Below are 54649 nucleotides of genomic sequence, written 5' to 3'. Positions count from 1 at the left end.
ACGCGGCTTCGATGCCATCGAGCTTCGGCATCTTGACGTCGAGGATGACGAGGTCGGGCTTGAGGTCGGTGGCCAGCGCGATGGCCTGCTCGCCATCCCCGGCCTCGCCGACAACCTCATAGCCCTCTTCACGCAGCATTTCGACGAGGTCCAGCCGGATGAGCGCCTCGTCCTCCGCGACGAGCACCCGACGCTGCGGCACGGTGGCGGCACCGTTGGCCTCGGTAGCCTGATCGGTCACCGGGGTCCTCCTGAAGACTCGGCGGGACGTTCGGTTTTCGCGGCTTCCCGCGAACCTGAAGCCTACCGGGAACGATCCAGTTGCCGAGATGGCGTTCACCACGTAGTGGCGGTCACGACACCCCGCCCCCGCTCACAGCTGGGGGCGGGTGATCCCGTAGAGTCACTGCGTCGCGCCCCCGTAGCCCAACTGGCAGAGGCAACGGATTCAAAACCCGTCCAGTGTGAGTTCGAATCTCACCGGGGGCACCCGCAGCAATCACACCAGCCTCGACCTGCGGCTTGGCCACCCGGACGACTTCAGCGTCCGCTGCGGCTGTGGTCACCTCCAAGATCCTGTCGCCGGGCGGTGTGATGTCGATCTTGGCGTGATCCGTTTCGTGGTCGATGCTGATTCGGAGTTTGGTGAGCTCGTAGAGCCGGACCTGAAGCTCGGCCGGCGCCATGGCCGCAGGCTGCCTCACCGACCCGGTGCTGGTCTGCACGACGTTCCTCCTCGGCGTCGAAACGATCTTGAACCACCGGGACGCCTCGGTCGCCGCCCAGGCGTGGAATCCTTGGGGAACTTCACGTCCTTCATGACCGAAGGGGGACGATTGCCGCCGCGGTGCGGGATGGTTCGTCAGCTGCCCATTCCCAGCCGGGCGCCGCCGGCGACGTCGAGGCTCACGCCGGTCAGGTAGCGGTTTGCCGGGTCGGTGAGGAAGGCGATGGTCGCGGCGACTTCCTCCGGTTCGGCGAACCGGCCCATGGGGATCTGCGCGGCCCGGGCTTCGCGGGCGCGCCGGTCGCCCTCCCCGGCGCGCGTGGCCAGCTCGTCCCACATGGCGGTGTTGACCGGACCGGGACACACACAATTGACCGACACGTTGTCCGGGCCCAACACCAAAGCCAGTGACCAGCACAGGTTCAGCACGGCCGCCTTGCTGGCGTTGTAGGGCACGTACGCGCGCCGGGCCTCTTTCGCGGCGACCGAGGCCACCGCGACGATGGAGCCGGAGCGCTGGGCCTGCATGACCAACCCGACCTCGCGCAGCACGGAGAAGGCTCCCGTGGTGTTGATCGCCAGCACCCGGGCGAACTCGTCGGTCGGCGTCGTGAGCAGGTCGGGCACGGCGCCGAGAATTCCGGCGGCGTGCACGAGGACGTCGATCGCCCCGAACTCCGTCCGGATTCCGGTGACGGTGGCCCGCACGGCCTGTTCGTCGGTGACGTCGAGTTCGCGGAAGTCCGCGAGCCACGGCGGTCGGCTGTCGGGTGCGGTGCGGTCGCAGCCGATGACCACCGCGCCCGATGCGTGCAGTCGTTGGGCGGTGGCGGCGCCGATGCCTCCGCTGGACCCGGTGACCAGTGCGACGCGGGACGGGCCGGTCATCGGGCGTCCTCCGTCGCCGTCGAGCGGGAAGCGGCGGTGGCCGGTGTCCTGGGCCTGCCGGTCTCGGGCAGGGTCAGGTACACGACGAGGCAGACCGCGACGACGATCGTCATGTACACCGCGACACCCATCGGCTGCCCGGCGTCGAGGAAAGCGCTGGCGACGAGCGGGGCCGTCCCGCCGAAGACGGCGATCACGAGCTGGTGCGCCACGCCGATGCCGGACACGCGAACAGCGGCCGGGAACAGGTCGGCCTGGATGGTCGGGTAGACCGCCTGCCAGATCGCCAGGACCACCCAGCCGGACGCGGTCACCACCACGTACACGCCGAATCCGGGCTGCCGCAACAACATCAGCAGCGGGTAGAAGAGCACGACCATGCCGATGGCGCCGATGATCGGGAAGGGCTTGCGCCGGCCGATCCGGTCGGACAGGGCGCCGCACAGCGGCACGATGATCACCAGCAGGCACAGCCCGATGACGTTCCCGGTCAGCGTGGAGCTCAGGTCACGCCCGGTGGTCACGTGCGCATAGGTGGGCAGGAACGTGGCCCAGGTGTAGTAGGCGACGGCCGGGGCCGAGAGGGCCGCGGTCTGCAGCAATGCCTTCGGGTGGTTGCGCAGCAGGTCCCGCAGCCGCGACCGGGCCGGCTGCCGGACCGCGGAAGAATCGATCGCCTCGAACTCGGGGGATTCGTCGGCGCGCGACCGCAGCAGCAAGCCGATCACGCCGAGGACGCCGCCGATCGCGAACGGGATGCGCCAGCCCCACGCCGCCAGGTCGTGGCTGTCCAGGGTCGAGGTGATGATCGCCGCGACCCCGGTGGCGGCCAGCGTCGCCAGCCCGCTGGCGGTGTTCGTCAGGGAGCCGAACAGCCCACGCCGGTTGGTCGAGCCGTTCTCGACCAGGTAGGCGATGGCGCTCTGCATTTCGCTGCCGGCCGAGATGCCCTGCAGCACGCGAGCGAGCACGAACAGCAGTGGTGCCGCGTAGCCGATGACGGAGAACGGCGGCGTGATGGCGATGAGCAGGCTGCCCGCGGCCATGCCGCCGATGGTGGTGGCCAGGACGACGCGCCGGCCGTAGCGGTCGGCCAGCGGGGAGATGACCAGGCCGCTCAACGGCCGCACCACGAACCCGATCGCGTAGGTGACCAGGGCACTCACCAGCGGCGTGAACGCGGTGCCCGCCGGAAAGATCTGGCTCGCGAAGACGCCGGCCAGGATGCCGTAGATGTACCAGTCGTACCACTCGACGAAGTGGCCGATGGTGCCGGCCAGGACGTTGGTCCTCCTGCGACGCGGGGGGACGTCGATCCCGAGGGGTCCCGGCGGGGTCTTCCTTCGTGCGGTCGCCATTGAGCGCTCCTTGCTGGGAGAAGGGATGGATCTACGTCGGATCGGCGGTCAGCGCGTCGCGTGGCTGGACCACGTGCGGCCCTCTTGCTCCCGCACGGGGAGCCCGGCCGCCTGCAGGATCCGGTCGAGCAGCGCCTGGGTGCGCGCGGCTTCACGCCCCGATGTCAGCGGTGCGCCACGATCGCGCACCCGGTCGAGGAAGTGGTGCACGGCCGCGGCGAACCCGAAGGTGTTCGTCGCGGTGGCCCAGCCGAACGCCTCGGGGCTCATCGAGCGCACGGTGCTCACGCCGTCCCGGGTCAGGGTCACCGTGTCCGGTGCCACCACCTCGGCCGAGCGCTCCGCGCCGTGGGCGTCGAGCTTCTCGGCCCACGAACCCGCGTTCCGCGCGGCCGTCAGGACGCCGGTGCCGCCGCCGGCGAATCGCACCAGGGCGGACACGCCGTCCTCCTGCCAGGGGTCGTCGCCGGCGGCGTGGGCGGAGACGTCGACCGGTTCGCCCGGGCAGAACCAGCGCAGCAGGTCGACCATGTGGATGGCGTTCTCGAAGGTCGCGCGGTACTCGCTGCCGCGGCGGTTCTTCTGCGCCACGCAGAACGCGGCACCCGCGTCGCCGAACTGCTCGCGGGCGGCGACGTAGGTCGGCGCGAACCGGCGGTTGAACCCCACCATCAGCACCCGGCCGCGTTCGTCGGCGAGGTCGGCGAGGTGTTCGGCGTCGCGGGTGTCGGTCGCGAGCGGTTTCTCGCAGAAGACATCCACATCCGCCGCCAACGCCCGGCTCACCCCGGCGACGTGCTCCGACCTGGGGGTCAGCACGAACATCGCGTCCAGCTCGCGCTCGAGCGCCTGCTCGACGGTCGGCACGGCCGCACCGAACCCCCACCGCCGGACCAGGTCGGACGGGTCCTCGCGCCGCGACACCAGGACGTCGAGCACGACGTCGTCCCGCGCGGCCAGGGTGGGCAGCTGCGCGATGTGCGCGATGTTCCCGGCCCCGATGACGCCGACGCGCAGGGGCCGGTTCATCGATGCTCCCCGGCGGGCGCGAGGCCTTCCGCCTCGGCGAGGAAGGACCGCAGCGCGCGGGCGGACCGGGCGAACCCCTCCGCCGGCGGCGGGAGGTCCTGCGGGTGCCAGCGGTACTCGTACTCGAGACTGAGGACGTCGTCGTAGCCGTGCTGCCGGACCGCTCGCAGGATGTCCGTCCACGGCAGGATTCCCTCGCCCACGACGCGGGAGCGGACGGCGCGCTCCTCCGCCTTCACCCGAGCCGTCTCGGAGGCGACGAAGGGCGCGTCCGGATCGGTGAAGACGAGGTCCTTCACGTGGACGTGCCCGAGCAGGTCGCCCTGCTCCCGCAGCGCCTCCGGCCACGCCTCGTCGTGGGTGAAGGTGAGGTTCGCCTGGTCGTAGAGGACGCGCACGGCGGGCGAGCCCACCTCGCGCACCAGCCGGGCGGTCTCCTCGGCCGACTGGGTCATGGTTCCGAAGTGGTTCTCCACGCACAGCCGCACTCCGGCGGCGGCGGCCCGGGGAGCCAGCTCGGCCAGCCCCGAGCGCAGCCGCTCCCAGTGCCCGGCGTGGTCGCTCCGCTCCGGTCCCCAGGAACCGGCGTACACCCGGATCCGGGTCGCGCCGAGGCGGTGAGCGCAGTCCACCGCCGCGCGCAGCTCGTCGAGCGCGGCCCGCCGCTGCGCCGGGTCCGGGTGGTTGAGGCCCGTGGTGTAGGGAGCCAGCCCTACCACCGGCACGCCGAGACCGTCCGCGGCGCGGGCCGCTCGCGCCGCGGCGGCGGCGTCCCCGATCGCCAGCCCGCTGCGGTAATCGTTCTGGTAGATGACTTCTGCTCCGTCGAGACCCGCGGCGGCGAAAAGCTCGAGCGCCTCAGGAACCGTCTGCTCCGGGGTGCCGAGGGTGTGACCGGCGATGCGCATTACAGATCCTTTCCGGTTCGAGCGGGTGCGGCCCAGTCGGCGGGTCCGGCCAACGGAGGCGGGTTCCGGACGCGGGACCGGTCGACCAGCTCCAGCAGCAAGCCCCAAGGCGCCCGCACGTAGGTCCACCGGTTCCCGGCGACGCGGGGGCTGTCCGGCCCGACTTCCTTGGTCCCGCCCAGGACGCGGGCGCCGTGCGACCGAAGGTGCTCGACGGCCGCGTCGACGTCCTCCACGGCGAAGGACAGGTGGTGGCCGCCGAAATCGCAGTGCCGGGGATAGTCCCGCCGCTGGTCCGCGCTCCACCACTGGAACAGCTCGACGTTGAGGTTGGGCGGCATGCGCAGCATGGCCAGTTCCAGCCGGGCGTCGGCCGGAACCTCGAAGTGCTCGGGCATGAAACCGGCGTCAGGGCCTCGCGTCGAGCGGTACAGCTCCTCGGCGCCCAAGGCTTCGACGAAGAAGGTGACCGCTTCGCCGAGTTCGGGCACCGTGAAGGCGACGTGGTCGACGTACCGGAATCCGGCGGCCGCGCTCATCGCGGCGGCTCCGCGGTCGACGCGCGGACCAGCAGATCCGGCGCGAGAACGACATGCCGCGCCTCCCCGTCCTTGAGGAGCTTTTCGGCCAGGTCGATGGCGATCGCACCCATGTCGGCGATGGGCTGGCGCACGGTGGTCAGCCGCGGGTTGAACCGCGAACCCAGCTCCAGACCGTCGAAACCCATCACGGAAACCTCGGCCGGAACCGACACTCCGCGGGCGCCGAGGGCGGAGATGAACGCGAACGCGACCATGTCGTTGGCCGCGATCACCGCGGTCGGACGCTGCCCGCGCGACATGTCCGCGAAGCGCTCGGCGGCACGCTCACCCGCTCCGGGCCCGGTACCCGGGTCCAGGAACATCGCCGGCATCTCCAGCTCGGCGGCCAGGGCTTCGTAGGCAGCCAGCCGGTCCCTGGACGTGTACGTCCCGGAGATCCCGGAGACGTAGGCGATGCGCCGGTGCCCCAGACCGCGCAGGTGGTCGACCGCGAGGGCGATGCCCGCCGCGCTGTCCACCGTCACCGTCGGCACACTCGCCTGCTCGACGCGGTCGACGACGACGACTCGGCTGCCGAGCCCGACGCTCTGCAGCTCCTCGAGATCCACGCTGGTCGACGGCGCGACGATCCCGAACGGCGCGTACATCCCTTCCAGGGCGGTCAGATACGCGTTCGTCTGGGCGACTTCGCCGCCGGACACGCACAAGACCAGCTGGTAACCCCGCTCGGCCGCGGCCGACGCCATGGTCTTCGCCAGCTCGCCGTAGAAGGGATTGGTGATGTCCGGGACGATCAGCGGGACGAGGGTGCTCGTCTTGCGGCGCAGGGCCTGCGCCAGCGGGCTCATCCGGTAACCGAGGCTCTCGGCCACCTCCAGGACGTGCTGGCGCGTCTTCGCGTTCACCGCTTCCGGGCGGGAGAACGCGCGGGAAACCGTCGAGCGATGGACCCCCGCCCGGGCCGCGACGTCGTCGATGCTCACCTCAGCCAAGGCTGACCTCCTGAAACCGCAATGGAGGACTGCTCGTAGGCAGCCCAGATCACGTTCATTGTTTCGCCGAGCTCGCTCAACGTCGGCAGCCCCGCGAAACCGTCCATCCAGGTCTGCGAGACGCGCCGGACGAACACGTCGTACAGCGGGTCGCTGTCGACGTCGATGACGCGCGAGCCGGTGGAGCCGTCCGAGGCCCGTGTGAAGGAGACCTGCCCGGAAGTGCCGACCTCGACGTATCCCTCACTGCCGACGCTGGTGTAGGAGCAATAGCGCTTGGCCGGACTCGCCGGGAAGGCGTAGCCCACCTCGATGATCGCCTCGCTGCCGTCGTCGCCCGCCAGCACCAGGGTGGCGTGGTCTTCGACGTCCCCGCCGTGCAGGCTCGCCGACAGGTGAGCCGCCACGAGGCCGGCTTGCCGGGCTTCGCTGCGCTGCAGGAAGAGGTCCACGAAGTGCGGTCCCAGGTTGACCAGGCATCCCCCGCCGGAGCGGGCGGGCTCGAGCATCCAGGGACAGCCCGCGTCGAGATAGCGCTCCGGCGGACCGGCGACGAAACTCGCGCGGTGGTACTTCGGCGCGCCGGCCAGGGAAAGCGCCCGGTCCACGGGGCCGCCGCGCTGGACGAGGGGGACGGTCGCGGCGACCCCCGCCGACGCGGCCGCGTCGCGGACCCGCTCCAGCTCTTCCGGCCCCAGACCGCCCGGCTTCTCGACCACGAACGGGACACCGCGCTCGACCAGGTCCAGGCAGACCTCGGCCATCCGATCGTGCGGCCCGAAAACGTAGGCGAGATCCCACGGCCCGGCCGCCGGCGCCGCCGCCACGTCACCGCAGACCGGCGCGCCGAGGCGACGGGCGATGTCGGTGACCTGGTCGGGCTCGTCGTCCTGGACCAGCACGACGTCGTGCGTGTCCGCCCAGGCGTCCAGGTACAGCGGCACATGCCAGTGCCGCGCGCCAAGGACTGCTGTTCGCGGACGTCTCACCGCGCACCTCCGGGCTTATGAGATCGGTTGCTGAGATCGGTTGCAGTATCGCAGCAGAGAGACCTAAGCTCTGTCAACACTCGCCCCCTCCGACCCGTGAGGTGACTCGATGCGCAAGCTGCGCACCCTGACGACCGTGCACGACACCGGCACCGTGCTGATCGTGCGCCTGCCCACCGCCGAGGCGTCGTACGACGTGGCGTGCGAGGCCATCGCGGGAGGGATCGGCGCGGTCGAGGTGACGCTCACGACGCCGGGCGCCCTCGACGTCATCCGCCGATTGAGCTCGGAGTTCCCCGACGCCGAGATCGGCGCCGGCAGCGTGCTCGACGCCGCGTCCGCCTACGCGAGCATCCAGGCCGGCGCGCGCTTCCTGGTCAGCCCCCACTTCGACCTCGGCATGCTCGAAACCGCCGGCCGCTACCAGGTCGTCAGCATCTGCGGAGCGGCAACACCCACCGAGATCGTCCGAGCGGCCGCCGCGGGAGCCGACCTCGTCAAGCTGTTCCCGTCCTCGGTGCTCAACCGCGACTACGCCCGCGCGGTCCTCGAACCGCTCGCCCACATCCCCCTCGTCCCGGCCGGTGGCGTCTCCCCCGCCAACGTGGGCGACTGGTTCGACGCCGGCGTGGCGGCGGTCGGCGTCGGCAGCTTCGTCACCAAGGCGGCACAACGGGCAACCACCGAGCGCTACCCGGTGCGCGCGGCGGCCCGGACCTTTCTCGAGGCGGTGGCCGGTGCCCGCGGCTGACCCGCCCCCGGTCTTCGTCGCGATCGGCCCCGCGGGCTCGGGAAAGTCCTACGTCGCCAGGAAACTGGCTCAGCGGATCCGCGCCGTCTACCTCGACAAGGACTCCCTGGCCGGCGAACTCGTCGACGCGGCACTCGCACTGGCCGGCCACCGAACCGGAGGCCGTGAAGACGACCCGGCCTACCTCCGCCGGCTCATGCCCGCCGAATACGCCGCCCTGTTCGCCACCGCGGCGGACAACCTCCGGCTCGGCCTCCCCGTCGTGCTCGACGCACCGTTCGCGGCCTACCTCGGCGACCCGGACTTCCTGACCACGTCCGCCCAACGAGCCTCCTGGCCCACCGGCACACCCGTCGTCGTGGTCGAAGTACGGGCCTCCGCCCAGACCGTCCACACGCGACTGACCCGGCGAGCCCTGCCCCGCGACCACGCCAAACTGGCCGGCTGGCCCGCGTTCTGGCAGCAACTGGGAACCCAGCACTGCACCTGGTCCGGCGTCCACCGCATCGTCGTCGACAACGAAGGCGAACCGGACCTCGACCACGTTGCGGCATCGGCCGCCGGCGTCGCGCCGGAACGGTCAACGCCAGTCGGGGGCGCCTGAAGCGGGCGCCAGAAGTGTCTCGATCTTCGTCTGAACCTCCCGCATGACCGCCACGATGCGGGATTCGTGGTCCACGGTGAGCCTGGCCAGCGGAACCGAGCAGCTGATCGCGTCGATCGCGGGGCTGTCGTAGCGCAACGCGAACCCGAAGCCCGCTATCCCCGGCACCGTTTCCTCGTGTTCGATCGAGTATCCGCGCTCACGCACCTGCTCCAGGTCGGCCAGCAGCGACGCGCGGTCGGTGTGGGTGTGCTCGGTCAGCGCGGCGAACGGTTCGGCCGGGAGCGGGAGTTCGGCGTCGAGGCGTTCGGCGAGCAGAGCCTTGCCGAGGGCGCCGGCGTGGGCCGGGACCCGGCGGCCGACGCGGCTTATCGTGCGCACGTATTCGTGGGATTCGCGGGTCGCGAGGTAGACGACGTTCGGGCTGTCGAACCGGGCCAGGTGGATCGTCTCGCCGAGTGCGTCCGAGGCCTCGTCGAGGTACGGGCGGATCACGCGCACGCGCCGGTCGGTGTCGAGGTAGCTCGTGCCCGTGAGCAGCGCCCGGATCCCGATCCCGTAGAGGGAGCCGGTGACGTCCGTGCGCACCCAGCGGCAGTCGACGAGGGTCTGCAGCAGCTGGTACATGCTGCTGCGCGGCACGCCCAGCTCGGCGGCGAGCTCGTCCAGGCGGGCCGGACGATCGCCTCGCGCGGCCAGCAGCTCCAGCAGCGCGACGGTCCGGGCCGCCGACTTCACGCCACGCACTCCCCTGGTCTGGCCTTCTTCACCCTCCGACATGCCCTCATCGTAAATCGGGCTGGGAGCGGCCATTGACCCCAAGCGTTCACCAGCCTACCCTCCATCTGCATACGTAGATGACGTTTGCATACAAGGATGTGTTCATGTACTCGAACGCCGCACACGCACCCGAAGCTGTGGCCGAGCGGCTGCGCGACGGCATGGCCGGCGGAGTCCTTTCCTTTCCTCTCACCAGTTTCCGGGACAACGGCGACCTGGACCCGGACGCGTACCGGACGTACCTGGCCACGCAGCTCGCCGCCGGGCCGGGGGCCGTGTTCCCGGCCTGCGGGACGGGCGAGTTCGGTGCGCTGGACGAGGACGAGTACCGCACCGTCGTCACGAGTGCGGTCGAAGTGGCCGACGGCCGGATGCCGGTGGTCGCGGGCGTCGGCTACGGCTGGGCCCAAGCGCGGCGGTTCGCCCGGATCGCCGAGGAGGCCGGGGCGGATGCCCTGCTGGTGCTTCCCCACTACCTGGTCACCGCGCCGGAGGACGGGCTGGTGGAGCAGCTGCGCCGGGTCGCCGACGGCACCCGCCTGCCGCTGATCGCCTACCAGCGCGACCAGGTCTCCTTCACCGCCGCCGGCCTGCGCCGGATCGCGGAAATCCCGACCGTCATCGGTCTCAAGGACGGGCGCAGCGACCTCGACCGGCTCCAGCGCCTCACCCTCGCCGCACCGGAGGGCTTCCTGTTCTTCAACGGCGCGGCCACCGCCGAAATCCAGGCCCGCGCCTATGCGACCGTCGGCGTCGCGGCCTATTCCTCGGCCGTGCACGCCTTCGCGCCGGAAATCGCGCACGCCTTCTTCACCGCGCTGACCGCACGCGACGACGACGCCGTCGACCGGCTGCTGCGGGAGTTCTACGTGCCCCTGGTGGAACTGCGCGATCGAGTGCCCGGCTACGCCGTCTCACTGGTCAAGGCGGCCGCCCGGCTGCGCGGCCTGCCCGTCGGCCCGGTCCGCGCTCCGCTCACCGACCCCGGCCCTGGTGACCTCGCCGACCTGGCGAAAGTGCTCGACACCGGCTTGGACCTCGTCGGCGCCGCACGCCGGCTCGCCTGAACAAACCCGCCCTCAGCTCGACCCACAGTTCAAAGGGGAACTGCCATGCCGCTCATCGTGGTCGGGATCAGCGTGCTGATCCTGCTCCTGCTGATGACCAAGCTCAAGCTGAACGGCTTCGCCGCGCTGCTGCTCGTCGCCGTGGCGGTCGCCATCGTCCAGGGGATCCCGCTGGTCAAGATCCCCGACGTCCTCTCCGAGGGCATCGGCGGCCAGATCGGCGACACGATGCTCACCATCGGCCTCGGCGCCATGGTCGGCCGGGTGATGGGCGACTCCGGCGCCGCCCAGCGGATCGCCGGAAAGCTCCTCGACGCCTTCGGCCCGCGATGGGTCCAGGTCGCCATGGTCGTCACGTCCATGCTGATCGGGGTGACGATGTTCTACGAGGTCGCCTTCGTCATCATCGTGCCCATCGCGTTCACCCTCGTCCGCGTCACCGGCGCGAAACTGCTGTGGGTCGGGCTGCCGATGTCCATCGCCCTGTCGACCATGCACAGCTTCCTGCCGCCCCACCCCGGGCCGACCGCCGTCGCCGCGACCTTCCACGCCTCGGTCGGGCTGACCCTGTTCTACGGCCTGTTCATCGCCATCCCGGCCGGGGCACTCATCGCCCTGGTGTGGCCGCGCCTTCCGTTCGTCAAGCGGATGGATCCTGCCGTCCCCACGGGCCTGGTCGGCGAACGCGAGTTCACCGACGAGGAAATGCCCGGCCTCGGCTGGTCCCTGGGCGTGGCGCTGTTCCCCGTGGTGCTGATCGCCGGCGCCGCGGTGACCGAGCTGGCCGTGCCCGGCGACAGCCACTTCCTGCACCTGATCGCCTTCATCGGCTCGGCCCCGATCGCCCTGCTGCTCACCCTGCTCCTGGCAATCTGGGTGTTCGGCCCGCGCATCGGCCGGAGTCTCGAAGAGGTCGGCGGCTCGTGCGCGTCGGCGGCCAAGGCGATGGCCATGATCCTGCTGGTCATCGGAGCCGGCGGCGCCTTCAAGAACGTCCTCGTCGAAGGCGGGATTTCCGACTACATCAAGGACGTCACGCACAGCTGGCCTATTTCGCCGCTCATCCTCGCGTGGCTCATCGCGGTCATCCTGCGCGTGGCACTCGGCTCGGCCACGGTCGCCGTCGTCACCGCGTCCGGCGTGGTGCTGCCGCTGGTGGCGGGCAGCGGGATCCACCCGGAGATGATGGTGCTGGCCGTCTCCTGCGGCTCGATCGCCTTCTCCCACGTCAACGACCCGGGGTTCTGGCTGTTCAAGGAGTACTTCAACCTCTCGGTCGTCGAAGCGATCAAGGTCCGGACCAGCTACACCACGGTCCTCGCCGTCCTCGGCCTTGGCGGCGTGCTCGCCGTCGAAGGCATCCTGAACGCCCTCAACATCTGATTCCCCGTCACAGAAAGACATCCATGAGCGTCAAGCAGCCGATCGTCACCGCCTTCTCCGTCTACCCGGTCGCCGGCCGGGACTGCATGGAGCTGAACCTCTCCGGCGCCCACGGCCCCTACTTCACCCGCAACGTCGTCGTTCTCGAGGATTCCGAGGGACGTACGGGCCTGGGAGAGGTACCGGGCGGTGAGAAAATCACCCGGACGCTCCGTGACGCCGAATCGCTCGTCGTCGGCGCGAAAGTGGGTGACTACAAACGCGTCCTGCGCGAGATCGGCGACCGGTTCGCCGACCGCGACACCGGCGGCCGGGGCGCCCAGACCTTCGACCTGCGCACCACCGTGCACGCGGTGACCGCTGTCGAAGCGGCGCTGCTGGACCTGCTGGGTCAGCACCTCGACGTGCCGGTCGCGGCACTGCTCGGGGACGGGCAGCAACGCGACTCCGTCCGCGTCCTCGGTTATCTCTTCTACGTCGGCGACTCCGCCCGCACGGACCTCGACTACGTCGGCGAACCCGGCGCGGCCGTGGACTGGTACCGCATCCGGCACGAGGAAGCCCTGACGCCCGACGCGATCGTCCGTCAGGCCGAAGCGGCCTACGACCGGTACGGCTTCCGCGACTTCAAGCTCAAAGGCGGCGTCCTGGAAGGCACCGAAGAGGTCAAGGCCGTGCTGGCGCTCAAGGAGCGCTTCCCCGACGCCCGGATCACCCTCGATCCGAACGGCGCCTGGTCCCTGCGGGAGGCGATCGAGCTGTGCCGGCCCCTGGTGGGCACCCTCGCCTACGCCGAAGACCCTTGCGGCGCCGAGGGCGGCTATTCCGGACGCGAGATCCTCGCCGAGTTCCGGCGCGCGACCGGCCTGCCCACCGCGACCAACATGATCGCCACCGACTGGCGGCAGCTGACCCACGCCCTCGCCCTGCAGTCGATCTCCATTCCCCTGGCCGACCCGCACTTCTGGACCATGCAGGGCTCGGTGCGCGTGGCCCAGCTGTGTCATTCGATGGGCCTGACCTGGGGGTGCCACTCGAACAACCACTTCGACATCTCGCTCGCGATGGTCACCCACTGCGGCGCCGCGGCGCCGGGTGAGTACAACGCCCTGGACACGCACTGGATCTGGCAGGAAGGCCGCGAACGGCTCACCACCGCCCCTCCCCGCATCGCCGGCGGCGAGATCGCCGTTCCCGGCTCCCCCGGCCTGGGCATCCAGCTCGACCGGGACCGGCTGCTCGCGGCCCATGAGCTCCACCAAGAGAAGGCATTGGGCGCTCGCGACGACACCATCGCCATGCGCTACCTCGTTCCCGGCTGGGAATTCGACAGCAACCGTCCCTGCCTGGTGCGCTAGGGCCTGTCCTCAAAGCCGGATGAGCAGCGGTGCCGCGACCCCTCGCCGCGCGCCCGGCGCCGGCTCGACGAACGCGGCACCGGACGCACGCGAAGGCGGGCCTGCCGGCGCACACCGGACAGCAGATCGCCACCATGGCCAAGCTGCACCGCGAAAACCGGTACGACCGCCTCACCGAACACGTCGAGCGCATCACCGGCACGCCTGCCCGGACCGTAGCGGAGTTCTCTACCTCGACCTGGGCACGACAGCCGAAGCCAGGTAAACCGATCGGTTTTCAATTCGCCCGAGCCAGGCTAGCCTCGCAGGATGACCACCGAAGCGAAGCCGAGTTCCCGGGAACGGCTGCTGGCAGCCGCGGCCACACTCACCTACCGGGACGGTGTCGGCATCGGAGTCGACGCGCTCTGCAAGGCGGCGGGTGTGTCGAAGAAGTCCCTGTACCAGTTGTTCGAAAGCAAGGACGAACTGCTGGCGGCGAGCCTGAAGGAAGGCGCAGGCGCCTACGTGGCCGGCCTGCTCCCCCGGCGGATGACAGCCGTTCACCCCGCGAGCGGATCCTGCACGTCTTCGAACAGCTGGAACTGCAAGCCGGCGCGCCAGGGTTCCGGGGCTGCCGCTACCTGTCCGCGCAGATCGAACTCAAGGACCAGCGCCACCCCGCGAGCCAGGTGGCTCGCCGGATCAAGCGAAACCTGACGACCTTCTTCCGCGCCGAAGCCGAACGGGGCGGGGCGAAGGACCCGGACCTGCTGGCCCGGCAGCTCATCCTCGTCTTCGACGGCGCCAGCGCCCGGGCGGGGATCGGAGCCGAGAACCTGAAAGGGCTCGTCGCGCCCACCGCGGCCACCCTGCTCGACGCGGGCGGCATGCGCCGACCCCGGCGACCGGCCGGGTGAGCGTCGACTCGCTCTTGGAAACCGATCGGTTCACACTCACGGAAACCGATCGGTTTCCCGCGGTGTCACCCACCAGGAGCAGGCGCAATGCCCGACCAGACGGTACGTCCCACGATCGACGTTCCCGGGACCACCAGCCACACCCTCGCCGCACGGGAGGGACATCGGGAGGGGACGCTGCGCTACCTCAAAGCGGGCACCGGCGCACCCCTGGTGCTGCTGCACACCGTGTGCACGCAGGCCGAGCACTTCCGCAAGCTCATGCCCCTGGTCTCGGACCAGTACACCGTCTACGCCCTCGACCTCCCGGGGATGGGCTACTCCGAGATCGTGCCCGGCGCTTCCTACGAAGAACCGGCGATGCGGGCGGGGGTGGAAAGGCTCCTCACCGAACTCGACCTCGACGACGTCACGCTGCTCGGCGAGTCCATGGGCGCCGTGCTCGCCCTGACCACCGCGGCGGACCTGCCGGACCGGGTCCGGCGCGTCATCGCGGTGAACACCTACGACTTCCCCGGCGGCATCGCCCGGTCCAGCCTCCTTGCCCGGGTGGTGCTCGCCGGAGTCCTCGCGCCGGGCATAGGAACCGTGGTCGCGGGGGTCGAGCCCAAGGCCGCGCTCCGCAGGATCCTGCAGGGTGGCCTGGGCGACAAGAGCGCCCTGCTCCCGGACTACGTCGACGAGCTCCTCCAAGTGGGCAGCCGCCCCGGCTACCCCACCGTGGCCCGGGGCGTCTACCAGAACCTGCCCGGCCTGATCGCGGCCCGCTCGCGCTACCCCGAAATCAAGGCCCCCATCCACCTGGTCTACGGCGAGAAGGACTGGTCCCGGCAGTCGGACCGGCAGGCCAACAAGGACCTGCTGCCCGACGCCGAATTCACGCAGGTGCCGGGAGCGGGTCACTTCATCGCGCTGGAACGGCCCGAGGTACTGGCCGCCCTGGTGAACGCGGGGGAACGATGACCGGCGAGACCCGCGCCGTCACGCACCAGGTGCGCCGTCTCAAATCTGATGGGCAACCACACCGTCGCCGAGCGCAGGTACCGCCACGACTCCGGCATCGTGCTGTACGCACCGCTTCGCGTCACCATCTACGAGGACCACGACGACCAGGTGTGGCTCGCCGTCGACCAGCCGAGGGGCCGCTTTCGAGCTTCGGCGACCCGGAGATCGCCGCGGTCGGCGCGGAACTGGACGGCAAGCCGGCGGCAGAACGACCGTGCCCGGACAGGAACTTCAGAAGCCCGTCGAGGGTCGGCTTCATGTCACGGCGATCGATTCCAGCCGCCTCCAGATGGATGAGGATCCTCGAATCCTCATCATCCGGAAACGCCCTCCTGAACACGTCCAGGGCTGAGACGAGAACACGAACGACGTGCTCCTCGACATCGCTCACTCCATTTGCGGCAGCCGTAACCGGCACAGGCGGGGCCGCCAGAATGATGGGCGGCGCACCGTCTCCTCGCTCATTCAAGACAACCTGAGCAACGCCCAGGCGCGGCTCTCCTCCATAACGCTCATGGGCAAGCGGGAAGCTCAGGACCGCAGCGTCACAGTCTGCCCCGGCTTCAGGCACCGAGCCGACTCGGAAGTGGATACCCGAGACTCCCACCAAGGCTTCCCGGCACGCCTCGACCAGCCGTTCCGTGGACGCAGCGACGACGTATCTCATCCGCAACCCGCATTCACGCCGGTCATGATCGGCAGCGTACGCCATGGCGAAATGGTTGTGAGGGTCACGGCGGTTCTCCGTAAGGTTCGTGCGTGACCGGAGACGAGGTGCTGCAGGATCAACCACATCGGCGTGTGGCGCGGATCGGCGATACCGTCCGCTGGGCCTGGATGAGGAAGGCCGCGAGGTTCTCAGCTATTTGGAGGGCGAGTCCGGCCCGCAGGGCTGGGCCAAGGTGGTCGACGACGCCGGTCTGACCAGGTTCGCCCGGTTGCTGCGGGACTATCACGATGCCGTGGCCGGCTTTCGACCGCCGCAGGGTGCCAGGTGGTTCAACGGCGAGGTCGGGCTGGGTGGCAGCGAGGTGATCTGCCATGGTGACTTCGGTCCGTGGAACATCGTCTGGCAGGGCGATCAGCCGGCCGGCATCCTTGATTGGGACTACGCCCGGCCCGCACCGCGACTCCACGACGTCTGCTACGCGCTGGAGTACGTCGCTCCCTTCCGCGATGATGCCGAATGCCTTCAGTGGCTGCGTCATCCCCATCCTCCCGATCGGCGCCACCGTTTGGAGTTGTTCGCCGCCGCCTACGGCCTGACGTCCACCTCGGGACTGGTCGACACCGTGATCGACGTCCAGCGGACCGTGATCGAACAGGCCCGAAGGCTGGCCGACGCGGGATATCAGCCTCAGGTCGGCTGGGTCGCCGACGGCCAGCTTGAGCAGTGGGCGAGCCGGCTCGCCTGGAGCGAGGAAAACAGGCACTTGCTCGAGTAGACGGCACGTTCTTGGGTCAGGGTCGACACCACTGCTTCTCAGGTCACCTTGATGACGACCTTGCCCGCGGTGTGACCGTTCTCGACGGTGGCGAGGGCGGCCGGGGCGTCGGACAACGGGTGGACCGCCGTGATCGGGGGCGCGAGGACTCCGTCGAGCGCCAGCCGGGCGGCGCGCTCCAGGTTCTCGCGGTCGAGGCGACGCTCGACGAAACGGCCGCCGATTTCGGGCACGGACTGATCGCCCACGGCGATGACATTGCGGGGGTCCCGCGCCAGCGGGGCGACCGTCCGCAGCGAGAGGCCGCCGACCAGGTCGACGATCCCGTCGAAGCCGTCGGGAGCCAGTTCACCGGCCGCGGCGACGACGTCCTCCGTGGTGTAATCGACGAATCGCACCCCGACAGCTTCGGCCAGCTCACGTTTGGCGGCGCTGCCCGTGCCGACCACGTGCAGTTCGCGCGCCGCGGCCAGCCGGGCGACCGCGAGGCCGACCCCACCGCCGACGCCGTTCACCAGGATCGTGGCGCCGGCCGGCAGGCCGAGCTGGTCGAGCGCGTCCACCGCGGTCGTCCCGGCCACCGGCAGCGTCGCCGCCACGGTGGCGGACAGGCCCGCCGGGATGCGCGCGGTGTTCAGCGCGGCCAGCACCGTCGTCTCCGCGTAGGTGCCACCGCCGGTGAGCGCGAAGCCGAAGACCGCATCCCCCACCTCGAGCCCGTCGACCTCCTCCCCCAGGGCGAGAACGGTTCCCGCCGCTTCCATGCCCAGCACCCGCGGGAACGGCCGCCCGCCGTCGAGCCCGGGGACCAGACCCGCGCGCAGGAGGTGGTCGAGGGGGTTCACCCCGGCGACGTCGACCCGGATCAGCACCTCACCGCGACCGGGAACGGGATCGGGACGCTCGAAGAACTCCTGCACTTCCGGCCCGCCGTGCCTGCCGAAACCCCATGCCTGTCCCATTTTCCGCGCCTTTCCGGGTGACCGGCCCGGTCGTTCCGGGCTCTGCGGCCATCCTGACCCCTGACACCGGTGTCAGGGGCAACCGGCTGAGGCGCGGGTCACACCGTCAGCCTGGTGCGAACGTTGCGGAGTTCGCTGCTGGTAACCCCGGCGCTGAGCAGGTACTGCTCGACATCGAAGCCGTCGAGGGTCGCCATGACGGCCTCTTCGATCGTGGTGCCCTTGTTGGCGAGGACAGCCTGGATGAACGGTTCATGGTCGGCGGTTCCCATAGCGGCGAACAGGGCCTTCAAGGCTTCGGCGGACATAGCGTAGTCCGCGGCGATCGCCTGGGGTTCGACGTCGGCCAGCGCGAGCAGCAGAAGCGAGACCAGCCCGGTCCGGTCTCGTCCGACGCCGCAGTGGAACAAGACCCCGCCGGGATCGGCGTGGGCGATCGCCTTGATGACAGCAGCGCAGCGGGCGGCCTTCCGTTCGAGGAAGACGGGATAGTAGAGCGGGGTGCCGTTGAGCCGTTCACCGTTGACGTGCCGCCAGAACTCGATGTCGTCGATGTCGTCGAGCGGGACTTCGAGCCGGTCGATGGCAGCCGGCGTGGTGGGTCCTTCCGGGGTGGCGGCGAATTGCGCCGAACCCGCCTGTGCCGTCGACGGCGTTTCAGCAGGCCGGATTTCGTCCGCGTTGCGGAGGTCGATGACCGTGCGGACGCCGGACTCGCGCGCTTGGGCCCAGCCTGTCTCAGTGACGAAACGCAGGTCCGCGGCTCTGAAGAAGGCGCCGAAGCTGGTCGTGCCACCGGACTTGGTGGGGAGTCCACCGAGGTCCCTGGTGTTGAAGAAGCCTTCCCAGGTCACTGCTCTGCTCGTCTTCATCGGTCGGCTGCTCCGTTCTCAAGGAGGTTGAGAGTCCGCCGAGCCGACATCACCGACTCGACTGCCCCATCAGTCTCCCAGGGATGGAAGGCACCTCTCGTCTCGTCGAGGCTGCCGACAGCCGCTCCTGCGGACACCAGCGCTTCCAACACAGCGGCTGCGATCGCACGCACCTGCGGATCGCTCGCTTCCGGGAGCGCGCCGGACATGCCACGGCAGCGTCCCCCGGCGCGGGGTGTGGTCCTGGAGCCTGACCGGCTGCGGCTGGCTGCTGACCACGGCGATGGTCGCGGGGCTGACCGACGCCCTCAACCGCGACTGACCGGCGCGGAACACAAAAGGCCAGGTCAGCGCCCCGTGATGGGGCGGCAGGCGAGCAGGATCGCCGGGCGCGGTTAACCGTCCGCTAACCGGGAACGTCTTTCCCACGACCGCCGGTGACGGCGGAGCCCAGACCCCGGACGACGGAGGAAACCACGTGTTCCGTCACACGAAGCTGCTGCAGTTCGAAGCCAAGCCCGAAAAGCCCGACCCCGTCTACGCCCACAAACTCCAGGAACTCATCGGCGGCGCCTACGGCGAAATGACCGTCACCATGCAGTACCTCTTCCAAGGCTGGAACTGCCGCATCGAAGGCAAGTACAAAGACCTCATCATGGACACCGCCACCGAAGAAATCGGCCACGTCGAAATGCTCGCCACCATGGTCGCCCGCCTGCTGGAAGGCGCCCCCGCCACCATGACCGCCGAAGCCGTCAAAGACCCCGTCATGGCCGCCGTCATCGGCGGGATGGACCCCCAGCAAGCCATCGTCGCCGGCGGCGGCGCCCTGCCCGCCGACTCCAACGGCTACCCCTGGAACGGCAAATACATCGTCGCCTCCGGCAACCTGCTCGCCGACTTCCGCGCCAACGCCGCCGCCGAAGCCCAAGGCCGCCTCCAAACCGCCCGGCTCTACAACATGACCGACGACCCCGGCGTCAAAGCCATGCTCAAGTTCAACCTCGCCCGCGACACCGTCCACCAGAAACAATGGCTCGCCGCCATCGAAGAACTCAAAGCCGACGGCCTCGAAGACGACATCGCCCCCAACGCCCTGCTCGACGAAGAAGACCAGACCCACAACAACACCATCTGGCACCTCTCCGACGGACCCGACGGCGCCAAAGGCGGCTGGACCACCCGCGACGGCATCGAATACCTCACCGACCCCCAGCCGCTCGGCGGCCCCGGCACCGCCCCCAAACCCGACCCCGCCCTCTACGGCACCTACGCACCCCTGCAAGACGCCAAAGGCACCGCCAAAGGCAAGGCCAAGGAAGTCAAGAACAAGCTGACCTGACCGGTCCGGGGCCGCCGCGCGCAGCGGCGGCCCCGGGCACCGGCGGCCGTCCGGGTGAGGACGGCCTCACCACGGGTTCGAGGCGCTCCGGCTGGGTATCCCGGCCGGAGTCCCCTTGCACCTGTGGAGGCCCAGTGCAGCCTTGGCCCGGTTCCCCTTACCCGCTCGGAGCCGACTACGACGGCGTCGGCACCAACTTCGCCCTGTTCTCCGAGGTCGCCGAACGCGTCGACCTCTGCCTGTTCGCCCCGGACGGAACCGAGACCCGGATCCGGCTGCCGGAGGTCGACGGCTTCGTCCACCACGGCTACCTGACCGGCATCGGCCCCGGCCAGGAGTACGGCTACCGGATCCACGGGCCGCACGACCCCGCCCGCGGACTCCGGTGCAACCCCGCCAAGCTGCTGCTCGACCCGTACGCCAAGGCCGTCACCGGCCGCGTCGACTGGGACGAGTCCGTGTTCGGCTACCGCTTCGGCCGCCCCGGCGAGCGCAACGACGCCGACTCCGCGGCGCACACCGTCCGCGCGGTTGTCGTCAACCCGTACTTCGACTGGGCCAACGACCGCCCGCCGAACGTGCCGTACAACGAGACCGTCCTCTACGAGGCCCACGTCCGCGGCCTCACCAAGCTCCACCCGGACATCCCCGAAGAGCTGCGGGGCACCTACTCCGGGCTGGCCCACCCGGTGATGGTCGAGTACCTCCAGACGCTCGGGGTCACGGCCGTCGAGCTGATGCCGGTCCACCAGTTCCTGCACGAACACGCCCTGACCGAGCGCGGGCTCGCCGACTACTGGGGCTACAACACCATCGCCTACTTCGCGCCCCACAACGCCTACGCCGCGTCGATCCTGCCCGCGACGCCGGGCAGCGAGGTGCACGAGTTCAAGGCGATGGTCCGGACGCTGCACGAGGCGGGGATCGAAGTGATCCTCGACGTCGTCTACAACCACACCGCCGAGGGCAACCACCTCGGGCCCACGCTGTCGATGCGCGGCATCGACAACCAGGCCTACTACCGGCTGGTGGAGAACGATCCGCAGTACTACATGGACTACACCGGCACGGGCAACTCGCTCAACGTGCGCGACCCGCACACCCTGCAGCTCATCATGGACTCGCTGCGGTACTGGGTGACCGAGATGCACGTCGACGGCTTCCGCTTCGACCTCGCCGCCACGCTGGCCCGCGAGTTCTACGACGTCGACCGCCTGTCGACGTTCTTCGACCTGGTGCAGCAGGACCCGATCGTCAGCCAGGTGAAGCTGATCGCCGAGCCGTGGGACGTCGGTCCCGGCGGCTACCAGGTCGGCAACTTCCCTCCCCTGTGGACGGAGTGGAACGGCCGCTACCGGGACACCGTCCGCGACTTCTGGCGCGGCGAACCGGCGACGCTGGGCGAGTTCGCCTCCCGCATCACCGGCTCCTCGGACCTCTACCAGAGCGATGGCCGCCGCCCGTTCGCGTCGATCAACTTCGTCACCGCGCACGACGGCTTCACGCTCAACGACCTGGTGTCGTACAACGAGAAGCACAACGAGGCCAACGGCGAGGACAACCGCGACGGCGCCGACGACAACCGGTCGTGGAACTGCGGCGCGGAAGGCCCGACCGAGGACGAGAAGGTCCTCGACCTCCGGGCCCGCCAGCGCCGCAACATGATCGCCACGCTGCTGCTGTCGCAGGGGGTGCCGATGCTGCTGCACGGCGACGAGCTCGCCCGCACCCAGCAGGGCAACAACAACGCCTACTGCCAGGACAACGAGCTGTCCTGGGTGGACTGGTCGCTGCTGGAGGACCACCGCGACCTGTTCGACTTCACCTCGGCGGTCATCGCGCTGCGGCGGCGGCACCCGGTCTTCCGCCGCCGCCGGTTCTTCGCCGGCCGGCCGATCCGCCGGGGCGACGAACTGCGGGACATCGCGTGGTTCACCCCCGCCGGCGAGGAGATGACCGACCACGACTGGGAGGCCGGCTTCGGCCGCAGCATCATGGTCTTCCTCAACGGCACGGCCATTCCCGACCTGGACGCCCGCGGGGAGCGGGTGCAGGACGACTCGTTCCTGCTCTGCTTCAACGCCCACGACGACGAACTCACGATGACCGTCCCGGGCGATGACTACGGCGAAGAGTGGGCGATCGTGCTCGACTCCGCGACGGGTGAGGTGTTCTCCCGGTCCGTCGGCGGCGTCCTGGTCGGCGGCGTGACCGGCGACCAGCTCGCGACTCCCCGCACGGTGGCGGGCGGCGGCACGCTGACGGTCGCCGCCCGCTCCCTCGCCGTGCTCCTGCGCACGGCCGGGCCGGAGGCGTAACCCCGGGCACGCCGGGTAGCCCGCGCTCGACGGCGGGCCACCCGGCCACGCCCGGCGAACGGGAGGCACCCATGGCCAAGGCGACGCACCACCTCGAGGTCCAGGCACCGGCACAGGCCTGCTACGACTGGTGGCGGCCGCTGACCCGGCTCCCGGACATCTTCTCCGACGTCGAGTCCGTCGAGGCGATCACCGGGGACGGCTCGCGGACGCGCTGGAAGGTGTCGGGCCCGGCCGGTTCGACCGTCGAGTGGGAGGCGCGGATCACCGACGACCGTCCGCCGCACCAGCTCGCGTGGGCCACGGTGGCGGACTCCGATCCCGACGTCACCAACTCCGGCGTCGTCCGCTTCGAAGACAAGGGCGACGGGCGGACCGAGCTGGAGGTCAGCCTCGAATACTCGCTGCCGGCCGGGAAGGCCGGCGAAGCCGTGGCGGCCCTGCTGGCCAACCCCCAGCGCAAGGTCGAGCGCGCCTGCACCGAGTTCAAGCGGCTGATCGAAACGCGCTGACCGTCCGGAAAGCCGCCGGCCCGGCGGCTTTCCGGGGTCAGAGGATCGGCGCCCCGCCCGTCACCGCGACGCGCGCCCCGGATACGTAACTGCCGTCGTCGGAAGCCAGCAGCACGTACACCGGCGCGAGCTCGGCCGGCTGTCCCGCCCGGCCCAGCGGGACCTGTTCCCCGAAGGACTTCACCTGCTCCTCGGGCATGGTGGCCGGGATCAGCGGCGTCCAGATCGGGCCCGGGGCGACGCTGTTGGCGCGGATGCCCTTCGGCCCCAGCATCTGGGCCAGCGCCGCCGTCATGTTGGCGATCCCCGCCTTCGTCACGTCGTAGGGCAGCAGCTGCGGCGTCGGGTTGTCGGAGTTCACCGACGAGCTGCCGATGATCGACGCCCCCGGCTTCATGTGCGGCACGGCCGCCTTCGCGAGGTGGAAGAACGCGCTGAGGTTGATGGCCAGCGTCCGGTCCCACTCCTCGTCCGGGATCTCGTCGAGGGTCTCGTGGCTCATCTGGAAGGCGGCGTTGTTGACGAGGACGTCGATCCGGCCGAACTCTTCGACCGTGCGGGCGACCAGGGCCCGGCAGTGCGCCGGGTCGGCGACGTCGCCGGGCACGACGACGGCCTTGCGCCCGGCCTCTTCCACCCAGCGCCGCGTCTCCTCGGCGTCCTCGTGTTCGTCCAGGTAGGAGATCAGCACGTCGGCGCCCTCCCGCGCGTACGCGATCGCCACCGCGCGGCCGATGCCGCTGTCCGCCCCGGTGATCAGCGCCGCCTTGCCGGTCAGCTTCCCGGAACCGCGGTAGGTGTGTTCGCCGTGGTCGGGCCGCGGGGTCATCGCGGCGGTCGTCCCGGGCGGGGTCTGCTGCTGGGCGGGCTGGGACACGGCTGGCTCCTCGAAGACGGGGGTGGATCACCAACCCCCTGTTACCCCCGGGCCACCGGATCACACATGTCATCAGATGGACGACTTGATACTTGTCATCATTTGGATGACGTGTTAAAACAGGAGTGCGTGTTGACACGAACCAGACGAAGGAGGAGGAAACCGATGTTGATGCGCACCGACCCGTTCCGTGAGCTGGACCGCCTCACCCAGCAGGTCTTCGGCACCCCCGGAACCTGGTCCAAGCCGGCCGCGATGCCCATGGACGCCTACCGCGCCGGCGACGAGTTCGTCGTCTGCTTCGACCTGCCCGGCGTCACGCCCGACGCCATCGACCTCGACATCGAGCGCAACGTCTTGACGGTCAAGGCCGAGCGGCGCCCGCTCCCCGGCGGCGGCGACGTCCAGATGCAGGTCTCCGAACGGCCCCTCGGCGTCTTCTCCCGCCAGCTGTTCCTCGGCGACAGCCTCGACACCGACCACATCGCGGCCGACTACGAGGCCGGCGTGCTGACCCTGCGCATCCCCGTCGCCGAAAAGGCCAAGCCGCGCCGCATCGAGATCAGCGGGGCCGAGTCCGAGCGGAAGGAGATCCAGGCCTGACGGAGAAGCAAGCCGTGAACGACCAGGCGCGCGCCGCGGCGGAGCGGATCTTCGCCGCGGCCACCGCACTGGGCGCCACCCGCCAGGAGGCGATCCTGGTGACCCGCGCGGTCCACGCCGTCAAGAACGGCCGCCCGACCGACGTCGCGCTCACCGACACCCCGCAGCACCGGCGGCGGCAGCTCGCGCACGTCGTCGGCTGCGCGCTGTGGGACCCGGCGCTCGACGCGGACGCCGTGCTCGCCGCGGTCACCACCGCGGGCCGGGCGGCACCGCGCGAACAGCGGTCCGCGGCGGCCTGACGCCCTACCGCGACGCGTCGGCGCGGCGCACCGTCACCGCCGGCCCGGCACCCGTGCCGGACAGCGGGATCGGGCCGAACCAGTCGAGGCAGACCACCATCGCGTCGTCCTCGGCCTGGCTGCCGTGCCGGCGCGTCTTGAGCTCCCGCAGCACCGCGCCCGGGACGTGCGCCGCCGGCAGGTCGGCGGTCGAGGTGACCGCCTCGGCGAGCTCGCGGTCACCGTAGAGCTCGCCGTGCGGGCCGAGGGCGTTGTAGACGCCGTCGCTGACGAAGACGAACCGGTCGCCGTCGGCCGCCTGGAGGCCTTCGACCGTGTAGATCGTGCCGTCGAACGTGCCCAGCGGCAGCTGTTCGTCGAAGAGGACCCGCTCGGCCTTCCCGTCCCGCAGCCGCCACAGGCGCGGCGACCCGGCGTCGACCACGGCCACCGAGCCGGTGGCCAGGTCGAACTCCAGCAGCAGCGCGGCCACGTGCTCGGCGCCGCGGTAGTGCGCGTAGAGCGCCTGGTCGGCGAGTTCGGCCTGGGCGTCGAGGGGGATCCCGGCCCGCCGGGCGTTGCGCAGGGCGTTGACCGCGAGGTTGGTCAGCAGGGCGGCTTCGCTGCCTTCTCCCATCCCGTTGATCAGCGTGACGGCGAGCTTCCGCGCGGACGCCGACCAGTCGAAGCAGTCGCCGTAGATGGCGTACGCGGGTTCGAGCTGCCCGCCGAGCGCGAACTCGGCGCGGGTGCAGGCGCGGCCGGGCAGCAGCTGCCACTGCATCTCCGCGGCCAGCGTCAGCCGGGACGACCGCCGCGCCTGGATGTAGAGGTCGGTGTCGCGGTCGGCGACGAACAGCTCGTGGGCCACCGCCTCGGCGAACCGCTCGAGCTCCGCCCAGACGGGCGGCTCCGGCTCCCGCGGCAGGGTGACGGCGAGGACGCCGAGCCGGTCGCCGCGGACGCTGACCGGCAGGTAGCCGGTGACGCTGTCGCCGTCGTGGGAGAACGTGGCCGCTTGCGCGAGGAAGGCCGCGCCCGGGGTGGTGTCCTCGACCGGGATCGGCTCCGCCGTGTAGGGCTCGGCGCCGACCTGGCACAGCTCGGTGAGGGCGTAGTCGGCCATCAGCAGTTCGACCGCCTGGGCGCCGAAGTGCTCGCCCAGTGCCGAGCGCAGGGCCGCGGGCAGGTCGTGGGGTGGTACGTCACGGAGGAGACGCTCCACCGCCAGGGATCTGTCCAACGCCGCCTCCTGCTCACGGGTCCGCGCGCCGGGCGCGCGGTCGGGTCTGTCGAGAGTCTGCGCCGCTCCGGCGTGCCGGTCTACGGCGAGTCGCGTGAGCTGTGCTGCCGGTTCAGCATAGGGATGCGACAGTGGACGCCGTGGATCGATCCCGCGAGCAGGCCACCCCGGACGGGGCGGCCGCCGTGGCGGGCCTCGCCGAGCTGTTCGCGTCGGTGCTCGAGCGGGCGCGGGACGTGTCGCCGCGTCCGCTGTCGGTGTCGCAGCTGCGCGCGGTCGTCGCCCTGGACCGCCACGACGGGATCACCCTGCGGGAGCTGGCCGACCACCTGGGCTCGACCCCGCCGCTGGTGAGCCGGCTCTGCGACCGGCTGGAGGCGGTCGGTTTCCTCGAGCGCCTGCCGAGTGCGCGCAGCCGGCGGGAGCTGACGCTGCGGCTCAGCGACCGCGGCCGCGCCTACCTGCGGGAGCTGCGGGCGCGGCGCCGGGAAGGCGTCGAGGCGCGGCTGGCGAAGATGACCCCGGAGGGCCGGGCCGCGCTGGCCGAGGGCCTGCGGGAGTACCGGGCGCTGGCCGACGGGGACGGGCCCTGGTGAGACCGAGTTGCGTAGCCGGTACAATTGTTGTTATATAACAATAGTTAAGCTGGCGTACAACAGAGCGCGCCCCGATCACCGAGGAGGCTTCGGTGCTGGGCACGGACGACAGCCAGGTCCGCACGGTTTTGGCGCGCACGCTGGAGGAGGACCGGTCCGCGCTCGTCGGCGAGTGGGCCGGGCAGGAGCGGGGCAGCCAGACGGCCAGCGAGCTGCACCGCGAAGCCGTCGACCTCCTGGAGGCTCTCCGGGACGCGCTCGGCGGCACGCTCCCGGTGTCCCGGATCGTCGACCAGGACCCGGCGGTGCGCGACGTCCTGACGTCGCTGTCGGAGCGCCGGGCCCGCGCGGGCGCGGAGCCGTCGGCCACGGCGATGGCCATCCTCGCGCTGAAGCGCACGATGCTGGGCGCGATCGAGCGGCACACCGAGGATTCGGCGCTGCGCTACCGGGCGGCCCTGCTGGTCAACGAGCTGCTCGACAGCGCGGGCGTGCTCACGTTCGAGGTCTACTCCGCGGGTCGCGAACGGATCATCCGCGAGCAGCACAGCCAGGTGCTCGAGCTGTCCACCCCGGTCGTGCGGCTGTGGCGGCACGTCCTCGCGGTGCCCCTGATCGGCACGCTGGACAGCGCCCGGACCCAGGTCGTGATGAACAACCTCCTCGAAGCGATCCAGGCCCACGAAGCGCGGGTCGCGATCATCGACATCACCGGCGTCCCCACCGTCGACACCGCGGTCGCGCAGCACCTGCTGCAGACCGTCAGCGCGGTCCGGCTGATGGGCGCCGAATGCGTGATCAGCGGGATCCAGCCGTCGATCGCGCAGACCATCACGCAGCTGGGCATCGACCTCTCGCACATCGTCACGCGCGGCACGCTCGCGGACGCGCTGGCCACCGCCATGCAGCTCCTCGGCGACGGCGGCCGCCCCGGCGCGGTGACCGGGTGAACGCCGGCCTGCCCATCCTGCGGCTCGGGGACATCCTGCTCGGTGGCCTGCTGAACGACCTGGACGACAAGACCGCCCTCGCGTTCACCGACGAGCTGACCACGCGGATCGCGGACGAGGGCATCCGCGGTGTGATCATCGACATCTCGCGGCTGGAGATCATCGACTCCTTCGTCGCCCGCGTGCTCATGCAGCTGGCCGGCACCGGACGGCTGCTCGGCGCCCGGATGGTCGTGGCGGGCATGCGCCCGGCCGTCGCGCTGACCCTGACCGAGCTCGGGCTGCGGCTGACCGGCGTCCAAACCGCGCTCAACGCGGAACAGGCCATGGAACTGCTCGGCTGGCGGCGCCCCGAAGAGGCGCCTCATGCTTCCTGACGAACGGACCGGCCACGAGCACGACGTCCCGCCGTGCGAGCACCCCGTCCGGGTGGAGGAAGACCTGCTCGCCGCCCGCCACGCCGTGCGCGCCGCGGCGGTCGCCGCCGGGTTCTCGATCGTCGACCAGACGAAGATCGTCACCGCGGCGAGCGAACTGGTCCGCAACGCCTACATCCACGGCGGCGGGGGCACCATGACCGTCGCCGCCGTTCGGGACCCCGCCGGCCGGCTCGGGCTCCGGCTCCAGGTGCGCGACGACGGCCCCGGGATCGCCGACGTCGAGCAGGCGATGACCGACGGCTTCAGCACCGGGGCGGGCCTCGGGCACGGCCTCGGCGGCACCCGCCGCCTGGTCGACGACTTCCACCTCGACACCGAGCCCGGCCGCGGCACCACCGTCACGGTCGTGCGCTGGAAACCATGACCGCCACCGTCACCGGGCTGACGCGCCAGATCCGCGTCGACCACCCCAGCGCGGGGTACGCCGCCGCCCGCGTCGCCCGCGAAACCGCGCACGCCGCCGGGCTGCCGGACGTGCTGGCCGAACGCGCCGCCGTCGTGGCCGCCGAGCTTGCCGGCAACATCGACAAGCACACCGGCGGCGGGTCCGTGTTCGTGCAGCCGTCGCTCACCGGCCGCGGCGTCGACGTGCTGGCCGCCGACGACGGTCCCGGCATGGCCGACCTCGACCACTGGCTGCTCGACGGCAACACGACCACCGCGACGCTCGGCACCGGCCTCGGCGCGGTGCGCCGGATGGCGACCGAGTTCCGGATCACCTCCTCACCCGCGACGGGGACGCTCGCCGCCGCCCGGCTCCTCGACCCCGCGGCGCAGCCGCCCCGCGCCGGGATCGGGCACTTCCGCCTGCCGCGTGACGGCGAGGAGTACTGCGGTGACGCCGTCGCGCTGGCCGACGTCACCGGGAGCCGGACCGCCGTCGTCGCCGACGGTCTCGGCCACGGACCGGACGCCGCCGAGGCCGCCGGCGCCGCACTGGACGTGTTCACGCAGAACCCGGACCGTCCGCTGCCCCACCAGCTCACGAACATGCACCGCGCGCTCCGCACGACCCGGGGCGCGGCGATCGCGCTGATGCGGATCGCGCCGCGGCGGCTCGAGTTCTGCGGTGTCGGCAACGTCAGCGGCGCCAGCCTCGGCGACGGCCCGTCCCGCCTGCTGCTCAGCACCCCCGGCATCGTCGGGTTCACCCTGCCGTCGGCCCCGGTCCGGCACCTGGAGCTGGCCGAAGGCGACGTCGTCGTCCTGCACACCGACGGCGTCGGCTCCACCTGGCGCGGCCCCGGCCGGTCCCCGGACCTGCTGCTGCTCGCCGCGGACCTCGCCCACCGGCACCGGAACCCGCGCGACGACGCGGCGATGCTCGCCCTGCGCGCGGACCGGCCCGCCTGATGCGCCCCGACCTGGCCCGGATCCGGCGGCGGCTCCGCACCGCCTGCGCGGAAGCCGGCGTCCCCGCCGACAACCGGGCGCGCCTGGTGCTCGCCGTGACCCTGCTCGCCGAACCCGCCCTGCTCGCGGGCGAAACCGTCGACGTGGCCACGGCGTCCTCGGACCGGCGGCTCGCCGTCACCGTGCGGCTGGACCACGCCGTGAGCCAGCACAGCCGCAACGCCCTGCCGCTGCTGCCGGAGACGGGCGACGACGAGACGCTCACCTGGCACCTGGCCGGCGGCAGGCCCGCGGTACCGGCCGACCCCGACGACGACCGGGCGACGCGCGAGGAGATGCTCGCGCTGATCGCCCGCGCCGACACGCTCGCCCAGGACCAGCGGGAGCTCAAGCACGAGCTCGCGGAGACCAACAGCGGCGTGCTGGCGATGTACGTCGAGCTCGAACAACGCGACGAACAGCTCCGCCGCGCGCACGCGGTGATCTTCCGCGAGCTGGAGGACGCGCTGCGGCCGCGGCCGCTCACCGTGCCGGGCCTGGAGCTGGCCGTCCACTACTCCCCGACCGACCAGGACTCCCCGGCGGGCGGCGACCTCTACGACTGGTTCGTCCTGCCCGACGGGCAGGTCCACGTGACCCTGGTCGACGCGGTCGGCCACGGCGTCACCTCGACCCGGCACGCGCTCACCGTCACGCACGCGATCCGGACCCTCGCCCTGGAAGGGCACCCGTTCCCGGACCTGATCTCCCGCACCTCCCGCACCCTCGCGGCGATCGAGCCCGACCTGATGGCCACGGTCGTGCTCGCCCGCGTCGACCCCGTCACCGGCCGGACCCAGCTCGCGAACGGCGGGCACCCGGAGCCGGTGCTGGTCACGGCGGCGGGGGCCGCCCGGCTGCTGCCCGCCCCGGTCCCCGGCCGCGGCGTGGGGTTCCCCGATCCCGGCAGCCGCCGGCTCGTCCGCGCGGTCCTCGCGCCCGGCGACACGCTGCTGCTCTACACCGACGGCCTGGTCGAGAGCCGCAAGGACCTCGACGAAGGCCAGGTGCGCCTGCTGTCCCTCGCCGAAGCCCACCACGCCCGGCCGGCCGCGACCCTGCCCCGGGAACTGGTGACCCGGATGCACGACGTCGTCCTGCACGCCGACGACACCGTCGTCCTCGCCATCCGCCGGACTTCCGTGGCGTAGGACGGCGGCCGCCGGGTACCCCGTCCGCGATGACCACCTCGAGGACCGCGTCCGGCCGCGTGCGAGTGCTTTCCGCCGGGACCGAGCGTCCGGGCCGTCCCCCGGTCGTGCTGCTGCCGGGCCTCGGCGCGCCCGGCTACCTCGCCGACACGCTGCACGGCTGTGCCGCGGCCACGCGAAGCCACCTGCTCGACGTACCCGGGTTCGGCGGGCCGGGTCCCCTGGCGTGCGAACCGGAAATCGACGCGATCGCCGACGCCGTCATCGGGTGGCTGGACCGCCCCGCTGTCCTCTTCGGACATTCGACGGCCGCGCAGGCCGCCATCGCCGTCGCGGCGCGGCGCCCCGAGCTGGTCGAGGCCCTGGTGCTGGCCGGTCCGACCTTCCCGCCCCCGCTCCGCCGCCTCGGCCCGCTTTCCGGCGCGCTGCTGCGGGACCTCGTCCACGAATCGCCCGCGGCGCTGCCGGGCACGGTCCCGCACTACCTGCGGGCCGGCCCCCGGCGGCTGCTGCGGATGATCCGGTCGGCCCAGCGCGACGAACCGGAACGGGTGGTGCCGCGGCTGCGGTGCCCGGTCCGGGTGGTGCGCGGCCACCTCGACACCCTCAGCCCGCACGGCTGGGCGCGGTCCCTCGCCGACGCGGCTCCGGACGGCGAACTGGTCACCGTCCCCGGCCCGCACACCTTCCCCGCCCGGGCCGGCGGCCGCACGTCGGCGTTGATCACGGCTTTCGCCGTCCGGGGTTAGGCGGGATCGGCCCGGGTATGCCGACGCACCGTCGGAAGGAGGCGCTGTGCGTGCGATGGTGTACCGCGGGCCCTACAAGGTGCGTGTCGAAGAGAAGGACGTTCCCCCGATCGAGCATCCCGGCGACGCGATCGTCCGGGTCACCCGTGCCGCGATCTGCGGCTCCGACCTGCACCTCTACCACGGGATGATGCCGGACACCCGCGTCGGGACGACGTTCGGGCACGAGTTCGTCGGCGTGGTCGAGGACGTCGGGTCCGGGGTGCGGAACCTCCGCCGCGGCGACCGGGTCATGGTGCCCTTCAACGTCTTCTGCGGGACGTGCTGGTTCTGCGCCCGCGGCCTGTATTCCAACTGCCACAACGTGAACCCGAACGCCACGGCCGTCGGCGGCATCTACGGCTACTCGCACACCTGCGGCGGCTACGACGGCGGCCAGGCCGAGTTCGTCCGGGTGCCGTTCGCCGACGTCGGCCCGACCGTGCTCCCCGGCTGGCTGGACGAAGACGACGCCGTCCTGCTCACCGACGCGCTCGCGACGGGCTACTTCGGGGCCCAGCTGGGGGGAATCGTCGAAGGCGACGTCGTCGTGGTCTTCGGTGCCGGGCCGGTGGGGCTGTTCGCCGCGAAGTCGGCGTGGCTGATGGGCGCCGGCCGGGTGATCGTCATCGACCACCTCGAGTACCGCCTGGAGAAGGCCCGCACCTTCGCCCACGCCGAAACGGACAACTTCGCCGAGTACGACGACATCGTGGTGCACCTGAAGAAGCTCACCGACGGCCTCGGCGCCGACGTCGCGATCGACGCGGTGGGCGCCGAGGCCGACGGGAACTTCACCCAGCACGTCACCGCGGCCAAGCTCAAGCTGCAGGGCGGTTCGCCGGTGGCGCTGAACTGGTGCATCGACGCCGTCCGCAAGGGCGGCACCGTGTCGGTGATGGGTGCCTACGGCCCGATGTTCAGCGCCGTCAAGTTCGGCGACGCGCTCAACAAGGGCCTCACGCTGCGGATGAACCAGTGCCCGGTCAAGCGGCAGTGGCCGCGGTTGTTCGAGCACATCCGCAACGGCTACCTCAAGCCCGCCGACATCGTCACCCACCGCATCCCGCTCGAGCACATCGCCGAGGGGTACCACATCTTCTCCGCCAAGCTGGACGGCTGCATCAAGCCGCTGATCGTCCCCACCGCGGGCTGAGGAAGGAACGACCATGACGTACACGTCGGAGCGGCCCCCGATCGCGGAATCGAGCGAGAGCCTCCGCGCCCGGATCCCGGGCTGGGGCGCGGACCTGGACCCGAAGGACCGGCCGTCGGTGCCGAAGCTGCAGTGGCAGGACGACCGGACCGGCGCCCACTGGGAGTTCCCGGAGCGGCAGCCGGAGAAGTGGCCGCGGGAACGCTCGATCGAGCACGAGTTCCTGACGCCGGTCTTCGGGACCTCGTGCCCGCCGAAGGGGATTTCCGGGGCGCTGCGCCGGTTTTCCTACCGGAAGTACAGCGAGGGGCGGGCCGCGCACTGGCTGCTCCTGCTCGCCGCCGACCGGGTGGACGCCTGGGAGAGCCACCTGCGCTCGTTCGCCACCCTTCGCCCGGACAACCCGATCACCGAGACCGGGGTGCTGAGCGAGTTCACCCGGCACGGCTTTTCCTCGCGGGTGGGGAAGAAGCGCGCGGACGTCCGGCACCACCTGCTGGACCCGGTGCTCGTGGCGGGTCCCTGGGTGCTGACGGCGGCCCTCGCCGTTTCGGCCGTCCGGCGGGTGCTGCGGCGGCGCCGGTGACGCCCGCGTTGCCCGGTGAGCCGGTCCGCTACCGCCCGCCGTGGCGCTGGGTGGTGGCGGTGCTCGCCGGATACGTCGCGCTCACCGGCACGTCGTTCTCGCCGTCGTTCGACCGGAACGCGGCCGCGCCGGTGTCCGGAGCGGCAGTCGGCGGGAAGGCCCGCGGAATCGCCGTGGACGGGGTGCTCACGGTGGACGCGCCGGCCGAAATCCGCCACGGCTGAACGCCGCCTGAGATGCTGCCCGGGTGTCCACGCCGAACCTGCCGGCCGCCGGACGGCTGCTGGCCCCGGCGCTGCTGTTCATCGCGCTCGTCGTCGCCGTCGTCGGGAGCCTCGGGGCGCCGCTGATCACCTCGGTGGCGGGCGGGTTCGGCGTCTCGCTGGCCGCCGCGCAGTGGACGCTCACCGCGCCGCTGCTGGTCGGGGCGATCGCCACCCCCGTGCTGGGCCGGCTGGGCACCGGCCCGCGCCGCCGGCACGTCGTCCTCGCCACCCTGGCCGTCGTGGTGGCGGGCAGTCTCCTGACGGTGGTGCCGCCGTCGTTCGGCTGGCTGCTGGCCGGCCGGGTCGCCCAGGGCGCCGGGCTGGGCCTGACCGCGCTGATGATGGGCGTCGCCCGCGACCACCTGCCCGCCGCTCGCGCCGGCTCGGTGATCGCGCTCCTTTCGGTGGCCTCGACCGTCGGGATCGGCGTCGGCTACCCGCTGGCCGGGCTGCTCACCGACCTGGCCGGGCTGCGCGCGGCGTACGGGCTCGGCCTGCTGGTCACCGCGATCGCGCTGGCCGCCGCGTGGTGGTCCGTGCCCCGGCCGCCGTCCGGCCGCTCGGCGGCGGTCGACGGGCCGGGCACGGCACTGCTGGCCGGGGGTCTGCTGACGCTGCTGCTCGCGATCAGCCAGACCGGCGTCTGGACCGGCCGTCCGGCGCTCGGCGCCGCCCTCCTGGCCGCGTCGGCCGTGCTGCTCGGCGCCTGGGTGCGCCGCGAACGCCGGTGCGCCACCCCCCTCGTGGACCTCGCCCTGCTGCGGAACCCCGCGGTGGCCGGGGCCAACGCCGTCATGCTGCTCGGCGGCGTCGGCATGTACCTGCTGCTGACGTTGGTGACCCGCTACGTGCAGACGCCCCAGCCCGCCGGGTTCGGCGTCGGCGTCTTCGTCGCGGGCCTGGTGCTCGTGCCGTTCTCCGCGGCCGGTTTCGCCGGCGGCAAGCTGGTGCGGCCGTTGCGTGAGCGGCTCGCTCCGGCGACCGTCCTGGCCACCGGGGGCGCGGCCGTGCTGGTGGCGCTGGCGGTGTTCGCGCTGACCCGCGGCGAGCTTTGGGAGTCCTTCGCGGTGATGGGCGTCCTGGGGCTGGGCGTCGGCGTCTTCTCCGCGGCGATGCCGGCCGCGATCCTCGCCGTCACCCCGGCGGCGGAGACGTCCAGCGCGATGAGCTTCAACCAGGTCGTCCGCAGCGTCGGTTTCTCGATCGGCAGCGCGCTCGGCGGCCTGACCCTGGCCGCCCACACCCCCGCCGGCGCGAAGTTCCCCACCGGAACCGGGTACGCGACGGCCTCCTGGCTGGGCGCCGCCGCGATGGGCGTCACCGTTCTCGCCGCCCTCGCGCTCGGGCGGATCTCCCCCGTGCGGCGCGGCGGCTGATACCCGGGAGGGAGGTGCCGACGGCCCGGCGGGAAGAGGCTCGGAGCATGTCCCGACTCCCGGTCCACGACGGCCGCCGCCCCCAGCGCTGGGCCGTCGCCGCCGCCCACGCCGTCCCGCTGCTCACGCTGCCGTCCGGGCTCTGGCGGCTGGCTCTCGCCGCCGGGTTCGACCTGGGGATCCGGCCCGAGCCCGCCGTCACCTTCGCCGACGCGGTCTCCTTCGTCGCGCTCAGCGTCGTCTGCGAAGGCCTCGCCCTGCTGACGCTCGGCCTGGTCCGCCCGTGGGGCGAGCGCGTTCCGCGGTGGATCCCCCTGCTCGGCGGCCGCCGGGTGACCCCGCCCGCCGCGATCGTGCCGGCCGCGCTGGGCGCGCTCGCGCTGGCGGTCGTCTGGGCGTACGCGTTCCGCGGCTTCCCCGGCTTCGGGTTCCTCGCCTTCTCCGCGCCGGGCTGGCACGTCCTGGTCGTCGCCTGTTACCTGCCGCTGCTGCTGTGGGCGCCGCTGCTGGCCGCGGTCACGTGGGCGTACTACCGCCGCCGCCGCGGCTACTGAGGACCGTTGGTCAGGGAAAGGTTGAACGCGTAGCGGGACGCCCGGTAGACGTGCCAGCCGTACTCGACCACCCGGCCGGCGTCGTCGTAGGTCGTGCGCTGCATCGTGAGCAAGGCCGCTCCCGGCTCCTCGTGCAGCAGTTCCGCGTCCTCTTCGGTCGCCAGCCGGGCGCCGATGTTCTGCTCGGCGGCGTGCAGCCGTACCCCGGCCGAGCGCAGCAGCTGGTAGAGACCCTTGTCGCGCAGCTCGTCGTCGGCCGGGTCGAGGACGCCGTCGGGCAGGTAGTTGTTCATCAGGGCCAGCGGCTCGCCGTCGGTCGAGCGGATCCGCTTCAGCCGCCGCACGTGGGTCAGGCCGGGCGCTTCGAGCAGGGCGGCCACCTTCTCGTCGGCTTCTTCGACGCGGTTGGCCAGCACCACCGTCTCCGGCTTGCCGCCGAGCCCGCTGAGGTCGTCGAAGAGGCTGCTCAGCCGGAGCGGCCGCGCGACCTTGGTGCGGACGACCTGGGTGCCGACGCCGCGCCGCCGCACGAGCAGGCCCTGGTTGACCAGCGTCTGGATCGCCTGGCGGACGGTCGGGCGCGACAGGCGCAGGTTCGCGGCGAGGTCCACCTCGTTGCCCAGCCGGCTGCCCGCGGGCAGCCGGCCGTCCGCGATCGCGGCCTGCAGCTGCCGGGAGACCTGGAAGTACAGCGGCTCGGGACTGCCCGGGTCCAGCTCGATCTCCCGGCCGGGATCCCAGGCCGGGTAAGTGAGATCCGGCTGGGACGGCGGAGGCGTGCTCATTGACGGGAGCCTACCGGGCCGGCTCCCACTGTAGGGATGACCTGATGTCCATATGTCTTGACAAAGTCTCCGGCTCGCGGCAATCTGGGATTCAGGCCGGCTGGCGGCGGAAGCACTCAAGGAGGGACCGATGACGTTCGACCTCGTCACCACGGGCCGGAACCCACGTCTGCGAGGAGTGGAACGGTGACCGCCACGATCCGGCGTCTCGTCTCCCAGCGGGTGCACCACCCCGAAGCGATCGCCGAGGCGGCCGCGAACCGGGTGCGGGCCAAGTCGCCCTTCAACAACAAGGGCCGCACGATGATCATCGCCGCGGACCACCCCGCCCGCGGCGCCAACGCCGTGGGCGGCAACCCCACCGCGATGGCCGACCGCGGCGAACTGCTCGAACGGCTGTGCCTCGCCCTCGAACGCCCCGGCGTCACCGGCGTCCTGGCCACGGCGGACGTCCTCGACAACCTGCTGCTGCTCGGCGTCCTGGACGGCAAAACCGTGATCGGGTCGATGAACCGGACCGGGCTGGCCGGGTCGAGCTTCGAGATCGACAACCGGTTCGCCTGCTACGACGCCGAAGCGATCGAAAAGATGCGGTTCGACGGCGGCAAAACGCTCACCCGGATCTGCCTCGACAACCCGGCCACGCCGAGCGTCCTGGAAAACACCGCGAAAGCGGTCAACGAACTCGCCGACCGCCGACTGATCGCGATGGTCGAGCCGTTCCTCTCGGTCTGGACCGACGGGCGGCTCAAGAACGACCTCTCCCCCGACGCTGTCATCAAGTCGATCACCATCGCCGCCGGGCTCGGCCGGTCGTCGGCCTACACCTGGCTCAAGCTGCCCGTGGTGGACGACATGGAGCGCGTGCTCGCGTCCTCGACGTTGCCGGCGGTGCTGCTCGGCGGCGAGGTCAAGGACGCGGACGCGGCGTTCGCCGCCTGGCAGCGCGCGCTCACCCAGCCGACCGTGCAGGGTCTCGTGGTCGGACGTTCGCTGCTCTACCCCCACGACGGGGACGTCGCGAAGGCCGTGGACACGGCGGTGGGGCTGCTGTGACACCACGCCGCGAGGGACCGACCGAGCAGGCTCAGGACCATGACCGCAGGAGCACCGTGAACACCATCGAACACTGGATCAACGGCACCGCCACCGCGGCGGGATCGACCCGCACCGCGCCGGTCTACGACCCGGCCACCGGGCGGCAGCAGGCCTCGGTCCTGCTCGCCGACGCGTCCGATGTGGACACCGCCGTTGCCGCCGCGAGCAAGGCCTTCGAAGCATGGGGCGACTCCTCGCTGTCCCAACGCACCAAGGTCATGTTCGCCTTCCGCGAGCTGCTGGTGAAACACGAAGACGAACTCGCCCGGATCATCTCGAGCGAACACGGCAAGGTCGTCGACGACGCCCGCGGCGAGATCGTCCGCGGCCGCGAAGTCGTCGAGTACGCCTGCGGCATCGCCGACGCGCTCAAGGGCAGCTTCTCCGACCAGGTCTCCCGCGACGTCGACGTCCACGACTTCCGCCAGCCCCTGGGGGTCGTCGCCGGGATCACGCCGTTCAACTTCCCGATCATGGTGCCGCTGTGGATGCACCCCATCGCCATCGCCACCGGCAACACCTTCGTCCTCAAACCCAGCGAACGGGACCCGTCCGCCTCGAACTTCGTCGCACGGCTGTACGCCGAAGCCGGCCTGCCCGACGGCGTGTTCAACGTCGTCCACGGCGACAAGACCGCCGTCGACGCCATCCTCGACCACCCGGACGTCGCGGCCGTGTCGTTCGTCGGCTCGACGCCCATCGCCAAGTACGTCCACGAACGCGGAACCGCCACCGGCAAACGCGTCCAAGCCCTCGGCGGGGCGAAGAACCACGCCGTCGTCCTGCCCGACGCCGACCTGGAGTACGCCGCGAACCACCTCACCGCGGCCGCGTTCGGCTCGGCCGGGCAGCGCTGCATGGCGATCTCGGTCGGCGTCGCCGTCGGCGCGGCGGGCGACCGGCTCGTCGAGATCCTCGAGCGCAAGGCCCGCGAGGTGAAGGTCGGCCCCGGCGACGACCCGGCCAGCGACATGGGCCCCGTCGTCACCGAGGCCGCCCGCGAGCGCGTGGTCAACGCCGTCGCCGCAGGCGCCGAGCAGGGCGCGTCGGTGGTCGTCGACGGCCGCGGCCTGACCGTCGAAGGACACGAGGACGGCTTCTTCGTCGGACCGTCCCTTCTGGACAAGGTGACGCCGCAGATGGCCGCCTACCAGGAGGAAATCTTCGGCCCGGTGCTGGCGATCGTCCGCGCCGACACGGTCGACGAAGCCATCGGCATCATCAACGCCAACCCCTACGGCAACGGCACCGCCATCTTCACCGGCAGCGGCGAAGCCGCCCGCAAGTTCCAACGCGAGGTCAAGGTCGGCATGATCGGCGTCAACGTGCCGATTCCGGTCCCCATGTCCTACTATTCATTCGGCGGCTGGAAGGACTCCCTCATCGGCGACAGCCCCATCCACGGCCCGGAAGGGGTCCGCTTCTACACCCGCGCCAAGGTCGTCACCACCCGCTGGCCGCACACCAGCACGCACACGGCGGCGTTCACCTTCCCCACATCGAGCTGAACCACTTCGGCGGCGGCGGCCCCCGGGTCTCAGCCGCCGCCGGTTCCTCCGGTGCTCCGGCTGATCCCGTCGGCGCACGAGGTGCTGAACGTCCCAGATGGAGCTGAGCACCTCACCGACGGCGATCGGCCGTCGTGTGGCTGCGGATGAGCCCGAAGGCTTCCTGGTTTTCGGCGGGGTCGGGCGGCCTCGATCGGGCTGAGCCGGTGGTCGGTGTCGTGCAGCAGGTGGAAGCCGAAGCGCTCGCGGCCGGCGTGAAGGTGGGTCGGCGCGAAACCGAGGTAGGCCTCGGTGCTCCACGGCTGCTCGTCGGGCAGGGCGGTCGCGGCCGGTTCGTAGACCTTGCCGTGCCGGACGCCGTAGCCACCGCGCGATCCCGGGCACCGCCGCCTGGGTCCGGATCGCGCGGTAGCCGAGGTCGCGAAGTGTCCGGAGCCGCGACTCCGGAGAGCGGACCCGAACGCCGGTTAACCGGAACACCTGCCTCCGGTTTTCCGGTACGGTGGCGGCAGCACCGACGAAGGAGGCTGCCGTGGGATATCGAGGCCCGCTCCCGAAGAACGCCGTCGACCGGGTCAACACCTGCGTCGGCACACTCCGGACGTCACCGCGCTGGGGAAACCTGGTCCGCCGCCACCTGACGGTGGTCACCTACACGGGACGGCGGTCGGGGCGCACGATCAGCACGCCCGTCGGCTACCGGCGGGCCGGCGACGTCGTCACCATCGGCGTCCGGATGCCCGACGCGAAGTCGTGGTGGCGCAACTTCACCGGCGAGGGCGCCGCCCTCACGCTCGAACTCGACGAAACCGCCCGCACCGGTCACGCCGTGGCGCGGCGGGACGAGAAGGGCCGGGTCACGGTGACCGTCCGCCTCGACGGCGACGCCTAGCCGGGCTGCGCGGCCATCCCGTGCCACAGCAGATCGGCGAGGCCCGCCGCGTCGCGCCGCCACTCCCCGTTCGGGTCGAGCAGCAGCAGGCCGGCCAGGCCGCGCATCACCTGCAGCGGGGCCAGGCCCGGCCGCACGGTCCCCGCTTCGACGTTGGCCGCCAGCATGGTCGACACCGCGCCGACCATCGCCTCGTAGGCGCTCGCCGGGAGCTCGCCCCGGGACGCCGTCGCGGTGCGCAGGGCGTCGGCCAGCCCCTTCTTCGTCATCATGTAGTGCGCCAGGTGGTCGGTCACCCACACCCGGAACGCCTCGTCCGGAGCGTGCTTGCCCAGCAGCACCGGGACGACGTCCACGATGTGCCGGACCTCGCGCTGGTAGACGGCCAGGATCAGCGCCTCCGGGGTCGGGAAGTGCCGGTACACCGTGCCGACGCCGACTTCGGCCTGCTTCGCGATCGCGTTGAACGACACTTCGCCCGTCCTGGCCAGCGACGCCGCCGCCGCGACGAGGATGCGCTCGTGGTTGCGCCGGGTATCCGCACGCCGGGGACTGACCGATCCCGTCGTCATCGTCCCTCCCGGTCGTCGTGTCGTCTCGCCGAATCTAGCTCAGACCTGGAGCAACTCCAGCCTGAACACTTCGTTGCGAAGCGGATTGTAATCCGCTAGCCTCGCGACCGGGTGAAGCGGATGAGTATCCGCTCCCCGTTCGCCGCCACCACCACCGTCCGGTACCCACACCGACGAGCCGCGGAAAGAGACCAGTGGACATCTCACTCGAAGTGAACGGCAAAACCGAACACCTGGACGTCGATCCCGGCGTCACCCTCCTGGACGCGCTGCGCGAGCGCCTCGACGTCACCGGCCCGAAGAAGGGCTGCGACCGCGGGCAGTGCGGCGCCTGCACCGTGCACATCGGCGGCCGGCCCGTGCTCTCGTGCCTCACCCTCGCCGCCACCGTCACGGAACCGGTCACCACCGTCGAAGGACTGTCCACAGAGGATGGTCTGCACCCGGTGCAGCAGGCGTTCGTCGACCAGGACGCCCTGCAGTGCGGCTTCTGCACCGCCGGGCAGGTCATGTCGGCGGTCGCCGCCGTGGAACAGGACGTCGAAGACGTGCGGGAGTTCATGTCCGGCAACCTCTGCCGGTGCGCGGCCTACCCGAACATCGTCAAGGCCGTCGAGCAGGCGAGGCGGGCCGATGCGTCCCTTTGAGCTGACCACCCCCACCACCGTCGAAGCCGCGCTGAACACGCCCGGCACCTTCCTCGCCGGCGGGACCACCCTCGTCGACCTCATGAAGCTCGACGTCCTGACGCCGCAGCACGTCCTGGACATCAACCAGGTGCCGCTGCGCGGCATCGACACCAGTGACGGCCTGCGCTTCGGCGCGCTCGAGCGGATGAGCGCCATCGCGGGGCACCCGCAGGTGTACCCGGCGATCTCGCGCGCCCTGCTGCTGAGCGCGTCCCAGCAGATCCGGAACATGGCCAGCATCGGCGGGAACCTGCTGCAGCGCACGCGCTGCACGTACTTCCGCGACGTCGCCACGCCGTGCAACAAGCGCGAGCCCGGCAGCGGCTGCTCCGCGATCGAGGGCGCCAACCGGATGCACGCCATCCTCGGCACCAGCGACTCCTGCGTCGCGACGCACGCCAGTGACGTCGCGGTCGCCCTCGTCGCGCTCGACGCGCGGCTGAAGCTGGCCGACGCCGAAGGCACCCGCGAAGTCGCCCTTCGCGACTTCTACCAGGTGCCCGGCGAAACCCCCGCGCTGGAGAACGACCTGCGGCCCGGCGAGCTGATCACCGAGGTGGTCGTGCCGCGGCTGGACTGGGCGGCCAACTCCACCTACGTCAAGGTGCGCGACCGGCAGTCCTACGAGTTCGCGCTGTGCTCGGCCGCCGTCGCGCTGGACGTCCACGACGGCGTCATCGCCGACGCGCGGGTCGCGGCCGGCGGCGTCGGGACCGTGCCGTGGCACCTGCCGGCCGTCGAGGAAGCCCTGCGCGGCGCCCCGGCGACGCAGGCGTCGTTCGAAGCCGCCGCGGCCGTCGCCGCCGACGGCGCCCGGCCGTTGCGGGACAACGCCTTCAAGGTGCCGCTGCTCAAGCGGACCATCGTCCGCGCGCTGCTCGAACTCACCGAGGGGAGCTCCCGATGATCACCCGGCTGGACGCGCCGCTGAAGGTCACCGGCGGGGCCAAGTACGGCGCCGACCACACCTTCCCCGGCCAGGCCTACGGCTACGTCGTGCTCAGCACGATCGCCCACGGCGAACTCGAGGCCATGGACTTCTCGGCCGCCCGGGAAGCCCCCGGCGTCATCGGCGTGTACTCGCCGTTCGACCCGCTGAAGCTGAAGACGGCGACCTCGCCGCTGTTCGGCGAGACGTGGGTTCCGCTGCAGACCAAGGAAGTCACCCACTACGGCCAGCCGATCGGCTTCGTCGTCGCGGAGACGTTCGAACAGGCCCGGGACGCGGCGGGGCTCGTCAAGGTCGCCTACCGCGAGCTGCCCGCCAAGACGTCGCTCACCGACGGCCTCGCCGACGCCGAAGACGCGCCCCCGGGCCGCGACGGCGAAGGGCCGACGCTCGAAATCCTCGAGGACGGCGTCGAATCCATCGCGGACGCGTTCGCCGCGAGCCCGGTCGTCGTCGAAGCGACCTACACGACCGCGACGCAGAACCACGCCGCGATGGAGCCCCACTCCGCCGTGGCGGTGTGGGACGGCGGCGAGGTGACCGTCTACAGCGGCAACCAGGCGTCGAATCTGCAGGCGATGGAGCTCGCCAGCGCGCTGGACGTGCCGCTGGAAGCCGTGCACTGCGTGAACCCGTTCGTCGGCGGCGCGTTCGGCGGCAAGGGACGCACCTCGGCGCCGGCGTTCCTGGCCGCCGCCGCGGCCCGCGACCTCGGCCGGCCGGTGAAGTCCACCCTCGCCCGCGAGCAGGTCTTCACCGCGACCGCCGGCCGGGCCGCGACGATCCAGACCATCAAGCTCGGCGCGGAACGCGACGGCTCACTGGTCGCGCTGAGCCACGACTCGTGGTGCAGCACGGACACCGCGCGGTCGTTCGTCGAACCGACCTCGCACGGCACCTCGCGCGAGTGGTACGCCACGCGGAACCTGGCCATCAGCCAGAAGATCGTGCCGCTGAACGTCCCGCCGACGACGTTCATGCGGGCCCCCGGCGAGGCACCCGGCTCCTTCGCGCTGGAGAGCGCGATGGACGAACTCGCCGAAGCGCTCGGCGTGGACCCGGTCGAGCTGCGGATCAAGAACAACTCGATCGCCCCGCCGGGCAAGGACCTGCAGTGGGCGAGCAAGCACCTCGACGAGTGCTTCCGCGTCGGCGCGGCCCGGTTCGGCTGGCAGCACCGCAGGCCGGGCGGGCACACCGACGGCGACTGGCTCGTCGGCATGGGCGTGGCCACGGCGATGTTCCCCGCCCTGCGGTTCCCGGCCACGGTCGGCATCACGCTGCGGGCCGACGACACCGCCGACGTCGCGACCAGCGGCGCGGACCCGGGCACCGGCCTGCTGACGGTGCTGTCGCTGATCGGCGCCGAATCGCTGGACATCCCCGCGGACCGGATCACGCCGAAGCTCGGCGACTCGTCGCTCCCGCCGGGCGGGCTCTCCGGCGGCTCGACGGCGACGGCGAGCGCGGGCACGGCGATCATGATCGCCGCGACCAAGGCGATCGACGAGCTCGTCGCCCTGGCGTCCGACCCGGGCGCGCCGTTCGAAGGCGCCGAAGTCACCTACGCCGACGGCCGCGTCTTCGCGAACGGGCAGAGCATGACGTTCGGTGAGCTGCTGCGGACGCTGGGCCGCGAAACGCTCGAGGTGACCGGTTCGTCGGCGCCCGGCGAGGAGCTGACCAAGCACTCGTTCAGCTCGTGGGGTGCCCAGTTCGTCGAGGTCCGCGTGCACAAGTGGACGCGCGAGGCCCGGGTGTCCCGCATGCTCGGCGTGTTCGACGCGGGCCGGATCATCAACGACAAGGCGGCCCGCAGCCAGCTGATGGGCGGCATGATCTGGGGCATCTCGGCGGCGCTGCACGAAGGCCTGGAGATCGAGGCGAACGGCCGGCTCGCGAACGGCGACTTCGCGAGCTACCTGCTCCCGGTGAACGCGGACATCCCGGAGGTCGACGTCCACTTCGTCGAGTACCCGGACACGCTGCACAACGCCGTGGGCGCGCGGGGCCTCGGCGAGATCGGCACGGTCGGCATGGCGGCGGCGGTGGCCAACGCGGTCCACAACGCCACCGGCATCCGCGTCCGGCACATCCCGATCACGATCGAAGATCTGCTCGCAGAATGACGGCGGAGGGCGGGGCGCCCCAGGGTGCCCCGCCCCCGGCTCAACAGAAATTCACGGCGTCGCCGCCCGGTTGGCCAATCCGGGCCCGGCGCCGTTATCCATCCGCGACACCGAAGGGGACGGTCCGCCCATGACGGCGGCCCGTCCACGGTCCTAGGCTGACGGGCGCTTCCCCCGATCTTCCACGAAGGGACCCCCGCATGTCCGACCCCGTCGTCCCCACCACGTCCGGCGCGGTCCGCGGTCAGGTCACCGCCACCGGCGTCGCGCGGTTCCGCGGCATCCCGTACGCCGCCGCGCCCGACGGGGAACTCCGCTTCGCCGAACCGGTCCCCGCTCCACCCTGGGAGGGCGTCCGCGACGCGCAGAGACCGGGGCCGACCGCGCCGCAACGCCGGCACGACGTGCCCGGGCTCGACCTGTCCCCGCTCGCCGGCAGTGGCTGGCGGCCGGGGCCGGAGTACCTGACGGTGGACGTCTGGACCCCGCAGCTGGGCGCCGCTTCGCTGCCGGTGCTGGTGTTCGTGCACGGCGGCGCGTTCATCGGCGGCACCGGCTCCGCCCCGGTCTACGACGGCACCGCCTTCGCCCACGCCGGCGCGGTGCTGGTGACCGTGCAGTACCGGCTCGGCATCGACGGGTTCCTCCCCCTCGACGGCGGCACGACCAACCTCGGGCTGCGCGACCTGCTCGCGGCCCTGCGCTGGGTCCAGGAGAACATCGCGGAGTTCGGCGGCGACCCCGCCAACGTCACGCTGTTCGGCGCCGCCTCCGGCGCGGTCAGCGTCGCCTGCCTGCTCGGTTCGCCGCTCTCGCCGGGACTCTTCCACCGCGCCATCGTCCAAAGCGGACACCCGGACATGGTCCGCGACGGCGTCCAGGCGCGGCGGCTGGCCCGGGTGGTCGCCGACGAGCTGAAGGCGGAACCGACCGCGGAGGCGTTCCGGAAGGTGTCGACCGAGCAGCTGCTCGACGCTCAGGACGCCGTCCTGCGCCCCGGTGGCGCCCCCGACCTGCGCGACGCGCTGGGCTACGACCGCGGGTACGGGCTGAGCCCGTTCCTCCCGGTGGTCGGCGACGACGTCCTGCCGCAGCACCCGGCCAAGGCGATCGGGGCCGGCGCGAGCCGCGACGTCGACCTGATCGCCGGCAGCTGCAGCGAAGAGATGCGGCTCTACCTGGTGCCCACCGGCGCGCTCGAGGCGGTCACCGACGACCAGGCCGTGGCGTCGCTGGCGGTGTCGCACCCGGACCCGGCCGGCGTCCTGTACGCCTACGGCCTCGGCACCGACCGCACGGCGGGCGAGGTCCTCGTCGAGGCCCTGACCGACCTCGTCTTCCGCGACGGCGTGCGGGACCTCGCCGACCACCACACCGGCCGGACGTTCCGGTACGAGTTCGAATGGGGCTCGCCCCTGCTCGACGGCAGGCTGGGCGCCTGCCACGGGCTCGAGCTGCCCTTCGTGTTCGACGCGCTGGAGCCGATGACCGGCCCCCGCGGCCTGCTCGGCGAGCACGCGCCCCGGGAACTGGCCCGCGACCTGAACGGCGCCTGGCACCGCTTCGCCACCACCGGTTCACCCGGCTGGCCGGAGTACGCGGGCGAGGACACGGTGTTCCACGCGTACTGACCGCCCGGCCCTTGCTCCACCGGGCTGGACTCCGCCCCCGCACGGTTGACTATCCCCCCGCCGCGCTGCCAGGCTCAGGCCGCCCGGACGGCCGGATGAAATGGGGACGACCGATGCCCGAGGCGGGCTCTGCCGCACCGCCACGCGCTTTCGTCCGCACGCTGCTGCGCAGCGGCACCCCCGCGGAGCCCGCCGATCCCGTCGGCGACGGTGACCTCACCGCCGTCGGGGACGCGACGCTCGCCCGCGCCTCGCGCTACTGGGTCCTCGTCCCGCTGGCCTACCGCATCGCGGCGTTCGTGAAGGTGTTCATCGGGTTCGCCGCGGCGAACGGCACCCTCGGGCTCGGCCCGGTGCTGGGCGCCACCGCGTTCGCCGTCGTGGCCAACACGGCCGCCGCGGTCTGGGTGCTCCGCTCCGGCGGGCTGCGGGCCCGGGTCACGGGCCGCGCGCTCAGCCTGGACCTCGCCGTCGGGGTGCTGCTCAACTTCGTCGTGGCGATGACGGCCCCGGCGTCGGTGCAGCCCTTCGCCGTCGACGTGTCGTGGACGTGGCTGGTCGGCGCGGTCGCCATGTGGGCGGGCACGTCCGGGCTGCCCGCGGCGCTGTGGCTGTTCGCCGCGGCCGTCCCGCTGCGGGCGGCGCTGACGCTGGCGGGCGGCCTGCCGCTGGGTGACCAGCTCGCCATGACGCGGTCGATCGGCTGCATGGTCGCGCTGGCCGTGGCGATCGTGCTCGCCACGGCCATCCTCGTCCTGCTCGGCGTCGGGACCCGGTTCGCGGTGGACATCGGGCTGCGGCGCGGGCGCGAGGCCGAACGCCGCCGGACCCGGCGCATCATGCACGACAGCGTGCTCCAGACGCTCGAAGCGCTGGCCATCTCGGCGCCGGGGGACGACGCCCAGGCCGTCACCCGGCTTTCGGAACTGCGCTCGGTCGCCAAGGCCGAAGCGGCCGAGCTGCGCCGCCGGATCACCGAGCCGGTACCGACCGGGCCGACGCGCAGCTTCGCGGTCGAACTCGCCGACGTCGCCACCGAACTGGCCCGCGACGGCCTGCGCACGCAACTGGTCGCCGCGGACTTCGCCGACGACCACCAGGTGTCCCAGGACCGGCGGACCGCGCTGTGCGAAGCGGTCCGGGAAGCGTTGCGCAACACCGTGAAGCACTCCGGGACGAAGCAGGTCGTGCTCCGCGTGGAGCAGCGCGACGGCGGGATCGCGGTGGTGGCCAGGGACCAGGGCCAGGGTTTCGACGTCCACGACCGGCCACCGGGCTTCGGCATCAGCCAGTCCATCGTGGCCCGGCTGGCGGAGGTCGGCGGGCACGGCACGGTGGACTCGCAACCGGGCCGCGGCACCCGCGTGACGATGTGGGTGCCCGGCTAGGCCCGCGTCCGGCGACAACGGTCCTGCACTGGCGCACAAGACCCCCGCCGCGGCCGGGGCGCACCATGCCCCGGACAGCCCGTCGGGAGGAGAAGCCATGGCCGGACCGGAACCGGGCGCCCTGCGCCGGGACGCCCTCGGCACGCCGGGGGTCGTGTTCCTCGTGCTCGCCGCCGTCGCACCGCTCACCGGCATCGTGGTCATCGCGGCGCTGGGCATCGCGCTCGGGAACGGCGGCGGCATGCCGGGCGCGTTCCTGCTGTCGGCGGTGATCCTCGTGCTCTTCGGGGTCGGCTACGCGCAGATGAGCAAGGTCGTCACCGGCGCGGGCGGCTTCTACGTCTACGTCACGCGCGGCCTGGGCCGCCCGCTCGGCCTGGTCGCGGCCCTGATCGCCCTGCTGGGCTACAACTGCTTCGTCGCCGGCGCGGTCGGGACGAGCGGGTTCTTCACGGCGAACGTCGTCGAGCAGGTCTTCGGCCTGCACACGCCGTGGCAGCTCTGGAGCCTCGTGTCCGTCCTCGCGGTGTTCGCGCTCGGCCGCCGCGGGATCGACGTCAGCGCGAAGGTGCTCGGGGTTTCGCTGGTCCTCGAGGTGTCGATCCTGCTCGTCCTCGACGTCGCGATCGCCCTCCGGACCGGTTTGGACGTCCACGCGTTCGCGCCCGGCGTGGTGTTCTCGGGGTCGGTCGGGGTCGCGTTCCTGTTCGCCTTCAACGCCTTCGTCGGCTTCGAAGCCACCGGGTTGTTCAGCGAAGAGGCGCGGGACCCGCACCGGACGATCTCGCGCGCGACCTACACGGCCATCGTGCTGATCGGCGTCTTCGCCGCGGTCACGACGTGGGCGATCGTCAGCGCGACGGGCGTCGCCCGGGCCGGGGCGGCCGGCCAGGAGCACCTCGCCACCGGCGACCTCGTCTTCTCCGTCAGCCGGACGTACCTGGGCGCGTTCCTCACCGACGTGATGATGCTGCTGCTGGTGGTCAGCCTGTTCGCGGCGCTCCTGGCGCTGCACAACTCGGCGACGCGCTACCTGTTCGCGCTCGGCCGGGCCCGGGTGCTGCCCGCGGTCCTCGGCCGCACCAACGCGGCGAACGGCGCGCCGTACGTGGCCAGCGGGACGCAGATCGGGGTCGCCGCGCTCATCGCCGCGGCGTACGCGCTGGCCGGGTTGGACCCCCTCGCCGACCTCACCGCCAGCATGACGGGCATCGGCACGCTCGGGGTGATCGCGTTGCAGGCCCTGGCGGGGATCGCCGTCGTGGCGTTCTTCCGGCGGCGGCGCGACCCCCGGCTCTGGCGCACCGCGGTGGCCCCCGGTCTCGGCGGGCTGGGCCTGATCGCCGTGACGGCGCTGGCGATCGTCAACTTCCCCACGCTCGCCGGCTCCGCCGCGCCCGCGATCGCGCTGCTGCCGTGGCTGCTGGCCGTCGCCGTGCTCGCCGGGCTCGGTCTCGCGGCCTGGCTGCGGCGCCGCCGTCCGGACGTCTACGCGGGGTTGGACACGCTCGGCGTCCAAGCCGAAGCCGTGCCTCGGTAGCTCAATCCGCGCCCCGGACTCGGTCTCGCGACCTGGCTGCGCCGCCGTCCGGACGTCTACGCGTCACTGGACGCACTCGGCGCCGAAGCCGTGCCCCGCTGAGTCAAGCCGCGCGCCGGGCGGCGCGTTCGGCGGCCAGGCTGGCCCGGCACGCCGTGGTCAGCCGGGTGGTGGCGGTGCTGCCGCCGTGGCCGCAGCGCGGGCAGGACATCGACACGTCCAGGGACAGCTCGTCGACGGCGACGGCCAGCTCGGTGCGGCAGCCGCGGCACCAGCGGTGCCGGGTGACCGGGCTGACGTGGGCCGGCGACGCGACGCACTGGTGGATCCACCGGCCGTGCACGTGGCAGGTCAGGCGGTCGTCCGGCGCCAGCAGGCCCATGTCCTCGGCGTCGTCTTCGGTGGCGAGCAGGACCGGCAGGCTCCGGACCCGGCTCGGCGTGGCGGTGCTGGTCGTGGCGGTCATCGTGCTCCCCTTTCCGGCTTCTACCCCTTCGTCGAACCGGAGACGCCCGATTCGACATCCGGCGCCGGTTGGCTGGATCCCAGCGGATCCTGGCATTCCAGCCACTCCCCCTCGGCCGTACGTGGCCAGTAGCTTCGGCGCGTGTCGAAATTCCTGCTCTCGGTCCACGTGCTCGCGGCGATCCTGGCCGTCGGCCCGGTCGCCGTCGCGGCCAGCATGTTCCCCGCCACCGTCCGGAAGGGAGACGTCAAGGTCGCGACGACGCTGCACCGGATCTGCCGCGTGTACGCCTACGCCGCCATCGCCGTGCCGGTCTTCGGGTTCGCCGTCGCGGGCACGATGCACGTCACGGGCGATCCGTGGCTGCTCGTGTCGATCGGCCTGACCGCCGTCGCGGCCGCGGTGCTGGCGCTGCTCGTGCTGCCGCGCCAGCGGCGGCTGCTGACCGGGGAGTCCACTTCGGACAAACTGGGCCGCCTCGCGATGGTCACCGGCGTGTTCAACCTGCTGTGGGCCGCGGTGACGGTGCTGATGATCGTGCGGCCGGGCTCGACGACGGGGGCCTGAACACGGGACCATGGGTGGGTGACGGACGCCGGGAGCCTGCTCGTCGAACGCGACCACGTCGTGGTGGCGTTCGACGGACCCGTCGCCGAGCTGCCTTCGCTCCGGACGGCGGCCGGCCGGCTCCGGGTGCTGGTGGCCGAAGGACCCCTGCCGCGGAAGGTGGCCCGCACCGGCGACCCGCTCGTCGTCCTCGCCCACGCCGCGGCGATCGGCCCGGCGACCGGGCGTGCGGTCCACGCCCAGCTGTGCCTGCTCGAGGCCGAGGCGGCGGCCACCGCGCGGCTCAGCCCCGGCGTCCGCCAGGCCTTCGCCACGATGGCCGCGGCGGGCACCCGGATCACCGTGGTCAGCGGGCTGGCGGCCGCGGCGGTCCGGACGTTCCTGGTGCTGCACGGCCTCGCCGAGCACGTCCGGCACCTCGCCGGCCGCACCGGTCCGGACCCGGCGGGCCTGCCACCGGCCCCGGACCTGGTCACCGCGGCGGTGCGGGCGGGCGCGGTCCCCGTGGCGTCGTGCCTGTTCGTCGGCCGCACCGACGCCGACCTCGCCGCCGCCCGCGCGGCCGGGGTCGACGTCCTCCGCCACCGCACCCCGGCACCGGCCCCTGGGCCGCCGGTTTGACGCCTTAGGTCACGGCCGGCGGCACGCGGACCGCGACGAAGTCGGGACGGCGGCGCAGGGCGAACCCCAGCGAGAGGTAGAGGCGGATCGCGGAGGTGTTCCCCGCGGCCGCGTGCATCACCGGCGTCTCGCCCCGCGCGCGGACGCCCGCCGCCACCGCGAGCACGAGCCGCGTCGCCAGGCCCTGCCCGCGGTGGGCCGGGTCCGTGCAGACCGCGCTGATTTCGGTGTAGCCGGGCGGGTGCAGCCGCTCGCCGGCCATCGCGACCAGCGCGCCGCCGCGCCGGATCCCGAGGTAGGTGCCGAGCTCGACGGTCCGCTTCCGGAACGGCCCCGGGCGCGTCCGCGCGATCAGGTCGAGCATCTCCGGCACGTCCGCGGACCCGAGCGGCACAGCCTCCGGATCCGGCGCGGCCGCGACGCCTTCGTCGACGAGCTGCACGCCGGGGATCTCCTCGAGCACCTCCCAGCCGGACGGCGGCCGCGCGGCGGTGGCGGCGAGCACGACGGTCGCCCCCGGGCCGGCGAGCCCGGCGACGTCCAGCCAGTCCCGTTCGCCGGGGTCGTCCGGCAGCGCCAGGAACGGCGCGACGTCGTCGGGGTAGCGCAGCACGCGCCCGCGTCGTTCCGCGAAACGGGCGTGCGGCCCGGTCAGCGACGCCCACGCCGGGTTGTCCAGTGGAGAGGCCATGGCTCCAGCATGCGGAGAACGGGCGAACGCCCGCCGCCGGTCCCACATCCTGGGTAGGGTGCGCTCGTGGGTTCCCAGGTCCCGGTGTGGATACCGATCGTCGTCGCCCTGCTCGGCCTCGCCGGCGTGCTCCTGACCCAGATCCTTTCCGGCCGGCGCGAAGCCCGGCGGATGGCCGAAGAGGCGGCCCGGGAGGAACGCCGGTGGCAGCGCGAACGGGAGGCCCGGACGCACGAGACCCGCGCCGCCGCCTACGCCGAGCTGCTCGGCGTCCTCGAAGCGTTCGACGCGGTGCTGTACCGGGCACTCAGGTCCCAGGAAACGGACCACCCCGTCGACGAACACCAAGTCACCGAACTGCGCGAGGTGCGGAGCGAGACCCAGCACGCGCTCGGCCCCGTCGTGCTGCACGCGCCGGAGTCCGTGCGGACGCTCATCAGCGACGCGACGCTGCCCCGGATGCGGCTGGCCACGCGGTTGCTGGGGTCGGGCAACGACAGCACGGAGAACCGGGCCCTCTGGACCGCGAGTCAGCGCGGTTACCGCCTCCTGCGCGCCAAGATGCGGCTCGACCTGGGGTTCGACGCCGAACCGATGACCGCGATCGAGGCGATCGGCGCTCAGCCGACCGTGGTCAGCTCGTCGTCCGAGAGCACCTCGGACCCGGCCGACACGACCAGCCTGCCGCCGCCGACCTCGTAGCGGTAGTCGCCGTTCACCGCGACGAACCCGTCGCCGGAAGCCTGGGCGGGCAGGACGATGTGGGTGTCGTCCGAGGCCGCCTGCCCCCGGACCTGGCCGTCGTAGAAGATCCGGCCGTCGGGGGTCCGGCAGATCGTGACGAGGGACTTCACGGTCTGCGCCACGAGCAGCGCCGTCCCCTGGCCGCCGGGGAGGTACCGGGCGGCGTCACCCGGGCAGGGCTTCTCCGCCGTCGTCGGCGAGGTTGTCGTGGACGGTGTGGCCGGCGGGGTGTAGGCGTTCGCGGTCGTGACGACGGTCTTGGTCGTCGGCAGCGCGGGCGTCGTGTACTCCGGGAACGGCCCGGACGCGGCCGGCGACGGCTTCGGGCGCCCGGCGAACAGCAGGACCCCGGCAACCGCGACGCCGGCGACCAGCATCAGGGTCAGCAGCACCCACAGCGCCCGCGCCCGGGCCCGGCCCGGGGCCAGGCTCGCGCAGGTGCCGCACCGCCCGGCGGCCGGGTCGTTGACCGCACCGCACTGGGCACACGTCCAGGGAAAACCCGCCATCGGGCCTCCTTCGGCCCGGCGCCACGCCACGCCGGTGCCTCCATCGTCACCGACGGAGGCACCGGCTGCAACGGCTCGGGGCTAGCCGTGGACGACGTTGACCATCCAGGGGATGCCGAACCTGTCGACGCAGGCGCCGAATTCGTCGCCCCACATCTGCTTTTCGAACGGGACTGTCACGGTGCCGCCCTCGCTCAGCTTGTCCCAGTAGCCCCGCAGGTCGTCGGCGTCGTCCCCGCTGAGGCTCACCGAGATGTTCGTGCCGGGGTTGTGCTCCATCCCGGCCGGCGTGTCCGACGCCATCAGCGTGAAGCCGTTCTCGGCTTCCAGCTGGGCGTGCATGATCTTCTCCGCGTCCGCCCCTTCGGGTGAACCGAATTCCCCGAACGTGTTCATGGTCAGTGTGCCGCCGAAGACGCTTTTGTAGAACTCCATGGCCTGCCGCGCGTCTTCACGGAAGCTCAGGTACGGGTTCAGGCGAGAAGCCACGGCCATCTCCTTCGATCGGCAGAGAGCAGCATCCTCGCAGAACGGCCGGGCGGCGCCAATCGGCGGATTTTCAGGGCCGCCGTCAGAGCACGAACCGCCGGTGCGCGACGGGTTCCAGCGGCAGGGCGCCGTGCAGCGCGGCGCGGGCACGCAGCTCCAGAGCGCGGTCCAGCGGCCGCGTCCCCGGCGAAGCCGCGGTGTGGAACGTGCCGCGGTCGAACAGGTACACCAGCGCGAGCTTCCCTTCCCGGCGGCCGGTCTGCTCGGCGAACTCGACGGTCGCGAACCGCAGGCACCCGCCGTAACCCGCCCTGGCCAGCCGGTCCGCGACGTCCACCAGGTCACCGGTCAGCACGCGCAGGTCGCGGTTGCGCCGCCAGCACCGGACCGTCGAGCGGCCGTGCAGGTCCTGGGTCACCAGCGGGTGCACGGGCAGCCGCGCCGACGTCGCCGCGATCAGCTCCGCTTCGGTGCGGGCCAGCGCGTCCCCGTCCACCTGGAAGTCGACCGTGCCGCCGCCGGTCGGCGCGAGGCCGAGCGCGGCGCGCATCCGCGGGGCGGCCGCGGCGAGGGTGTAGAGGGACTGCAGGTGCGGGCGGGACGTCCAGCACCGGACGAGCTTGCTGTCCAGCAGGGTCACGAGAAACGGTCCTATCTCCGGTCGAGAAGACCGCCGGGCCGGGCGCACTGGCAATGTCCACAATGGACGTCAGGCGCGGGGCCGCGGGGGTCGGAGAGGACAGCATGCGCCCGCGCCGCCCGGTTCCGAACCGGAACCGGGCGGCTACGCGGCGAACGGCACTGCTCCGCCGCCGAGCGGTCACCGTGAAACAGTTCGGCCGATCAGCGGTACCCCTTCGCCTCACGCGGCGGTGATGACCACCTTTCCGAAGTTCTTCCGGCTCTCGAAGTGCCGGAACGCCGCCACGGCCTCATCGAACGGGTGAACGCTGTCGATGACCGGCACGATCGGGCGCGCGGCGAGCCGCCGGACGAGGTCCTCCGTGTCGTCGCGGCTGCCGACCCAGATCTTGCGCACGGTGGCGCCGCTGCGGAACAGGTCCATGAAGCCGACCGGCGCCCCGCCCGTGCCGACGAAGCCGACGAGCGCGATGTCGGCGTGGTGCGTCCCGGCCGCGACGAGCGACTGCGCGAACGTGCCGGGCCCGCCGACCTCGACGATCCGGTCCGCGCCGCGCCCGCCGGTGGCGTCGAGCACGGCCTTGCCCCACTCCGGCGTGGCGGTGTAGTCGATCACGACGTCGGCCCCGAGCGCGGTCAGCCTCTCCGCCTTCGCCGCGCTCGACGTCGTCGCGACCACGCGGGCGCCGTACACCTTCGCCAGCCGCAGGGCGAACAGCGAAACGCCGCCGGTGCCGAGGGTGAGCACGACGTCGCCCGGACCGAGCGGCGCGCCGCCGTTCAACGCGGTCCACGCCGTGACGGCGGCGCAGGGCAGCGTCGCGCCCTGCTCGTAGGTGAGCGAGTCCGGCAGCGCGACCAGCGCGTGTTCGGAGACGGCGCGGTACTCGGAAAGCCAGCCGTCCTGGGCGTTGCCGTACCCGCGCAGGGTGTCCGCGGCGGGCAGCCGGCCACCGATCCAGTTCGAGTGGAAGTTGCCGATCACCCGGTCCCCGGCCGCGAAGCGCGTGACACCGTCGCCGACCGCGGCGACCTCGCCCGCGGCGTCCGACACCGGGATCAGGCTCCCGGTCCCGGTGGCGAAGTGGTCGCCGTTGAGGATGAGCAGGTCGCGGTAGTTCAGCGACACCGCCCGCACGCGGACGAGCACCTCACCGCGCTGCGGCTCGGGCACCGGCTCTTCCCGCCGGACCAGGTTTCCGGCCTCGGGACGGTAGACGCGCACCGGGACACCTCCCTCATGTTAACCGATTGGCTAACATCGACCATGGCACAGCTGCCCGGACCCCGGCAACCGGGGATACTCGAGCCATGGCCAGCCGCACCGCGACCCCCCTGGACCACCCGGCGCTCGAGGACGTCCCCTTCACCGAGGCCCTGGAAGCACTGCGCGACCCGTACCGGCTGGCCATGATCGCCGCGCTCGCCCGCCGTCCCGGCCAGTCGTGCGGCGCGATCATGCCGCCGGTCAGCAAGCCCGCGGCGTCCCGGCACTTCAAGATCCTCCGCGCGGCCGGCCTGCTGAAGCAGTGGGACAGCGGCACGCAACGCCTGAACGCGCTGCGCCGCGAGGAGTTCGACGCCCGCTTCCCGGGCCTGCTCGACCTGGCCCTCGCCGAAGCCGCGCGCCTGCCCGGCTGAGCCGGACCTTTCGCCGATTCCTCGCCGACCGGACATTTAGCGTTGCTAATAGATCTGGGTCAGAGCTACCTTGGCGGTATGACCGAACTCGCCGAACGGCTGCTGGGG

The 54649-nt window shown here is 71.9% G+C and carries 63 protein-coding genes and 1 tRNA gene (2 of these 64 running past the window's edge); 43 read left to right on the top strand and 21 right to left on the bottom strand.

All coding sequences use genetic code 11. The features are described 5' to 3' along the window. On the bottom strand, positions 1–241 hold the beginning of the coding sequence (locus ACH54P_RS45305) for an ANTAR domain-containing response regulator (protein WP_020646628.1). Its footprint begins 374 nt before the window's first position; the window shows 241 of its 615 coding nt (coding positions 1–241); its start codon is at positions 239–241; the stop codon falls past the left edge of the window. A gap of 174 nt (positions 242–415) precedes the next feature. On the opposite strand from ACH54P_RS45305, the gene ACH54P_RS45300 reads away from it, so the two are divergent. Further along, positions 416–489: transfer RNA gene (locus ACH54P_RS45300), tRNA-Leu, on the top strand. 373 nt (positions 490–862) lie between these two features. Here the strand turns inward: ACH54P_RS45300 and ACH54P_RS45295 are convergent. Genes ACH54P_RS45295 through ACH54P_RS45265 form a run of 7 tightly spaced genes read right to left on the bottom strand, consistent with a single transcriptional unit; the run spans position 863 to position 7388 of the window. Further along, positions 863–1615: an SDR family NAD(P)-dependent oxidoreductase gene (locus tag ACH54P_RS45295; protein WP_489909467.1), complete on the bottom strand. Its 753-nt coding sequence runs from the start codon at positions 1613–1615 to the stop codon at positions 863–865. Beyond that, on the bottom strand, positions 1612–2973 hold the full coding sequence (locus ACH54P_RS45290; protein ID WP_489909466.1) for an MFS transporter: 1362 nt from the start codon (positions 2971–2973) through the stop codon (positions 1612–1614). The genes ACH54P_RS45295 and ACH54P_RS45290 overlap by 4 nt, the downstream gene beginning before the upstream one ends. 48 nt (positions 2974–3021) lie before the next feature. Then, complete coding sequence (locus tag ACH54P_RS45285; protein ID WP_489909465.1) at positions 3022–4002, bottom strand: Gfo/Idh/MocA family protein; 981 nt, start codon at positions 4000–4002, stop codon at positions 3022–3024. Next, on the bottom strand, positions 3999–4910 hold the full coding sequence (locus tag ACH54P_RS45280; RefSeq protein ID WP_489909464.1) for a sugar phosphate isomerase/epimerase family protein: 912 nt from the start codon (positions 4908–4910) through the stop codon (positions 3999–4001). Before ACH54P_RS45280 ends, ACH54P_RS45285 begins: the two co-directional genes overlap by 4 nt. After that, the gene (locus tag ACH54P_RS45275) at positions 4910–5449 is read right to left on the bottom strand and encodes a VOC family protein (protein ID WP_489909463.1); all 540 of its coding nucleotides are present in this window, start codon (positions 5447–5449) and stop codon (positions 4910–4912) included. The genes ACH54P_RS45280 and ACH54P_RS45275 overlap by 1 nt, the downstream gene beginning before the upstream one ends. Then, positions 5446–6435 carry a LacI family DNA-binding transcriptional regulator gene (locus tag ACH54P_RS45270; RefSeq protein WP_489917009.1) on the bottom strand — a complete coding sequence of 330 codons (990 nt, stop codon included), beginning with the start codon at positions 6433–6435 and terminating at the stop codon, positions 5446–5448. The genes ACH54P_RS45275 and ACH54P_RS45270 overlap by 4 nt, the downstream gene beginning before the upstream one ends. Then, complete coding sequence (locus ACH54P_RS45265) at positions 6432–7388, bottom strand: Gfo/Idh/MocA family protein (protein WP_489909462.1); 957 nt, start codon at positions 7386–7388, stop codon at positions 6432–6434. Before ACH54P_RS45265 ends, ACH54P_RS45270 begins: the two co-directional genes overlap by 4 nt. A gap of 154 nt (positions 7389–7542) precedes the next feature. Here ACH54P_RS45265 and ACH54P_RS45260 point away from each other — a divergent pair, with 154 nt between their 5' ends. After that, complete coding sequence (locus ACH54P_RS45260; RefSeq protein WP_489909461.1) at positions 7543–8184, top strand: bifunctional 4-hydroxy-2-oxoglutarate aldolase/2-dehydro-3-deoxy-phosphogluconate aldolase; 642 nt, start codon at positions 7543–7545, stop codon at positions 8182–8184. Continuing rightward, entirely contained in the window at positions 8171–8788 is a 618-nt protein-coding gene (locus ACH54P_RS45255) for a P-loop nucleotide/nucleoside kinase family protein (protein ID WP_489909460.1), read from the top strand. Before ACH54P_RS45260 ends, ACH54P_RS45255 begins: the two co-directional genes overlap by 14 nt. On the opposite strand, the gene ACH54P_RS45250 is transcribed toward ACH54P_RS45255, so the two are convergent. After that, positions 8765–9568: an IclR family transcriptional regulator gene (locus ACH54P_RS45250; protein ID WP_489909459.1), complete on the bottom strand. Its 804-nt coding sequence runs from the start codon at positions 9566–9568 to the stop codon at positions 8765–8767. The two genes, ACH54P_RS45255 and ACH54P_RS45250, sit on opposite strands and share 24 nt — an antisense overlap. A gap of 104 nt (positions 9569–9672) precedes the next feature. On the opposite strand from ACH54P_RS45250, the gene ACH54P_RS45245 reads away from it, so the two are divergent. The 9 genes from ACH54P_RS45245 (at position 9673) to ACH54P_RS45205 (ending at position 16725) form a co-directional block, all read left to right on the top strand. Continuing rightward, a complete protein-coding gene (locus tag ACH54P_RS45245) occupies positions 9673–10635 on the top strand; it encodes a 5-dehydro-4-deoxyglucarate dehydratase (RefSeq protein WP_489909458.1) in 963 nt (320 codons plus the stop codon). A gap of 45 nt (positions 10636–10680) precedes the next feature. Then, positions 10681–12018 carry a gluconate:H+ symporter gene (locus tag ACH54P_RS45240; protein ID WP_489909457.1) on the top strand — a complete coding sequence of 446 codons (1338 nt, stop codon included), beginning with the start codon at positions 10681–10683 and terminating at the stop codon, positions 12016–12018. 23 nt (positions 12019–12041) lie between these two features. Next, complete coding sequence (locus tag ACH54P_RS45235; RefSeq protein ID WP_489909455.1) at positions 12042–13376, top strand: enolase C-terminal domain-like protein; 1335 nt, start codon at positions 12042–12044, stop codon at positions 13374–13376. 309 nt (positions 13377–13685) lie between these two features. Continuing rightward, a complete protein-coding gene (locus ACH54P_RS45230) occupies positions 13686–14075 on the top strand; it encodes a TetR/AcrR family transcriptional regulator (RefSeq protein WP_489909454.1) in 390 nt (129 codons plus the stop codon). Further along, on the top strand, positions 14048–14275 hold the full coding sequence (locus tag ACH54P_RS45225; RefSeq protein WP_489909452.1) for a hypothetical protein: 228 nt from the start codon (positions 14048–14050) through the stop codon (positions 14273–14275). Before ACH54P_RS45230 ends, ACH54P_RS45225 begins: the two co-directional genes overlap by 28 nt. Before the next feature lie 87 nt (positions 14276–14362). After that, the gene (locus tag ACH54P_RS45220) at positions 14363–15238 is read left to right on the top strand and encodes an alpha/beta fold hydrolase (protein ID WP_489909451.1); all 876 of its coding nucleotides are present in this window, start codon (positions 14363–14365) and stop codon (positions 15236–15238) included. A 48-nt stretch (positions 15239–15286) separates the two neighbouring features. Further along, positions 15287–15577 (top strand): DUF302 domain-containing protein, encoded by a 291-nt coding sequence (locus tag ACH54P_RS45215; RefSeq protein WP_489909449.1) that lies wholly within the window; start codon positions 15287–15289, stop codon positions 15575–15577. A gap of 73 nt (positions 15578–15650) precedes the next feature. Then, the gene (locus ACH54P_RS45210; protein WP_489909448.1) at positions 15651–16043 is read left to right on the top strand and encodes a hypothetical protein; all 393 of its coding nucleotides are present in this window, start codon (positions 15651–15653) and stop codon (positions 16041–16043) included. 139 nt (positions 16044–16182) lie between these two features. Continuing rightward, the gene (locus ACH54P_RS45205) at positions 16183–16725 is read left to right on the top strand and encodes a phosphotransferase (RefSeq protein ID WP_489909447.1); all 543 of its coding nucleotides are present in this window, start codon (positions 16183–16185) and stop codon (positions 16723–16725) included. A gap of 38 nt (positions 16726–16763) precedes the next feature. Here the strand turns inward: ACH54P_RS45205 and ACH54P_RS45200 are convergent, their stop codons facing one another. Both ACH54P_RS45200 and ACH54P_RS45195 read right to left on the bottom strand, forming a co-directional pair. Continuing rightward, positions 16764–17687 (bottom strand): NADP-dependent oxidoreductase, encoded by a 924-nt coding sequence (locus tag ACH54P_RS45200; RefSeq protein ID WP_489909446.1) that lies wholly within the window; start codon positions 17685–17687, stop codon positions 16764–16766. 98 nt (positions 17688–17785) lie between these two features. Further along, the gene (locus tag ACH54P_RS45195) at positions 17786–18559 is read right to left on the bottom strand and encodes a tyrosine-protein phosphatase (RefSeq protein WP_489909445.1); all 774 of its coding nucleotides are present in this window, start codon (positions 18557–18559) and stop codon (positions 17786–17788) included. Positions 18560–19037: 478 nt separating this feature from the next. Between ACH54P_RS45195 and ACH54P_RS45190 the strand changes: the two genes are divergently transcribed. The 3 genes from ACH54P_RS45190 to ACH54P_RS45180 all read left to right on the top strand — a co-directional run bounded on the left by ACH54P_RS45190 (position 19038) and on the right by ACH54P_RS45180 (position 22731). Continuing rightward, a complete protein-coding gene (locus tag ACH54P_RS45190) occupies positions 19038–19901 on the top strand; it encodes a manganese catalase (RefSeq protein WP_489909444.1) in 864 nt (287 codons plus the stop codon). A 134-nt stretch (positions 19902–20035) separates the two neighbouring features. Then, positions 20036–22219, top strand: a complete 2184-nt coding sequence (gene glgX / locus ACH54P_RS45185; protein WP_489909443.1) for a glycogen debranching protein GlgX — start codon at positions 20036–20038, stop codon at positions 22217–22219. A 71-nt stretch (positions 22220–22290) separates the two neighbouring features. Then, positions 22291–22731 (top strand): SRPBCC family protein, encoded by a 441-nt coding sequence (locus ACH54P_RS45180; protein ID WP_489909442.1) that lies wholly within the window; start codon positions 22291–22293, stop codon positions 22729–22731. A gap of 37 nt (positions 22732–22768) precedes the next feature. Here ACH54P_RS45180 and ACH54P_RS45175 read toward each other — a convergent pair whose 3' ends face one another. Then, positions 22769–23560 carry an SDR family oxidoreductase gene (locus tag ACH54P_RS45175; protein ID WP_489917007.1) on the bottom strand — a complete coding sequence of 264 codons (792 nt, stop codon included), beginning with the start codon at positions 23558–23560 and terminating at the stop codon, positions 22769–22771. Between the two features lie 213 nt (positions 23561–23773). Here ACH54P_RS45175 and ACH54P_RS45170 point away from each other — a divergent pair, with 213 nt between their 5' ends. Together ACH54P_RS45170 and ACH54P_RS45165 are read left to right on the top strand one after the other, a co-directional pair. Then, the gene (locus ACH54P_RS45170; protein WP_489909441.1) at positions 23774–24211 is read left to right on the top strand and encodes an Hsp20/alpha crystallin family protein; all 438 of its coding nucleotides are present in this window, start codon (positions 23774–23776) and stop codon (positions 24209–24211) included. Between the two features lie 14 nt (positions 24212–24225). Further along, the gene (locus ACH54P_RS45165) at positions 24226–24513 is read left to right on the top strand and encodes a hypothetical protein (protein ID WP_489909440.1); all 288 of its coding nucleotides are present in this window, start codon (positions 24226–24228) and stop codon (positions 24511–24513) included. Between the two features lie 4 nt (positions 24514–24517). Here the strand turns inward: ACH54P_RS45165 and ACH54P_RS45160 are convergent, their stop codons facing one another. Further along, on the bottom strand, positions 24518–25735 hold the full coding sequence (locus ACH54P_RS45160) for a PP2C family protein-serine/threonine phosphatase (RefSeq protein ID WP_489909439.1): 1218 nt from the start codon (positions 25733–25735) through the stop codon (positions 24518–24520). Positions 25736–25866: 131 nt separating this feature from the next. Here ACH54P_RS45160 and ACH54P_RS45155 point away from each other — a divergent pair, with 131 nt between their 5' ends. The 12 genes from ACH54P_RS45155 to ACH54P_RS45100 all read left to right on the top strand — a co-directional run bounded on the left by ACH54P_RS45155 (position 25867) and on the right by ACH54P_RS45100 (position 34990). Beyond that, on the top strand, positions 25867–26331 hold the full coding sequence (locus tag ACH54P_RS45155) for a MarR family transcriptional regulator (RefSeq protein WP_489909438.1): 465 nt from the start codon (positions 25867–25869) through the stop codon (positions 26329–26331). Between the two features lie 92 nt (positions 26332–26423). After that, positions 26424–27281, top strand: a complete 858-nt coding sequence (locus ACH54P_RS45150) for an STAS domain-containing protein (RefSeq protein ID WP_489909437.1) — start codon at positions 26424–26426, stop codon at positions 27279–27281. Further along, positions 27278–27658, top strand: coding sequence for an STAS domain-containing protein (locus tag ACH54P_RS45145; protein WP_489909436.1), 381 nt, complete (start codon positions 27278–27280; stop codon positions 27656–27658). The genes ACH54P_RS45150 and ACH54P_RS45145 overlap by 4 nt, the downstream gene beginning before the upstream one ends. Next, the gene (locus tag ACH54P_RS45140; protein WP_489909435.1) at positions 27648–28085 is read left to right on the top strand and encodes an ATP-binding protein; all 438 of its coding nucleotides are present in this window, start codon (positions 27648–27650) and stop codon (positions 28083–28085) included. The genes ACH54P_RS45145 and ACH54P_RS45140 overlap by 11 nt, the downstream gene beginning before the upstream one ends. After that, a complete protein-coding gene (locus tag ACH54P_RS45135; RefSeq protein ID WP_489909434.1) occupies positions 28082–29074 on the top strand; it encodes a SpoIIE family protein phosphatase in 993 nt (330 codons plus the stop codon). The genes ACH54P_RS45140 and ACH54P_RS45135 overlap by 4 nt, the downstream gene beginning before the upstream one ends. After that, the gene (locus ACH54P_RS45130) at positions 29074–30264 is read left to right on the top strand and encodes a PP2C family protein-serine/threonine phosphatase (RefSeq protein ID WP_489909433.1); all 1191 of its coding nucleotides are present in this window, start codon (positions 29074–29076) and stop codon (positions 30262–30264) included. The genes ACH54P_RS45135 and ACH54P_RS45130 overlap by 1 nt, the downstream gene beginning before the upstream one ends. Before the next feature lie 29 nt (positions 30265–30293). Next, a complete protein-coding gene (locus tag ACH54P_RS45125; RefSeq protein WP_489909432.1) occupies positions 30294–31013 on the top strand; it encodes an alpha/beta fold hydrolase in 720 nt (239 codons plus the stop codon). Between the two features lie 55 nt (positions 31014–31068). Further along, positions 31069–32208: a zinc-dependent alcohol dehydrogenase gene (locus tag ACH54P_RS45120; RefSeq protein ID WP_489917005.1), complete on the top strand. Its 1140-nt coding sequence runs from the start codon at positions 31069–31071 to the stop codon at positions 32206–32208. Positions 32209–32221: 13 nt separating this feature from the next. Beyond that, entirely contained in the window at positions 32222–32794 is a 573-nt protein-coding gene (locus ACH54P_RS45115; protein WP_489909431.1) for a hypothetical protein, read from the top strand. Next, complete coding sequence (locus ACH54P_RS45110; protein ID WP_489909430.1) at positions 32791–33018, top strand: hypothetical protein; 228 nt, start codon at positions 32791–32793, stop codon at positions 33016–33018. Before ACH54P_RS45115 ends, ACH54P_RS45110 begins: the two co-directional genes overlap by 4 nt. A gap of 23 nt (positions 33019–33041) precedes the next feature. Beyond that, entirely contained in the window at positions 33042–34436 is a 1395-nt protein-coding gene (locus ACH54P_RS45105) for an MFS transporter (protein WP_489909429.1), read from the top strand. A 47-nt stretch (positions 34437–34483) separates the two neighbouring features. Beyond that, complete coding sequence (locus ACH54P_RS45100) at positions 34484–34990, top strand: hypothetical protein (protein WP_489909428.1); 507 nt, start codon at positions 34484–34486, stop codon at positions 34988–34990. Here the strand turns inward: ACH54P_RS45100 and ACH54P_RS45095 are convergent. Next, on the bottom strand, positions 34984–35775 hold the full coding sequence (locus ACH54P_RS45095) for a GntR family transcriptional regulator (protein ID WP_489909427.1): 792 nt from the start codon (positions 35773–35775) through the stop codon (positions 34984–34986). The two genes, ACH54P_RS45100 and ACH54P_RS45095, sit on opposite strands and share 7 nt — an antisense overlap. Before the next feature lie 186 nt (positions 35776–35961). Between ACH54P_RS45095 and ACH54P_RS45090 the strand changes: the two genes are divergently transcribed. The 3 genes from ACH54P_RS45090 (at position 35962) to ACH54P_RS45080 (ending at position 39273) form a co-directional block, all read left to right on the top strand. After that, complete coding sequence (locus tag ACH54P_RS45090; protein WP_489909425.1) at positions 35962–36831, top strand: Cgl0159 family (beta/alpha)8-fold protein; 870 nt, start codon at positions 35962–35964, stop codon at positions 36829–36831. Between the two features lie 56 nt (positions 36832–36887). Then, on the top strand, positions 36888–38381 hold the full coding sequence (locus tag ACH54P_RS45085) for a CoA-acylating methylmalonate-semialdehyde dehydrogenase (protein WP_489909424.1): 1494 nt from the start codon (positions 36888–36890) through the stop codon (positions 38379–38381). A gap of 532 nt (positions 38382–38913) precedes the next feature. Further along, on the top strand, positions 38914–39273 hold the full coding sequence (locus ACH54P_RS45080; RefSeq protein ID WP_489909423.1) for a hypothetical protein: 360 nt from the start codon (positions 38914–38916) through the stop codon (positions 39271–39273). Here ACH54P_RS45080 and ACH54P_RS45075 read toward each other — a convergent pair. Further along, entirely contained in the window at positions 39270–39845 is a 576-nt protein-coding gene (locus ACH54P_RS45075) for a TetR/AcrR family transcriptional regulator (RefSeq protein WP_489909422.1), read from the bottom strand. The two genes, ACH54P_RS45080 and ACH54P_RS45075, sit on opposite strands and share 4 nt — an antisense overlap. A gap of 194 nt (positions 39846–40039) precedes the next feature. Here ACH54P_RS45075 and ACH54P_RS45070 point away from each other — a divergent pair, with 194 nt between their 5' ends. The 6 genes from ACH54P_RS45070 to ACH54P_RS45045 all read left to right on the top strand — a co-directional run bounded on the left by ACH54P_RS45070 (position 40040) and on the right by ACH54P_RS45045 (position 48171). Beyond that, positions 40040–40492, top strand: coding sequence for a (2Fe-2S)-binding protein (locus ACH54P_RS45070; RefSeq protein WP_489909421.1), 453 nt, complete (start codon positions 40040–40042; stop codon positions 40490–40492). Then, entirely contained in the window at positions 40479–41441 is a 963-nt protein-coding gene (locus ACH54P_RS45065; RefSeq protein WP_489909420.1) for an FAD binding domain-containing protein, read from the top strand. The genes ACH54P_RS45070 and ACH54P_RS45065 overlap by 14 nt, the downstream gene beginning before the upstream one ends. Beyond that, positions 41438–43612: a xanthine dehydrogenase family protein molybdopterin-binding subunit gene (locus ACH54P_RS45060; RefSeq protein ID WP_489909419.1), complete on the top strand. Its 2175-nt coding sequence runs from the start codon at positions 41438–41440 to the stop codon at positions 43610–43612. The genes ACH54P_RS45065 and ACH54P_RS45060 overlap by 4 nt, the downstream gene beginning before the upstream one ends. A 200-nt stretch (positions 43613–43812) precedes the next feature. Continuing rightward, positions 43813–45243 (top strand): carboxylesterase/lipase family protein, encoded by a 1431-nt coding sequence (locus ACH54P_RS45055; protein WP_489909418.1) that lies wholly within the window; start codon positions 43813–43815, stop codon positions 45241–45243. Between the two features lie 113 nt (positions 45244–45356). Continuing rightward, entirely contained in the window at positions 45357–46631 is a 1275-nt protein-coding gene (locus ACH54P_RS45050) for a sensor histidine kinase (RefSeq protein ID WP_489909417.1), read from the top strand. Between the two features lie 97 nt (positions 46632–46728). Then, complete coding sequence (locus tag ACH54P_RS45045; protein ID WP_489909416.1) at positions 46729–48171, top strand: APC family permease; 1443 nt, start codon at positions 46729–46731, stop codon at positions 48169–48171. Between the two features lie 103 nt (positions 48172–48274). Here ACH54P_RS45045 and ACH54P_RS45040 read toward each other — a convergent pair whose 3' ends face one another. After that, positions 48275–48637, bottom strand: a complete 363-nt coding sequence (locus ACH54P_RS45040) for a hypothetical protein (protein ID WP_489909415.1) — start codon at positions 48635–48637, stop codon at positions 48275–48277. A 141-nt stretch (positions 48638–48778) separates the two neighbouring features. Here ACH54P_RS45040 and ACH54P_RS45035 point away from each other — a divergent pair, with 141 nt between their 5' ends. Beyond that, on the top strand, positions 48779–49204 hold the full coding sequence (locus ACH54P_RS45035; RefSeq protein WP_489909414.1) for a DUF2269 family protein: 426 nt from the start codon (positions 48779–48781) through the stop codon (positions 49202–49204). A gap of 18 nt (positions 49205–49222) precedes the next feature. Further along, positions 49223–49825, top strand: a complete 603-nt coding sequence (locus ACH54P_RS45030) for an HAD hydrolase-like protein (protein ID WP_489909413.1) — start codon at positions 49223–49225, stop codon at positions 49823–49825. Positions 49826–49829: 4 nt separating this feature from the next. Here ACH54P_RS45030 and ACH54P_RS45025 read toward each other — a convergent pair whose 3' ends face one another. After that, entirely contained in the window at positions 49830–50516 is a 687-nt protein-coding gene (locus tag ACH54P_RS45025; RefSeq protein ID WP_489909412.1) for a GNAT family N-acetyltransferase, read from the bottom strand. 66 nt (positions 50517–50582) lie between these two features. Here ACH54P_RS45025 and ACH54P_RS45020 point away from each other — a divergent pair, with 66 nt between their 5' ends. Then, a complete protein-coding gene (locus ACH54P_RS45020) occupies positions 50583–51218 on the top strand; it encodes a hypothetical protein (RefSeq protein ID WP_489909411.1) in 636 nt (211 codons plus the stop codon). On the opposite strand, the gene ACH54P_RS45015 is transcribed toward ACH54P_RS45020, so the two are convergent. The 4 genes from ACH54P_RS45015 to ACH54P_RS45000 all read right to left on the bottom strand — a co-directional run bounded on the left by ACH54P_RS45015 (position 51137) and on the right by ACH54P_RS45000 (position 54125). Further along, on the bottom strand, positions 51137–51769 hold the full coding sequence (locus ACH54P_RS45015; RefSeq protein ID WP_489909410.1) for a hypothetical protein: 633 nt from the start codon (positions 51767–51769) through the stop codon (positions 51137–51139). The genes ACH54P_RS45020 and ACH54P_RS45015 overlap by 82 nt on opposite strands. Positions 51770–51850: 81 nt before the next feature. Beyond that, the gene (locus ACH54P_RS45010) at positions 51851–52258 is read right to left on the bottom strand and encodes a VOC family protein (RefSeq protein WP_489909409.1); all 408 of its coding nucleotides are present in this window, start codon (positions 52256–52258) and stop codon (positions 51851–51853) included. 82 nt (positions 52259–52340) lie between these two features. Then, positions 52341–52898: a PspA-associated protein PspAB gene (gene pspAB / locus ACH54P_RS45005; RefSeq protein WP_489909408.1), complete on the bottom strand. Its 558-nt coding sequence runs from the start codon at positions 52896–52898 to the stop codon at positions 52341–52343. A 222-nt stretch (positions 52899–53120) separates the two neighbouring features. After that, on the bottom strand, positions 53121–54125 hold the full coding sequence (locus tag ACH54P_RS45000) for a zinc-dependent alcohol dehydrogenase family protein (protein WP_489909407.1): 1005 nt from the start codon (positions 54123–54125) through the stop codon (positions 53121–53123). A gap of 86 nt (positions 54126–54211) precedes the next feature. Between ACH54P_RS45000 and ACH54P_RS44995 the strand changes: the two genes are divergently transcribed. Both ACH54P_RS44995 and ACH54P_RS44990 read left to right on the top strand, forming a co-directional pair. Continuing rightward, positions 54212–54541, top strand: coding sequence for an ArsR/SmtB family transcription factor (locus ACH54P_RS44995; RefSeq protein ID WP_489909406.1), 330 nt, complete (start codon positions 54212–54214; stop codon positions 54539–54541). Between the two features lie 78 nt (positions 54542–54619). Beyond that, positions 54620–54649 carry the start of a MarR family winged helix-turn-helix transcriptional regulator gene (locus tag ACH54P_RS44990; protein ID WP_489909405.1) on the top strand. Its footprint extends 411 nt past the window's final position, so only the first 30 of its 441 coding nucleotides appear in the window; the start codon lies at positions 54620–54622; its stop codon lies beyond the right edge, outside the window.

The sequence above is a fragment of the Amycolatopsis sp. N2S4-7 genome, from assembly GCF_058119595.1.
The sequence above is the reverse complement of the archived record's forward strand: the minus strand, read 5'-3'. Positions and strand labels throughout refer to the sequence as shown.

What these genes read in the sequence shown, in the direction of transcription:
- ACH54P_RS45140 (WP_489909435.1), top strand. Translation starts at nt 27,648, where the DNA reads ATGCTTCCTGACGAACGGACCGGCCACGAGCACGACGTCCCGCCGTGC.
- ACH54P_RS45025 (WP_489909412.1), bottom strand. Translation starts at nt 50,516, where the DNA reads ATGGCCTCTCCACTGGACAACCCGGCGTGGGCGTCGCTGACCGGGCCG.
- ACH54P_RS45120 (WP_489917005.1), top strand. Translation starts at nt 31,069, where the DNA reads ATGGTGTACCGCGGGCCCTACAAGGTGCGTGTCGAAGAGAAGGACGTT.
- ACH54P_RS45125 (WP_489909432.1), top strand. Translation starts at nt 30,294, where the DNA reads ATGACCACCTCGAGGACCGCGTCCGGCCGCGTGCGAGTGCTTTCCGCC.
- ACH54P_RS45015 (WP_489909410.1), bottom strand. Translation starts at nt 51,769, where the DNA reads ATGGCGGGTTTTCCCTGGACGTGTGCCCAGTGCGGTGCGGTCAACGAC.
- ACH54P_RS45260 (WP_489909461.1), top strand. Translation starts at nt 7,543, where the DNA reads ATGCGCAAGCTGCGCACCCTGACGACCGTGCACGACACCGGCACCGTG.
- ACH54P_RS45285 (WP_489909465.1), bottom strand. Translation starts at nt 4,002, where the DNA reads ATGAACCGGCCCCTGCGCGTCGGCGTCATCGGGGCCGGGAACATCGCG.
- ACH54P_RS45250 (WP_489909459.1), bottom strand. Translation starts at nt 9,568, where the DNA reads ATGTCGGAGGGTGAAGAAGGCCAGACCAGGGGAGTGCGTGGCGTGAAG.
- ACH54P_RS45215 (WP_489909449.1), top strand. Translation starts at nt 15,287, where the DNA reads ATGGGCAACCACACCGTCGCCGAGCGCAGGTACCGCCACGACTCCGGC.
- ACH54P_RS45240 (WP_489909457.1), top strand. Translation starts at nt 10,681, where the DNA reads ATGCCGCTCATCGTGGTCGGGATCAGCGTGCTGATCCTGCTCCTGCTG.
- ACH54P_RS45290 (WP_489909466.1), bottom strand. Translation starts at nt 2,973, where the DNA reads ATGGCGACCGCACGAAGGAAGACCCCGCCGGGACCCCTCGGGATCGAC.
- ACH54P_RS45075 (WP_489909422.1), bottom strand. Translation starts at nt 39,845, where the DNA reads ATGACGACGGGATCGGTCAGTCCCCGGCGTGCGGATACCCGGCGCAAC.
- ACH54P_RS45095 (WP_489909427.1), bottom strand. Translation starts at nt 35,775, where the DNA reads ATGAGCACGCCTCCGCCGTCCCAGCCGGATCTCACTTACCCGGCCTGG.
- ACH54P_RS45275 (WP_489909463.1), bottom strand. Translation starts at nt 5,449, where the DNA reads ATGAGCGCGGCCGCCGGATTCCGGTACGTCGACCACGTCGCCTTCACG.
- ACH54P_RS45220 (WP_489909451.1), top strand. Translation starts at nt 14,363, where the DNA reads ATGCCCGACCAGACGGTACGTCCCACGATCGACGTTCCCGGGACCACC.
- ACH54P_RS45180 (WP_489909442.1), top strand. Translation starts at nt 22,291, where the DNA reads ATGGCCAAGGCGACGCACCACCTCGAGGTCCAGGCACCGGCACAGGCC.
- ACH54P_RS45040 (WP_489909415.1), bottom strand. Translation starts at nt 48,637, where the DNA reads ATGACCGCCACGACCAGCACCGCCACGCCGAGCCGGGTCCGGAGCCTG.
- ACH54P_RS44995 (WP_489909406.1), top strand. Translation starts at nt 54,212, where the DNA reads ATGGCCAGCCGCACCGCGACCCCCCTGGACCACCCGGCGCTCGAGGAC.
- ACH54P_RS45060 (WP_489909419.1), top strand. Translation starts at nt 41,438, where the DNA reads ATGATCACCCGGCTGGACGCGCCGCTGAAGGTCACCGGCGGGGCCAAG.
- ACH54P_RS45170 (WP_489909441.1), top strand. Translation starts at nt 23,774, where the DNA reads ATGTTGATGCGCACCGACCCGTTCCGTGAGCTGGACCGCCTCACCCAG.
- ACH54P_RS45045 (WP_489909416.1), top strand. Translation starts at nt 46,729, where the DNA reads ATGGCCGGACCGGAACCGGGCGCCCTGCGCCGGGACGCCCTCGGCACG.
- ACH54P_RS45280 (WP_489909464.1), bottom strand. Translation starts at nt 4,910, where the DNA reads ATGCGCATCGCCGGTCACACCCTCGGCACCCCGGAGCAGACGGTTCCT.
- ACH54P_RS45055 (WP_489909418.1), top strand. Translation starts at nt 43,813, where the DNA reads ATGTCCGACCCCGTCGTCCCCACCACGTCCGGCGCGGTCCGCGGTCAG.
- ACH54P_RS45195 (WP_489909445.1), bottom strand. Translation starts at nt 18,559, where the DNA reads ATGAAGACGAGCAGAGCAGTGACCTGGGAAGGCTTCTTCAACACCAGG.
- ACH54P_RS45235 (WP_489909455.1), top strand. Translation starts at nt 12,042, where the DNA reads ATGAGCGTCAAGCAGCCGATCGTCACCGCCTTCTCCGTCTACCCGGTC.
- ACH54P_RS45115 (WP_489909431.1), top strand. Translation starts at nt 32,222, where the DNA reads ATGACGTACACGTCGGAGCGGCCCCCGATCGCGGAATCGAGCGAGAGC.
- ACH54P_RS45050 (WP_489909417.1), top strand. Translation starts at nt 45,357, where the DNA reads ATGCCCGAGGCGGGCTCTGCCGCACCGCCACGCGCTTTCGTCCGCACG.
- ACH54P_RS45135 (WP_489909434.1), top strand. Translation starts at nt 28,082, where the DNA reads ATGACCGCCACCGTCACCGGGCTGACGCGCCAGATCCGCGTCGACCAC.
- ACH54P_RS45100 (WP_489909428.1), top strand. Translation starts at nt 34,484, where the DNA reads ATGTCCCGACTCCCGGTCCACGACGGCCGCCGCCCCCAGCGCTGGGCC.
- ACH54P_RS45230 (WP_489909454.1), top strand. Translation starts at nt 13,686, where the DNA reads ATGACCACCGAAGCGAAGCCGAGTTCCCGGGAACGGCTGCTGGCAGCC.
- ACH54P_RS45065 (WP_489909420.1), top strand. Translation starts at nt 40,479, where the DNA reads ATGCGTCCCTTTGAGCTGACCACCCCCACCACCGTCGAAGCCGCGCTG.
- ACH54P_RS45130 (WP_489909433.1), top strand. Translation starts at nt 29,074, where the DNA reads ATGCGCCCCGACCTGGCCCGGATCCGGCGGCGGCTCCGCACCGCCTGC.
- ACH54P_RS45175 (WP_489917007.1), bottom strand. Translation starts at nt 23,560, where the DNA reads ATGACCCCGCGGCCCGACCACGGCGAACACACCTACCGCGGTTCCGGG.
- ACH54P_RS45200 (WP_489909446.1), bottom strand. Translation starts at nt 17,687, where the DNA reads ATGGGACAGGCATGGGGTTTCGGCAGGCACGGCGGGCCGGAAGTGCAG.
- ACH54P_RS45245 (WP_489909458.1), top strand. Translation starts at nt 9,673, where the DNA reads ATGTACTCGAACGCCGCACACGCACCCGAAGCTGTGGCCGAGCGGCTG.
- ACH54P_RS45295 (WP_489909467.1), bottom strand. Translation starts at nt 1,615, where the DNA reads ATGACCGGCCCGTCCCGCGTCGCACTGGTCACCGGGTCCAGCGGAGGC.